Consider the following 56727-nt stretch of genomic DNA (forward strand, 5'->3'; position numbering starts at 1 on the left):
TGGGCCAAGGCTACGGGAAGGTCGCCTGGGACGTCCGGGCCATCTGGGAGAACTACTCCGGCTGGTTCCATCATCGCTCGACCACCGAGCTTTATCCGGTGCGGTTCGATGCCGTCGCCGCCGACGTGGTCGAACTCGCCGGCGCCGATGCCCTGGTCGCGCGGGCCCGGATGCATCTGGACGCCGGACGCCCGGTGCACGCCATCCACTTGGCCGAGCTGGTGGCCGAACAACATCCGGAGGCGCGCGCGGTGCTCAGGGCGGCCCACGAAAATCTGCTCGCCGACAGCACGAATTTCTGGGAAACCGCCTGGCTCACCCGACAGATAGCGAGCAACTCATGACCACGCCGGCATTGAAAGCCGAAGACCTTTACCACACCGGCATCGTGGTTCCCGACCTCGAGGCGGCGATGATCAGATTCACCGCGCTGGCGGGCTACCGGTGGATCAGTCCGATGAGCTACACCCTGCCGTTCCGCACCGCCGACGCAACCCGGGAACTGACCTCGACCATCACATACTCGGTGCAGGCGCCGTATCTCGAACTCATTCAAGAGCTTCCGGGCACGCCATGGGTGGCCGCGCCCGGCAACGCCGTCCATCACCTCGGCTACTTCACCGACAACCTCGCCGACACCGCCCGGCTGTTGCAGGACAACGGCCTCACCTTCGAAATGACCGCTGATGTGCCCGGTTCGGAGTTGGCGATGTTCGCCTACTACGTGGACCCGGATGGCACCCGCATCGAGGTCGTCGACCGGGCCCTGTTCCCCGACTTTCCCGCGTTCGTGCGGTCCCAGGCCCAGTAGCCGTTACGAGCTGACCCTCGCCCATATCGATCATCCGCTCAAGGTGACGGCCGGCGCCCCTGTGCTGGCCGCACACCGCGCTTAGAGACCGAACGACGGCGGCGGCGGCATTTCGGTCACCAGCACCGGCAGCGAGATCGCTCCGGTGCCACCGGTGACCACCATGACCCAGCGCCCGTCCGCAGGCAGGGTCAACTGCAGCTCGAAGAAGGCGAACCCGGGAAACTCTGCGACGGAGGCTTCGGGTACCTCGAATTCCAACCGGATCGGATCGTCGTCGTTGGGCGGACGCATCTCGATCTTGACCTGTCGGTCGGTGTTACCGGGCTCCGCCTGGGTGAGCACCACCAAGACGAACCGGGCCGACCGATCCGGTCCGAGCCCGAAGCGGGACAACACCCCGCCCGATACGTTGAGTTTGTTGTCGACGACGGCGGCCGCGTCGGCCAGGAATGCGCCCGTAAGTATCACGCCGCTGAACCTAGCCCATAGGCGCGGCGGACTGCAGATGCCCCTCGAAGCGGCAGATGCGAAAGCTCCGCCCAACCCGGCGCCGAGGGACAATACTGGGCACATGTCTGATCGCCTGCCTGATCGCAACGTGCTGGGTGGCCCGTTGGAACCGTGCGGCAACGAGCCGGTCACCGGCTTCTACCGGGACGGCTGCTGTTCCACCGGCGACGAGGACCGCGGCTTGCACACCATTTGTGCGGTCGTGACCGCCGAGTTCCTCGAGCATCAGCGCTCCATCGGCAACGACCTGTCCACCCCCGTGCCCGAGTACCGGTTTCCCGGGCTGCTGCCCGGCGACCGGTGGTGCGTCACCGCCCGAAATTGGCTGCGGGCTCACCAGGACGGGTGCGCAGCGCCAGTGGTGCTGGCGTCCACCCATCAGCGCACGCTGGACGTGGTGCCGCTCGAAGTCCTCGAGGAGCATGCTGTGGACGTGCCCGACGACCTGGCCAGCCTGTGATCACGGCACCTCGGTCGAATACAGCCAGGCCTCCCACAATGGCCGCAGCGACTCGTCGGTGTAGCCCGCCGCCAAGCCGGTGAAGTCGTCCGTGTCGGCCGTTGCGTGCCGATAGCGATTCGTCCAATCCTTCAGCAGCGCAAAGAAATTCGTGTCACCGAGCCGACCGCGCAGGGCGTGCAGCGTGAGCGCGCCGCGCTTGTACACCCGATCGTCGAACATCCGCCGCGGTTCGGGATCGCTCAACAGCAGGTCCTGTGCCTGGTGGCGTAACTCGGCGTGATACTGGTGGGCGAGTTCGTCGGCGCTGGGACCGCCGCTGTGCTCGGACCACAACCACTCCGCGTAGCAGGCGAATCCCTCGTGCAGCCAGATGTCCCGCCATCGGCGTGCGGTCACGGAGTTACCGAACCACTGGTGGGCCAGTTCATGGGCGATCAACCGCTCGCTGTCTGGGCTGCCATCGCAGTGGTTGGCTCCGAAGATCGAAATCCCTTGTGCTTCGAGCGGAATTTCCAGTGAGTCGTCAGTGACCACCACCGTGTACCCGTCGGCCAACGGGTAGGGTCCGAACAGGTCGATGAACACCTTCATCATCTCGGGTTGACGGCCGAAGGTGTGGTCGAAGTCCCTGCGCAGCCGCCGGGGGAGCGCGGCGCGGATCGGCACCGGTGTCCTTGTCAGCCGCGCCATCTCGTAGACGCCGATCTGCAGGGTGATCAGATACGTCGACGTCGGTTCGGACTGTTCGTAGGTCCACACCGTCTGCGAGGACCGGGTGCGGTGCGCTATCAACTTGCCGTTGGCCACTGCGCGGTAAGCACTTTCGGTGCTGACCTGAATGCGGAAGGCGGCCTTGGCGCTGGGATGGTCGTTGCAGGGGAACCAGGATGCGGCGCCGTTGGGCTGTCCGGCGACCAGCGCGCCCTCAGTCAACTCTTCGAAACCGACGTCGCCCCACAGTGTTCGGAACGGCTTGGGGTTGCCGCTGTAACGCACGACGACGGTCAACCCGGCACCGGACGCCAACTTCTCGGCCAGCGTGATGCGCAGTTTGCCGCCGCGGCAGCTGAAACGCTGCGCGCGCTTGCCGTTCACCGTCACCTTCGACACCGAGAGGGTGCTGGACAGATCGAGGGCGAATGCCTGCAGTTCGGTGAGGGTCACCGCGGTGATGGTCGCTGTCCCCGTCAAGCGGTTGACGCCGACTTTGTATTCCAGGTCCAACTCGTACCGCGACACCGAATAACCGACGTTGCCGTTGCGCGGCAGGTACGGATCCAGGGCAGCCTTCTTCGCCGGGGACTTCACGCCGCGGTGTCCTCGACGCGGGACGCGTTCTTGCGGGCCGACTTCTTGCGGCCGGCTTTGCGGGCCGCCTTCCCGTCCGCCTGCCAGGGCCGGACCGGATTGCCCTGCCAGCGAGTCGATCCGGGCACCTCGTCACCACGGACCACCAGCGACGCCGGGCCGACGGACGCCCCGGCCCCCAACCGCGCTGCCGGCAGTGCGACGCAGTGCGGGCCCAGCGTGGCACCCGACTCCAGCACCACGGTGTCCATCCGCATGATCCGGTCGTGGAACAGGTGAGTCTGCACCACGCAGCCGCGGTTGACGGTGCTGCCCGCGCCGAGCGAGACCAGGTCCGCCTCGGGCAGCCAGTAGGTTTCACACCAGGTGCCCCGCCCTACCGTCGCCCCCAGCCCCCGCAGCCACACGTTCAGCACCGGCGTGCCGGCCGCAGCCCGCGCAAACCACGGCGCCGCAACGGTTTCCACGAAGGTGTCGGCCAGCTCGTTGCGCCACACGAACGACGACCACAGCGGGTACTCACTGGCCTTGATCCGGCCCACCAGCAACCACTTGGCCACCACGCTCACCACGCCGGCGACCGCACCTGCCGCCAGCAGCACCAGTCCGGCGAAAAGGGCGGTCCACCAGATCCCCCATTCCGTTGCCAGAGCCTGCAGTACGCCCAGCACGGCGAGCCCGATGGCGGCGGTCACCACCATCGGCAGCAGCCGGCAACCCTCCACGGCCGCGCGCTTCAGCTTCAACCGTGTCGGCGGGTGGTAGGTGGTTTCGTCATCGGCCTCGGCGGGGCGTCGACGCAACCGCATCGGCGGACTGCCCAGCCAGGACGAGCCGCGTTTGGCCTTGGGCGGCGTGGCCGACAGCACCGCAACCAGACCCTCGTCGGGCACCCGTCGGCCCGGCTGGGTGATGCCCGAATTGCCGAGGAACGCGCGTCTCCCGACGGTCGTCTCGGCGGCGTAAATCCAGCCGCCGCCAAGCTCATACGAAGCAACCATGGTGTCGTCGGCCAGAAACGCCCCATCTTCGATGACGGCGAACGTGGGCGTCAGCAGCACGGTGGAGATCTCGGTGCCGCGGCCGACCTGCGTGCCCAGCAGCCGCAACCAGGCCGGCGTCAGCAGACTCGCGTACACCGGGAACAGGTAGGTGCGGGCGGCGTCCATCAGCCGCTCGGTGGTCCACAGTTGCCACCCCGACCGGCTGCGCACCGGGTGGTATCCGGCCCGCAATCCGAGCGATAGCGCCCGCACTGCCGCCACCGTCACCACCGCATAGACGATGACCGCAACCAGCGTGGCCGCCGGCGTCCACAGCAGCGCGGGCACCGCCGCCTGCGCCAGGCTGCGGGTGCCGTGGACGGCCCACGCGATGACCGCCAGCCCGCTCGCCACTGCGAGCAGCGGCAGGCCGGCCAGCAGCAGCGACGTCACCCCGTATACCGCCACCCAGTGTGAGCGACGGGCGGGTCGCTCATCGGGCCACGGGTGCTTGACCCGGCCGGATTTGGTCGCCGGGGACCCCTTCCAGTACTGGCCGTTCTTGATCTTGTCGATCACGCCGGAGCCGGGTGCCACGTCGGCGTTCTTGCCGACGACCGCGCCGGGCAGCAGCGTGGTCCGGGCACCGATGGTCGCGTCGTTGCCGATCGTGATGGCGCCGAGGTGAAAGGCGTCCCCGTCGATCCAATGCCCGCACAGATCCACTTCGGGTTCGATCGCGCTGCGTTCACCGACAGTCAGCAGACCCGTCACCGGCGGCATCGAATGCAGGTCGACCCCCTTGCCGATCTCGGCGCCCAGCGCGCGTGCGTAGTACACGAGCCACGGTGCACCGGCCAGGTTTTCGGCACCGCTGGCCGCGGCCAGCCGCTCGACGAACCACACCCGCAGATGCACCGAGCCACCGCGCGGATAGGTACCCGGCTCGACATTGCCCAGCAGCAGACGAGCGAACAGCACCGCGATCCCCATCCGTCCCGGCGGGGTGACGAACAGGATGAACGCGATGCCGACCAGCCACCAGCTCACCGTGGCCGTCCACGGCACCAGATGAAGAGCACGGGCGATGTTGTTCCCCAACGCCAGCCAGGTAACCCACTGTAGGGCGGCCAGCGTCGCCAGCGGGAGCGCTGCACAGAGCTGAATCATCTGAGCGCGCAGCGGGGTCGGTCGCACCACCCGTTCGGTGACCTGCGGCGGCGCGTCGAGCTCGTCGAGGAAACCGGCGAGCGAGCCCAGCCGCGGATGATCGTAGAGATCAGCGACGGTGAGCTGCGGGTACTGCTGTCGCAGGCTGACGATCAGCTGAGCGGCGGCCAGCGAGCCGCCGCCGAGCTCGAAGAAGTCGGCCTGCGCGCCGGTCACGGTGGCGCCCAGCAGGTCTCGCCACAGTTCGGCCAGCCGCCCCGCGGTGCCGGCCAGTTCCGGGATGTCCTCGGCGCTACCCGGCGCGGGCCACGGCAACGCGTCGCGGTCGACTTTGCCGGAGGTCCGGGTGGGCAACTCCTCGATGCGTACCAGCCGGGGCACCAGCCCGGCCGGTAGGTGCTGGGCAAGTCGGTTGCGCGCCTCGGCGATGTCGAAGTCCGGGTCGGCGCTGACGACGTATCCGACCAGTACCGCGGCGCCGCCGGCGGTGCGCCGGACCGCTGTCGCCCCGCCGCTGACCCCGGGCAGGCTGATCAGCGCCGCGTCCACCTCGCCCAGCTCGATGCGCCGGCCACCGACCTTGACCTGGTCGTCGCTGCGTCCACAGAAGTACAGCCCGTCGCGCTCGAGGCGGACCAGATCGCCGCTGCGGTAGGCCCGCGGCCAGTCCAAAGTCGGGATTGGCGCGTACTTTTCGGCGTCCTTGTCCTCGTCGAGGTAGCGAGCCAGACCCACCCCGCCAATCACCAATTCGCCGGTCTCGCCGTAGCCGACCGGTTCGCCGTCGGCGTCGACCACCGCCAGATCCCAACCGGCCAGCGGCAGCCCGATGCTGACCGGTCCCGTCGCGTCCAGGCGGGCAGCGCAGGCCACCACCGTGGCCTCGGTGGGCCCGTAGGTGTTCCACACCTCGCGGCCCTCGACGGCGAGGCGTTCGGCAAGCTCGGCGGGACAGGCCTCCCCGCCGAAGATCAACAGGCGCACCGCTTCCAGCGCTTCAGCCGGCCACAACGCGGCCAGCGAGGGCACCGTCGACACCACGGTCACGTCGCGGGTCACCAGCCAGGGTCCCAGGTCGATCCCGCTGCGTACCAGCGACCGCGGCGCCGGGACCAGGCAGGCGCCGTGCCGCCAGGCCAGCCACATCTCCTCGCACGACGCGTCGAACGCGACCGACAGCCCGGCCAGCACCCGGTCACCGGGTCCAATAGGGTTGTCTTGCAGAAACATTCGTGCCTCGGCATCGACGAATGCCGCGGCGCTGCGATGGGTGACCGCGACGCCTTTGGGAGTGCCGGTGGACCCGGAGGTGAAGATGATCCAGGCGTCGTCGCGGGCCAGCGGGGTCGCGGCCCGCCAGCCACGCGAGGCGCCCTGGGTGCGGTGGATGCCTTTGTCGGTGATCACCGCGACCACGTCAGCTTCACCGAACACCAACTCGGCGCGTTCGTCGGGATCGTCGGCGTCGACGGGCACGTAGGCGGCCCCCGCGGCCAGCACCGACAGGATCGCGACGTACAGCGAATAACTGCCTGAGGGCATCCGGATGCCGATCCGGTCACCGCGGCCAACACCGCGGCCGGCCAGCCAGGTGACGCTGGCCTTCATGTCCTCGAGCAACTCGCTGTAGGTGAGTTGCACCTCGCCGTCGTCGATGGCCACTGCGTCCGGGTAGCGCGCGGCGGTCTCTTCGACGATGTCGATCAGGGTGCGCGGGTTCGGCGCGTCAGCCGACAGCAGATACTGCGCGGGAATCTCGGGCACGCTAGGAACCCTAGCCGCGCCGCTCCAACCACTCGACCAGCGAGCGTCCGGCGTCCAGCACGTGTCGTTCGGCGATGGCGCGGGCCCGCTCGGAGTCCTTGTCGCCGAACGCGTCGAGCAATGCCTGATGGTCGTCGAGCGAGTGTTTCTCGTGGTCGGGAAATAGGGTGAGGAAGTTGGTGGGCACCACCCGCGCGGCCTGCTTGATCTGGGCCATCAGGCGCGGTGAGTGTGCGGCGCGGTGAATCTTCTGGTGGAAATGCCAGTTGGCCTCGCCGATGCTGTCGTCGCCGGACCGGGCGGCCACGTCGGCGGCAAGTTCGCGCAGCATGGCCAGTTCGTCCGGTTCGATGCGCTGCGCGGCCCAGGCTGCTGCCTGCCCGGTCAGCACGCCCAGGATGGTGAAGCTGTCCAGCACGTCGTCGGGGCTGATGCCGATCACCGTGACGCCGCTGCGCGGGGCGACCCGGACCAGGCCCTCGAAGGACAGTTCCAGCAGGGCCTCGCGGACCGGGGTCCGACTGGTGGCGAACTCCTCAGTGATGGCGTCGAGGTCGATACGAGCTCCGGCGGGTAGCGCGCCGGTGATGATGCGGTCGCGCAGTTCGCGGGCCGCCCGCTCCCGCACGGTGCCGGAGATGTCGATCCCTACCACCTGGCGAGCATACCAAACGTGACATTTGAAATCTGATATATCAGATGTTACATTCCGAACTATGCGAACCGATCAGATGTCCCTCGTCGCCTTCATGCAAGCGGGCAGCACCTCGGTGTATGCCGGATCGTGGCGGCACCCCGCGACCGAGCACCGCTATCTCGACGCGTCCTACTACGCCAAGATCGGCCGCCAGCTCGAAGAGGGCTGCTTCGACCTGATGTTCTTCGACGACCGGTTGGCCATGCCCGGGGTGTACGGCGGGTCGGTGGACGAGGCGGTGAAGTACGGCGCGCGGCCGGTCAAGCTCGACCTGGGCGTCGTGCTGGGCGTACTGGCGCAGGCGACCTCCCACATCGGGCTCGGTGCCACCTACTCGACCACCTACTACGCGCCGTTCCACGTCGCCCGCACCTTCGCGTCGCTGGACCACCTCTCTGCCGGGCGGGCCGCCTGGAACGTCGTCACCTCGGTCAACGACAGCGAGGCGCAGAACTTCGGTGTCGATGCGCATCTGGGTCACGACGAACGGTATGACCGTGCCGACGAGTTCATGGACGTGGTCACCGGCCTGTGGGACACCTGGGAGGACGACGCGATCCTGCACGACCGCGGCTCCGGTCGGTACGCCGACCCGGCCAAGGTGCACGAACTCGGCCATGTCGGCCAGTACTTCGCCGCCCGCGGGCCATTGACGGTGCCCCGCACGCCGCAGGGCCGGCCGGTCGTCATCCAGGCGGGGTCCTCGGGTCGCGGCCGCGAATTCGCCTCGCGCTGGGCCGAATTGATCTTCACCGGCGACCCGGGCATCGACGTGGCCCGTACCCACTACGCCGATCAGAAACAACGCATCGAAGACGCCGGGCGCGACCCCGCCTCAGTGCGCATCTGCCCGATGGCCTACGCCGTGGTGGGGGAGTCGGAGTCGCACGCCAAGGACCGCGAGGCGATGTTCCTGAACGACCTGGTGCACCCCATGGCGTCGCTGACCCTGTTGTCCGAGTTGATGAACTACGACTTCGCCCGGCACGACCTCGACGACCCGGTCACCGACGAACTCATCGCATCGGCGTCCGGAATCCGCGGCCTGGTGCAGAACCTGCGCACCCATATCGGGGGCGACACCGTGACGGTACGCGATCTGGCCGGCCACCGCGCCACGCTGTTGCAGGGGCCGCGATTCGTCGGCACCGGCGAGCAGGTTGCCGATCAGATGGCGGACTGGTTCGAAAGCGGCGCCTGCGACGGATTCGTTTTGGCGGCAACGCATCTGCCGGGCGCCTTCGAAGACGTGGTGCGCATGGCGGTGCCGGAACTGCAGCGACGTCGGCTGTTTCGCACCGCCTACGAGTCGTCGACCTTGCGGGGACACCTGGGCCTGCAACGACCGGTGGGCGCCCATGCTTGACGGTCTGCGGGTGCTGGACCTTGCGACCCTGGCGGCCGCGCCACTGGTGGCCACCTATCTCGGCGAGTTCGGTGCCGACGTGGTCAAAGTCGAGCAACCAGGGTGCGGTGATCCCATCCGGACGTGGGGCAACCAGCGCGACGGCGTCGGACTGATGTGGAAGTCGTTGTCGCGCAACAAACGGTCCGTCACGCTGGATCTGCGGTGCACCGAAGGCCAGGAACTGACCCGCAGGTTGGTCGCGCATGCCGACGTGGTGATCGTCAACACCCGGCCGCAAACGTTGCGCAAGTGGGGGCTGGACTACGAGAGCTTGCGGGGCGTCAACGAGCGAATTGTGATGCTGCATATCACCGGATACGGACTGAGCGGACCCAAGAGCGAACGGCCCGGGTTCGGCACCCTCGGCGAGGCGATGAGCGGTTTCGCCCATATCACCGGACAGGCCGGCGGGCCGCCGACCCTGCCGCCATTCATGCTGGCCGACGGTGTCGCGTCGCTGAACGCGGCGTATGCGGTGCTGATGGCGCTCTACCACCGCGACGTGCACGGTGGTCCCGGACAGCTCATCGACGTCAATCTCATTGACCCCCTGGCCCGATTGCTGGAGCAGACCCTGCTGGGGTACGACCAGTTGGGCCTGGTGCCGGAACGGTCGGGCAACCGTTGGGACATCTCGGCCCCGCGCAACACCTATCGCACCGCTGACGACCGGTGGCTGGCGATGTCGGGCAGTTCACCAGCGCTGGCGCTGCGGGTGTTCCGGGCCATTGGCAGAGACGATCTGGTGCAGGATACGGATTTCTCCGACCCGCAGCGCCGGCTGGCCCGGGCCCGTGAGGTCGATACCGTGGTGGCGGATTGGGTTGCCGGCAAGACACTTTCAGAAGCGATGGAGGTTTTCCAGGCCCATGAGGTGGCGGCGGCACCGGTGTATGACATCACCGATCTGGTCGACGACGAGCAACTCACCCATCGCGGCGTGTTCATCTCGGTCGACGACGACGAACTAGGCGCGATGACGGTGCAGGCTCCGGTGCCGCGATTCTCGGCGGCCACCGGCACCGTCGGACAGCTGGGTCCACGCCTGGGCCAGCACAACGCCGAGGTCTACGGCGAACTACTCGGTCTGAGTGCCAACGACATTGAGGACCTGCACGCCCGGGGTGTGCTGTGAGAGAGGAGCATTCATGACTGGACCACTGCGTCGCTCGGAACTCGCCGTGCCCGCCAGCAACGACAACATGTTCGAGAAGGCCGCGGGATGCGGCGCGGACCTAGTGTTCCTCGACCTCGAAGACGCCGTACCCGCGGCGTTCAAGGAACAATCGCGGGCCAAAGCAATTGCGGCACTCAACGACATCGACTGGGGCAGCACCGCCCGTGCCATCCGGATCAACGGCCTGGACACCCCGTGGTGCCATGACGATCTGATCGAGGTGGTGACCAAGGCCGGACGGAATCTCGACACCATCATCGTCCCGAAGCCGCGCACCGCCCGCGACGTGTGGTGGGTCGACGTGTTGCTCACACAGCTCGAATCAAAGTTGCTACTCAACAAGCAAATTCGCCTCGAAGTGCTGATCGAGGAAGTGGAAGGCCTGGCCAATGCCGAGGCCATCGCGGTAGCCAGCCCGCGGTTGGATGCGTTGATTTTCGGGGTGGGCGACTTCTCGCTGTCCCAGGGCGCGCGGGTGGACACCAACTTCGTCCCGCTCGGCGAATACCCCGGCGACTTCTGGTCTTACGCGCGCAACAAGGTGATCGTGGCGGCGCGCATCGCGGGCATCGATGCCATCGACGCGCCGTACCCGGACTATCAGGATCTCGCCGGCTATGAGCGGGACGCGCGCCGGGCCTCGCTGATGGGGTATACCGGCAAGTGGGCGATCCACCCCAGCCAGGTGCCGGTCGCAAACGGTGTCTACGCGCCGACCGCCGACGAAATCGCTGTAGCCAAACGTAATGTCGCGGCCTACCGGGAAGCAGAAGCCAACGGTCGCGGCGCGGTCGGGGTGAACGGGGTGCTCGTCGACGCTGCCCACGTGAAGATGGCCGAGCAGACGCTGGCGCGCGCCACACTGATCAACGGGTCCTAGATTGTGATGACTATTGCGAAGATCCCTTGCGGGGATGGTTGACATACCACGATGGCAGCGATCTGCTACGCATGTGGTGAAGTGGCCACTTACCGCTGCGGATGTCTCGCAGTCGTTCTGGATGGGAGATACGGTGCCGTACGTCGAATCCGCGGTACGCACCAAGCAGGCAGTGGCCGCTGCGCGCGCAGTGCTGATGCGCGACGGGGTGGGCGGCACCACCATGCGCGCAGTCGCGACTGAAGCCGGCGTCCCGCTGGGCACCCTGCAGTACGTGTTCCCGTCCAAGCAGGGCCTGCTGCGGGCGGTGTTCGAAGACATCGTGGAAGAGATCGCCGAACTGCTGCGGGTTTCGGCGGAACTCGAAGCCGGTCTGGAGCATGCGATTCGGGTGGGGTTGCGCAACTTCTGGACGGAGTTGGTGGTCAACCATCGCGAATTGCAGTTGGTACAGCTCGAACTCGTCACCCATGCGTTGCGGACGGCCGGTCTGGAGGAACTGCCGCGCTGGCAGTACGAGCGGTACATCGAAATCGTTGCGCAGTGGTGTGAGTCGGCCGCGACGCGGGCGGGGGAGACCACGACGATTCCCTTTGATCGGCTGGCCCGGCTGCTGGTCGCCGGTATCGACGGCCTGATCCTGCAGCACGTGATCAGCGCGGACGCGGACCGGTCAAGGGCCGATCTCGACGCGCTGGTCGAGACGGTCGTGTCTCTCGCGGTGGTCCGGTCCCCCTCCAACTGACTCTTGCCCACGGCTCTGCAGTGCCCTAGTTTAAGCTCAACTAAGTCATACGACTGTATGAGTTGGGAAGGTGCAGGCAATGGTGGATGTCGATGTGGTGGTCGTCGGCGCTGGACTCGCGGGGCTGTCGGCGGCCCGCGAGCTGGTCGCCGCCCGAAAGTCCGTGTGCGTCCTGGAAGCCAGGGATCGCGTCGCCGGCCGCAACCGCGGCGGGTTTCTCAGCAACGGGGTTCCCGTCGAATTGGGCGGTCAGTGGGTCGGGCCAGGCCAGGACACGGTGCTGGCGCTGATCGACGAGCTCGGGCTCGAGACGTTCCCCACCTATGACACCGGTGAGGCGATCACTGCCATCGATGGTGAGACGTTGCGCTATAACGACGCATCGTTCGGACTTCCGGCCGACAACCTTGCCGAGATCGGCCGGGTCTGGGGCGAGCTCGAGACGCTGGCGGCCACGGTGCCGACGGCCTCGCCCTGGCAGGCGGCGGACGCTGCCGATCTGGATCGGCAGACCTTCGACGGCTGGTTGACGGCCCAAACCTCCGACCGGATCGCGCTCCGATTCTTCCGGCTCGTGGTGCCCACCTTGTTTTGTGCGGAGACGCCGGAACTTTCGTTGCTGCATCTGTTGTTCTACCTGCGGTCGGGTAGCGGCTTGGCCGGAATGCTCGCGGTGACCGGCGGTGCGCAGGAGCTGCGAGTACTGGGTGGGACGCACCAGATCTCCGAGCGATTGGCCGCGGAACTCGGTGACCGAGTCCAGTTGGGAGCGGTGGTCCGGACCATCGTGCAGGATCCGGATGGGGTCACGGTCACTTACGAGGATGCCGACGCGGCGAGCTCGGGCACGGTGACGGCCAGCCACGTGGTCGTCGCGATTCCGCCGACCCTGGCCGGCCGGATTCGGTATGTGCCGCCGCTGCCTTCCGCTCGCGACGCGTTGACCCAGCAGTTCCCGGCCGGGTCGGTGATCAAGGTCCAGGTCGGTTACTCGACACCGTTCTGGCGCGATGCCGGGCTGAGCGGCTTCGTGACCAGCCTCGACGATGCGTTGAGTGTTGTCATGGACAACTCACCGCCCGACGCATCCTGCGGGGTCTTGGTCGGGTTCATGGACGGCGCCCATGCCCGGGATGCGGCCGAGTTGCGGGCTGAGCAGCGCCGCAAGCTGATCATCGATGCGCTGGTGAAATATTTCGGGCCGCAGGCCGCCGAGCCGTTCGACATCACCGAACTTGATTGGGCGGCAGAAGAATTCACCCGTGGTTGCTACGGCGGACGCCTCGCCGCCGGCGCGCTGACCCAGTTCGGCAAGGCGCTGGCCGCTCCGGTCGGCCGGATCCACTGGGCCGGCGCCGAGACTGCCCAGCAGTGGTGCGGTTACATGGACGGCGCCATCACGTCGGGTCGCCGCGCAGCCGGGGAGATCCTCGACACCAGGTGACAATGCGGCACACTGGGTCGGTGGTCGAGGTAGCCGTCGAGTCAGGCGTAGTTCGCGGACGACGGCACCGCGACGTGGAGATGTGGCGGGCGATTCCCTATGCGGCACCACCGGTCGGCCCGCTACGCTTCCGGGCGCCGCAGCCCGTCACGCCCTGGTCCGGCGTGCGCGATGCGACCCAGTTCGCCTATGCCGCGCACTCGCACCGGTTCAGCTCGCCACTCGGCGTCGTCAAGCGGCAGATTCAGCACGAGGACTGCCTGACGCTGAACGTGTGCGCACCCGCCAAACGCACCGACGGTCCGCTTCCGGTCCTGGTCTTCATTCACGGCGGCGGTTACTTCGAGGGCACATCCGCGCTGCCGGTGCACGATCCGACGCCGCTGGTGCGGCGCTTCGGGATTGTGCTCGTCACCATCAACTACCGGCTCGGTGGTTTGGGCTTCGTCGATTTCTCCGGCTACGCAACGGAATTCGAGTCCAACCTGGGGCTACGCGATCAAGTGGCCGCGTTGAGTTGGGTGCGGCGCAACATCGCAGCTTTCGGCGGTGATCCCGACTGCGTCACCGCCTGCGGCCAGTCCGCCGGTGCGAGCGCCGTCCTGACCCACCTCGCCGTGCCCGCTGCGCAGGGTCTGTTCCAGCGGGCGATCGCGCAGAGTCCGATACCCGACGCGGTGCGCACGCCGGAGCAGGCCGCAGACACCGCGCGTCAGGTCGTCGATGTGCTCGGCGGTGATCACACCCTGCTGCGCACGGCGCCTCCCGCCGCGATCACCCGGGCCGCGATCCGGGTGATGTTGCGGACCGCGCGCACCGTCCCGTGTCAGATGGCGCTGGCACCGGTGATCGACGGGGACTTCCTGCCCGAAGATCCGACGGCGGCGATCGGCGCCGGCCGCGCCCACCGCGTCCCGCTCATCATTGGGTCGATGCGCGACGAGATGGGGCACGCCGGCTGGGTGCCGGTGCGGCCGTTCGTCGATCTGTTCCCGACCACCCCGGCGCGGGTGGACCGCATGTTCGCGGCAACCGATCCCGCCGCCCGGAAAAACGTGTTGGCGCACTATCCGGATTACCCCAGCGCGGCGACGCTGACCCGGCTCGCCACGGATTGCTTCTTCGTCCGGCCGATGATCGCCGCGGCCGAGGGCCACGCCCGACACGCGCCGACCTACCTCTATCGGATCGATTACGCCCCGCCGGTGCTGCGCCGGATCGGGATGGGCGCCATCCACGCCACCGATGTACCGCTGTTGTTCGGCAGCGCGGGTGCTGCGGCGCTGGCGGTCGGAGGACGCCGCGAACACCGCGCCATCGGCGACTGGGTACAACAGCACTGGGTCGAGTTCGCGCGGACCGGCAGCGCCGCTTGGCCCGCCTACGCCGACGGGGAGGCCGCCATGGTGATTGATCGCCCGGAACCGCGTATGGTCGACGGACTCTACAGCGCGACCCGCGACGCATGGTGTCATTACCGTGGACCGCAGCGGGACGCGAAACCTACTGCAGCGCATTAGCAGGCACCGATGCGCCGGGTAGCGATACTGGATGATTACGCGGGTCTTGCTCTGCAGCTGGCTGACTGGTCGGAGATTCAGAAACACTGTGAGATAACGGTTTTCGATCGGCACCTGACCGAAGACGAGGCAGCCGAGGGGCTGCTGCCGTTCGACGTGCTGTGCACGATGCGCGAGCGAATGGTGTTCCCGCGCGGCCTCATTGCACGGTTGCCGAATCTGAAGCTCATCACCATCGTCGGTCGCAGCCTGCCCAACCTCGACCTGGCCGCCGCTACCGAGCACGGGATACTGGTCGCCCATTCCGACTTCGCGCATCCGCGATTCCGCGCGGTGCGCGACGCCACCCCCGAACTGGCCTGGGGACTGATGATCGCGACCGTGCGGAATCTGGCCGAAGAGCACCGGCGCATGCGCGGTGGTGGATGGCAGAGCACCACCGGTATGACATTGTCCGGCAAGACTTTGGGATTGCTCGGACTCGGCCGAGTCGGTAAACGTATGGCCGAATATGCAACCGTATTCGGTATGGACGTGGTGGCCTGGAGTCAGAACCTGACCCCGGATGCCGCCGCGCAAGCGGGCGCACGGTGGGTCGAGAAGGCGGCGTTGTTCGAACAGTCCGACGTGGTGTCCATCCACCTCGTACTATCCGAGCGCACCCGCGGGCTGATCGGTGCGCCCGAGCTTGCCCTGATGAAGCCGACGGCGTTCCTGGTCAACACGTCTCGCGGGCCGATCGTCGACGACACAGCGCTCGTCGAAGCCCTGCGCCGGGGCCGACTCTCCGGAGCGGGCCTGGACGTCTACGACACCGAACCGCTGCCCGTCGACCATCCGCTGCGGACGCTGCCGAACGTGACACTCTCGCCCCATCTCGGCTACGTCACGCGAGAAATGCTGAGCGCGTTCTATTCCGACGCCATCGAAGCCGTGGCCGCCTGGCTGGACGGTACTCCGACGCGGATCGCGAATCCCGAAGCGCTGCGCTAGACGGTGCGGCCACGCCGTCAGCCCCGACCAGCAATCCAGCGGGGGCTTCGCACCGCCTCCAGGGCCTCAGCTACGCAGCGATCCAGCGGCTGCCGAGCCGGGTCTTGCCGCACCCAGCGCTGGAACCCGAAATCGGCGGCGGCAAAACTCAAATGCACCAACAGACCTGGCCGGATGTCGGTGTCAGGATCCACACCCATCCGGTGCGCGGTGATTCCGGTGGCTCGCTGCCGGTCATCAGCGGTGTGAAACTGCAGCCGCTCCAGGACTTCGGGTGCCACCAGCAGCGCCGACCGCCACTCCTCGGTATCGGCCGCACCGAAGGATCGGGTGCGACCGACGATGGCATTGGCCAGTGCGACATCCGGTGATTCGGTGGCCGGCTGCTGTTCGAGCAGGCTTACCACTTCGGCTCCGCCATGCCGTGCCGGCGCCAGCAGCAGATCCTCCTTGGTGGTCACGTGCCGGAACAAGGTGCGCGTGGAAACGCCTGCGGCGGTAGCGATCTGATCCGTCGTCACGCCGTCGTAGCCGCGCTCAGCGAACAATTTGAACGCAGCGCGACGGATGTCGGCGCGGATCTGGGCACGCTGGCGGTCCCGCAGCGACTCCCCCGAGACACTCACCGGAAGCTGCCGATCCCACCGTCGACATGGATGGTCTGCCCGGTGAGGAACGTCGAATCGGCGCCCAGCAGGAACGCAACCAGTGCACCCACATCGGTACGCACGTCCCCGATCCGCTTCATCGGGACCCGTCCGACTGCCTTGGCGTAGTCGTCGGGAGCGAGCTGCTTCCACAGCTTGACGCCGTCGGATTCGGCGAACGGGCAGATGACGTTCACCCGGATGTTGTCGCGGCCCCACTCCAGCGCCGCGACCTTCGACAGGCCGCGGATCGCTTCCTTGGCGGCGGCGTATCCACCGAACTTGGGTTCGCCGCCGGTGCCCGAACCCGAGCCGAGGTTGACGATCGAGCCGCCACCGGCAGCGACCATCACCGGGTATACCGCCTGCATCAGCAGAAACGTGGCGCGCGGACCGACGTCGTAGCCGAGTGCCAGGTCGGTGGGGGTGATGTCGACGAACGGCTTGGGCTCGTTGCTGGCGATCGCATTGTTCACCAGGCCGTGCACGGTGCCGAATGTGCCGACGGCGGCGGCCACGATCTGCGGCACACTGTCCACGTCCCGCAGGTTGGCCGATAGCGTCGAAAGCCGTTCTCCGGCATTGAATTCCGCTTGCAGTTCAGCCGCGGTCGCGGAGAGCTTGTCGTCTTGGATGTCCACCAGCAACACCGAGGCACCCCGTTCCAGCAGTGCGGCGCTCACCCCTTTGCCGATGCCCTGCGCGGCGCCGGTGACGACGACGACCTGCCCGCGCAGCGAGTCCGGGTGCGAGTAACTCATCCGGCTGGGCCCAATCGCAGGGGCACCCCACGATGCAACTCGTAGGTGCTGCGTACCGCTCCCGGCAGTTCGATGAACTCGACCGCGGTACCGTCCGGGTCCTTGACGAAAAACATTCGCACACCGCTGATTTCGAAAGGCTCCTGCTCCGGGGCATAGCCGGCGTCCCGAACCCGGCGGTGGGTGTCGTCCAAATCGGTGACCGACAGGGACAGGTTGTGAATGCCGGCGATGCCGGGACGGGCCGGCTGGTGGTGCGGCGCGGCTGGCCCCAGCGAGAGCAGTTCGATCATCAGCCCGCCCAGCAGCCCACCGACCACCCGGCCCTGCTGCTTGCGGGTGGAATGCAGGACGGCGTTGAACGGCTCGCCGGAGATGGTCTGGTCGAACACCACGTCGAGGCCGAGCAGGTCGCGATAGAACCCCAGCGCGCGGTCCATGTCGGTCACCCCGACGACCAGGTGACAGAACGAAACATCCTCGAGCACGCTCATGGCTTCTCCCGCGCGCGAGCCGAAACCAGCGGTGGCGCAGGCAGATCGAACGAGGGCTTGGTGGTGCCGCCGTCGACCCGCAGGATCACCCCGGTCACCCAGGACGAGGCGGGCGAGGCGAGATAGAGCGCCGCGGCGGCGATGTCGCGTGGGGTCCCGATACGGCCCATCGGGGTGTTCGCCACGAACTCGGTGCGCAGCGCGTCGTTGGTCGTCACGAAATCCATCGACTGTGTCGCCACCCCACCGACACCGATCGCGTTGACCCGCACCAGGGGCGCCAGGTCGGCCGCCATGTCCTGAGTCATCATGTTCAGCGCCGCCTTGCCCGCGCCGTAGGCCGTCATGCAGCGCATCGCCATGTCACCGGACCGGGATGAGATGTTCACGATCGATCCGGATCCGTCGGTGTCCACCATGGCCTGCGCGGCTAGGCGACTCAACACGAACGGTGCGACGGCATTGAACTGCAGCGCGGTGCTCAGGTACCGCGAGGAGGTCTGCATGGCCGGGCGCGGCTGGGTTCCGCCGGCGTTGTTGACCAGGATGGACAGTCGGCCGAAGTGCTCGACGGTCACTGCGACCAGCCGCTCCAGGTCGTCCTCGACCAGCACGTCGGTGACGACGGAAAGGCCACGGCGACCGGTCTTTTCGATCAGCCGCACGGTTTCGTCCAGATCGGACCTGGTGCGCGCGGCCACGACGACGTCCGCACCCGCCTCAGCGAACGCGACCGCGATGTCGCGACCGATCCCGGCGCCGGCGCCGGTCACGATGGCGACGCGGTCGGTCAGGCGAAAGGAGTCCAGGATCATCGGTTGCCGCCCGCGAGGTGCGGCGCCGGACGTCCGGCGAACAACGGCAGGTCCAGGTAGGTCTTGATACCGGGCTCGGCCGCGCACACGTCGGGGATGGCGTTGACGCAGTGGTTCGCGGTGGCGACCACGCCGGGATTGCGGATCAGACCCTCGGCGACGCTGGGCGGTTGCAGCCCCTTGAAGGTGAGGTTCACGGTGGGGTCACCGGTGATCTCGACCTCGAACCGCTCGCCTTCGCCGCCGAAGTTCCAGGCGGGTTCCAGGTTCTCCTCGCCCATCAGCCAGTTGACCGCGGCGGTGATGACCGGTTCGCCGTCGACGGTCGCTTGCCACCGAAACCGCCGTGCGGCAACGGTTCCCGCAGTGATGGCGAATGGCTCGTAGTCGATCTCGGCGGTGGCTACCGCGATCTCCTGAAGCGTCTGGATGCCGGAATCGATGCGGAAACCCATGTGGTCGGCGATCATCCGGACCGACATCTTGAAGCCTTGCTCCAGCAGCGCGGCCATCGGTCCCTGCACAGCCTCCTCGGGGGTGCCGCCGAATCCCATGATGTGTCGCACCACGTCCGGGGCGTTGTAGGTGCGGATGTCCGAGAATTCCTCGGCGCGCACGTGGGTGACCGCCGAGGACAGCCCGGACAGCATGAGCGGGAAGCGCTCGGTGATCCCGCCGGGGTGAATCCCCGACCCGTGCAACGTGACCCCGGCCTCGAGTGCGGCGTCGGCGACGGCCCGGTGTCGGGGATGGGTCAGGTCCGGGTAGACCCAGCCGACTGGGGTGACGATGTTTTTACCTGACCGCAGGATCGCCAGCACTTCGTCGTCGTTAGGGATCAGCGGGCTGTAAACGACGCAGTCGGCGTCCAGAGCCAGGATCTCGTCGACGTTGGTGGTGGCGGTGACACCTATGGGGTCGACTCCCACGATCTCGCCGACATCTCGGCCGTTCTTGTCCGCGGAGTGGACCCAGCAACCCACCAAATCGAGTTGCGGATGGTTCAGCACGCATTGGACGGCGGCTTTCCCGACGCCCCCGGTCGCCCACTGGATGACGCGAAGTGTGGGCGCAGCGATCATGGGACACCTTTCCGACGGAACTGAGGGCAGTGGTGGCAATGTATGACGATATGGCAGTGACTGTCAATATCGTCGGCACCAACCAGCCGCTACTGGACGGTCCGAACCCGACCGCGGTGTTACGCCTGTGGGGTGACGGCGGCGCGCTCGGCAGCCGCCTGATCGGTGCGGCGGACGAATCGGCGCAGCAGGGTGGTGGCGGTCCCGATGCAGGCGACCAGCAGGATCGGGCCGGTGGTGACGATCAGGATCTGCGAGATGTCCACCGGCAGAGCGAAGATGCACGCGACCGCGGCGATCGGGAACATCCCGCAGACCAGTCCGAGCTGCACGCACAGGCGGGTGTGCAGGCTGTGCCAGTCGCGGATCTCCCGCTCCGACCAGCCGCGCTGCGGTAGCGCCGCTTCCGCGAGGCTGGGCACGATCGCACCGGTGATCACCTTGGAACTTGGTTTGCGCAGCACACCGCTGACGACCACCGACCACACCAGGAACGTGGCCGGAATGAGCTCGGTGACCTGGACGATGCGCGGATTTTTGGTGGTGAACGCGACCGCGAGGGAGACGGCGGCGCACACCAGCACAGCCACGTTGAGAAACTCCACCTTGCGCTTGCGGACCACCGTGTACAGACCCTGCAGGGTCGCCACGACGATCGCACCCACCAGGGCCAGGTAGGGCGTGACGCCGAAGAGGCGCAGGCCGTAGTAAGCCAACACCGGCGGGACCATGTTGACGACGGTGGTCATGGCGTACTCGCGCAAGCTTTTCGGTGCATCGAACCCCGCGTTGGGGGCTTCGATGGTCACGGGCTCGGATTGGTGAGACACGGTTCGAGGGTAGCCGAACGTTAGGTACACCTAACATCGAGCGGGTGGCGAAGCTGAGCGCCGGTCTGCTGTTGTACCGGACACGAGCCGGGGTCGTCGACGTCTTGATAGCGCACCCGGGCGGCCCGTTCTGGGCGCGCAAGGACGACGGCGCGTGGTCGATCCCGAAAGGCGAGTACGCAGACTCCGACGATCCGTGGGCCACGGCGCAGCGCGAGTTCACCGAAGAGATCGGGCTGCCGGTGCCCGACGGACCGCGGACCGACCTCGGTGCGGTGCGACAACCCAGTGGCAAAGTGGTCACCGCCTTCGCCGTCCGCGGGGACCTCGACATCACCGATGCGCGTAGCAACACCTTCGAAATGGAGTGGCCGCGCGGGTCGGGGAAGATTCGCGAGTTCCCCGAGGTCGATCGCGTCGGCTGGTTTCCGGTGGCCCAGGCCCGAAGCAAGCTACTCAAGGGGCAGCGGGTCTTCCTCGATCGCCTGCTGGCCCAACCCGGCCTGCCCGGGTCGGGTCAGGATGCTCCGTGAGCGACTGTGTCGGACAACCACTTTCGCGGGTCAGCCAGCGGCGCGCGACAGCCCGTTGATGCAACGTGCGCCGGGCGGCGCGGCCGCCCCGTGCACAATGGGCAGCATGCCATCGACGCCAACCCAGGCCGACTCGCAGACGCTGCTGCTACGGCTGCTGGACCAGGCAAACCGCGCCAATCCGTATCCCGTGTGCGCGGAGCTGCGCGAGCTCGGACCCATCGAGCTGCCGGGCGGCAACTTCGTCCTGTTCTCCACCTACCGCGACTGCGACGAGGTGCTGCGGCATCCGGCCTCGAGCAGCGACCAATTCAAGTCCACCGCGGCGCAGCAGATGATCGAGGCGGACCAGGCGATGCGCCGGGAAGTACCGCCGGGCTTCCTGTTCCTGGACCCACCCGATCACACCCGGCTGCGCAAATTGGTCAGCAAAGCGTTCGCGCCCCGGGTGGTGAGTGCGCTGCAACCCGAGATCAGCGCGTTGGTGGACGGCATGCTGGACCGGATCGCCGAGCGGGGGAGTTTCGACGTGGTCGCAGACTTCGCCTACCCATTGCCGGTGGCAGTCATCTGCCGGTTGCTCGGGGTGCCCTTGGCGGATGAGCCGCAATTCAGCCGCGCCTCCGCGGTGGTGGCCAGGGCGTTGGACCCGTTCCTGGTCGACGATCAAGACGACGGTGTCGAAGAATCGCTGGATGCCGGGGCGAGTTTGCGCGAGTACTTGCACGGCCAGATCGACCGTCGCCGTGCCCAACCCGGTGACGACCTGTTGTCTGCGCTGGTGGCCGTCAACGAATCGGGCGATCAACTGACCGAGGAGGAGATCGTCTCGACCTGCCTGCTGCTGCTGGTGGCCGGACACGAGACCACGGTGAACCTGATCGGGAATGCGATCCTGGCGATGTTGCGCGACGGCCGCCAGTGGGGTGCGCTCGGCGCTGATCCCGGTCGGGCCGCGGCGATCGTCGAGGAAACCCTGCGTTACGACCCGCCGGTGCAGCAGTTGAGTCGAATTGCCCTGGACGACATCAGGATTGGCGATACCGAAGTCGCCAGGGGTGACGTGATGCTGTTGCTGCTGGCCGCCGCGCATCGCGATCCCGCCGAGTTCGATCGACCGGACAGCTTCGACCCGGACCGCACCTCGTTGCGGCACTTGGGATTTGGTCGCGGTGTCCACTACTGCCTGGGGGCCCCGCTGGCTCGGTTGGAAGCGACGGTGGCGCTCTCAGCGGTGACGGCCCGCTTCCCGAACGCCCGGCTCGCCGGCGAACCGCTCTACAAACCCAACATCAACTTGCGGGGTCTGTCGACACTGCGGGTCGAGGTTTAACGGCGCCCGGCCAGGCTGATCAACAGCGGTATCGGAGTGCCTACCGGATCGAGGGCTTCCGCGTCGCGGTAGACGCCGATGGTGTATTCACCGGTGGTCTCGATGGCGAACGACAGTTGCGGGGTGAAGCACCGGTACTTCGACGGCTTGCCCTCTTCGTCCGGCCACTGCCAGGCCGAGCGGACGGTGCCGCGGATCGTCCCGCCCGGATCTTTGCAGACGATGAACAACTGCGGGTCGAAATCCCCACCTGCCGGTGCATGGACCACCAGCACCAGCGGGACCGTCAGCCAAATCGGAACCTGGTTGACGTCGTAGCTGGTGATCGGCAAACGGGTGGCGTCGATAGCGGAGTCGTCGATGTTGGCGGAGCCCGCCACGAGCAATGCGGCAACGTGCATCGCGCCAGCCTATTCGGGACTGTCGGCGTCTGGGGTGGCATCGGGCAAAACGATAGAAATCGGCACCGGCGTGGACAACTCGAATTTCCCGTCGGCGTCGTAGTACGCCCCGACCGTGTACTCGCCTTCGGACGCCACCTGGAACGAGAGTTCCTGGGTGAAACACCGGTACTTCGACGCGAGCTTTGCGTCATCGGGCCAGTGCCACGTCGCCCGCAGGGATCCCAGCGGTTGCCCGGATGGATCCTTGCACACGACGTGCAGGTCAGGGTCGTAGTCGCCACCTGCAGGTGCGTGCACCACCAAGACCACGGGAACTGTTGCCCACAAGGGCATTTGGTCAACCTGAAACCACGCCATCGGAATGGACGTGGCATTGATCGCGCCGTGTTCGTCGAACGCGGCGGTACGTGCAACGAACAACGCACACACGTGCAGCATCACGACATCCTAAGTGCGGGCCAGGCCAGGTCCGCGATCGCGATGCAGTACCCGTCGCCGACCGGCGTACCGCGCGCGAACATTCAGCGGCGCCAGGTCGTTCATCCGACAAGACCCGGCGCGTCCTGCGCTGGCCGGCGTGAACACAATGAACTGATGGAGCTACCCGTGATGCCGCCGGTCTCGCCGATGCTGGCCAAGTCGGTGAAGTCGATTCCGCCCGGGGCCTCGTATGAGCCCAAATGGGACGGTTTCCGCTCAATCTGTTTCCGCGATGTCGACGAGGTCGAGCTGGGCAGCCGCAACGAACGGCCGTTGACCCGCTACTTCCCGGAGTTAATCGCGGCAGTCAAAGCCGAGTTGCCGCGACGCTGCGTCATCGACGGCGAGATAGTCATCGCCGGCGCACAGGGCCTGGATTTCGAAGCTTTGCAACAACGCATCCATCCGGCCGAGTCGCGGGTGCGGATGCTGGCCGAGCGCACTCCGGCGTCTTTCATCGCGTTCGACCTACTGGCCCTTGCCGATGAGGACTACACGAAGCGGCCGTTCAGCGAGCGGCGTGCCGCCCTGGTCGAGGCGCTGGCCGGGTCGGGTCCGTCGATCCACGTCACGCCGGCCACCACGGATCCGGCCACCGCTCAGCGGTGGTTCGAAGAATTCGAGGGAGCCGGCCTCGACGGCGTCATCGCTAAGCCGATCGCCGGCACCTACCTGCCGGACAAGCGAGTCATGTTCAAGATCAAGCACGAACGCACCGCCGACTGCGTCGTCGCCGGCTACCGGGTGCACAAGTCCGGCGGTGACGCTATCGGTTCGCTGCTCCTCGGACTCTACGAGGATGGTGGCCCCTCAGGACAGCTGGCCTCGGTCGGCGTGATCGGTGCGTTCCCGATGGCCGAGCGCCGACGGTTGTTCACCGAATTGCAGCCGCTGGTCACCACTTTCGATGGCCATCCCTGGAATTGGGCGGCACATGAGGCGGGTGAACGCACTCCCCGCAAGAACGAGTTCTCCCGCTGGAACGCGGGCAAGGACCTGTCCTTTGTGCCGCTGCGCCCGGAGCGAGTCGTCGAGGTTCGCTACGACCACATGGAAGGCCGACGGTTCCGCCACACCGCGCAGTTCAACCGGTGGCGCCCCGATCGTGACCCACGGTCGTGCACCTACGAACAGCTGGAGCAGCCACTGACCTTCAGCCTGGGGGACATTGTGCCGGGCCTCGGCTAGGCGAACCGGGGGCGTAAAGCTGCTTCGACCCCCGCGGGATGGTCTGCTGCTAACTCGGCGTGCTGGAATCGACTCATGGCGGCCAAGGCAGAAGAGCTCGATGTCGACGGCATCGCCGTGCGGTTGACCAATCGGGACAAGATGTACTTCCCCGAACTCGGGACGGAAGGCACCAAGGGCCGACTCGTCGAGTACTACCTGGCGGTGGCCCGGGGGCCGATGCTGGCGGCGCTGCGTGACCGCCCCACGCACCTGCAACGTTTTCCCGACGGCATCGACGGCGAAGAGATCTACCAGAAACGGGTGCCGCAACACCATCCCGATTACCTGGAAACCTGCCGGATCACCTTCCCGTCCGGACGCACGGCCGATGCGTTGCAGGTGACCCATCCGGCGGCGATCGTGTGGGCGGCGCAGATGGGTACCGTCACGCTGCATCCATGGCAGGTGCGCTGCCCCGATACCGAGCACCCCGACGAGTTGCGCATCGACCTGGATCCGCAGCCCGGCACCGGTTTCGTCGAGGCGCGCACAGTGGCGGTGGACGTGCTGCGGCCGCTGCTGGACGAACTCGGGCTGGTGGGTTATCCGAAGACCTCCGGAGGCCGCGGCGTGCATGTCTATCTGCGCATCGCCACCGACTGGGATTTCATTCAGGTGCGCCGCGCCGGCATCGCACTGGCCCGCGAGGTGGAACGGCGTGCGCCGGACGCGGTCACCACGTCCTGGTGGAAGGAAGAACGGGGGGAGCGGATCTTCATCGACTTCAACCAGAACGCCCGCGACCGCACCATGGCGTCGCCGTACTCAGTGCGGCGCACCCCGATCGCGACCGTGTCGATGCCGCTGAGCTGGGACGAACTGGCCGAGGCGGACCCGGATGACTACACCATGGCCACGGTGCCGGATTTCGTCGCCGCCCGGGACGATCCGTGGGCCGGTATGGACGATCACGCGCAGTCGCTGACCCCACTGCTCGAGCTTGTCGAGACCGACGAAGAGCGCGGCCTGGGGGATATGCCGTATCCGCCCAACTATCCGAAGATGCCGGGCGAACCCAAACGCGTCCAGCCCAGTCGGGATACCGACCGGAAGAAGGCCTAGAGCCCGAACCTCCGCGTCCCTGAGTCTGCAATCTCCGCGTTTGCGCCGATGTTTTACGCGCGGTGCCCCCCGCATGCTGGCTAGCATGGACGAGATCGATCCGCACCTGGATATGCCGCTGGCGAGCTGGAGCAAAGTTGGCGTGAGCGGGCTGTTGCCGACGGGCATCGTGTCGTTGCTGCTGGCAGATGTCGAGGGTTCGACGCGGCTGTGGGAGACCCAGCCCCAGGAGATGACCACCGCACTCACCCGGTTGAACAACGCCGTCAACGAGATCGTCGCTGCACATCAAGGGGTGCGGCCGGTCGAGCAGGGTGAAGGCGACAGCTTCGTCGCGGCATTCGCCCGTGCGTCCGACGCCGTCGCGGCGGCGCTGGAGTTGCAACGCGCGCCCCTGGCTCCCATCCGGTTGCGCATCGGCATCCACGTCGGCGAAATTCAACTGCGCGACGAGGGTAACTACGCCGGCCCGACGATCAACCGGACCGCCCGGCTGCGCGACCTGGCGCACGGGGGCCAGACCGTGCTGTCCGGCGCGGCAGAGGAATTGGTGGCTGATCGACTGCCCGCCGATGCCTGGCTGGCCGACCTGGGCAGCCACACCCTGCGCGACCTACCCCGGCCGGAACGGGTACTGCAGCTTTGCCATCCCGACCTGGTCAACGAGTTTCCGCCGCTGCGGACTTCAAAGGGCACGAAAACCGTTGCCGTGCATAACCTTCCACCGGATCTCACCAGCTTCGTCGGTCGCGTGGCGGAGCTGACCCGGGCGCGGGAACTGCTGGCGGCCAACCGGCTGGTCACCCTGACCGGCGCGGGCGGGGTAGGCAAAACCCGGTTGGCGGCCGAGATTGCGACCCGGTTGGCGAGCGAGTTCATCGACGGCGTCTGGTATGTGGATCTGGCTCCGTTGACCGATCCGGAGGTCGTCCCGATCGCCGCGGCGCGTGTGTTCGGACTCGGTGACCATCCGGGTCGATCCACGATGGAAGCCCTCCTCCGGTTCGTCGCGGAGCGCCGGATGCTGGTGGTGCTGGACAACTGCGAGCATCTGCTGGACGCCAGCGCGGAATTGATCGTCGGCCTGGCGGGTGCCGCCCCTGACCTGACGTTGCTGGCCACCAGTCGCGAGCCGATCGGTGTCGCAGGCGAGGTGGGCTGGCGGGTGCCGTCGCTGCCCCTGGCCGACGAGGCCGTCGACCTGTTCGTCGACCGGGCACAACGCGCCCGGCCCGACTTCTCCGTCACCGACGAGAATGCTGCTGCAGTCACTGAGATCTGCCGCCGCCTCGACGGATTGCCGTTGGCGATCGAACTGGCCGCGGCTCGGGTGCGCGCCTTATCGCTGACCGAGATCGTCGACACTCTGCACGACCGTTTCCGGTTGCTGACCGGTGGAGCGCGCACCGCGGTGCGCCGCCAGCAGACATTGCGCGCATCGGTGGACTGGTCACACGCGTTGCTGACCGCGTCCGAACGAATCCTGTTCCGTCGGCTGGCGGTGTTTCTCGGCGGCTTCGATATCGCCGCGGCGCAAGCGGTTACCGGATTCGACGAGGTGGAGCATTACCAGGTTCTGGATCAGCTCACGTTGTTGGTCGACAAGTCGCTGGTGGTCGCGGACGACCGCCGAGGCCGTACGCGGTATCGGTTGTTGGAGACGGTCCGTCAGTACGCCCTGGAGAAGCTGGGTGAGTCGGGGGAGGGAGACGCTGTCCGATCGCGCCACCGCGATCACTACACCTCAGTGGCGATCGCGGTTGACGCACCCGCGGGCACAAATTACGACAACCAGGTCGAGCAGGCCGAACTGGACTTCGACAATATGCGTGCCGCGTTCGGGTGGAGTTGCGAAAACAACGACACCGCAATGGCATTGACGTTGGCTTCCGCCCTGCAACCGCTGTGGATCGGCCGCGGCCGAATTCGGGAAGGACTGGGGATGTTCGAGACCGTCCTCACCGACGACGTCGCCGACGATACCGGTTTGCCTCTTGCCGTCCGCGCCCGAGCGTTGGCCGACAAAGCTTTCCTGGATTCAGCTTTCGGGGGCGTGGACTGCCTCGGTCAAGCACAACAAGCCTTAAGGCTTGCGCGGGAAGCCGACGACCCCGCGGTGTTGGCCAGGGTGCTCACGGCGTGCGGTTTCACCGCCGCCTACAACGCCGTGTTGGCGGGTGAGTATTTCGCCGAAGCGGCATCACTGGCTCGGCAGTTGGACGACAAGTGGCGGCTCAGTCAGATCCTTTCATGGAACGCCAGTTCGCTGATCGCGACAGGCGATTTATTCGGCGCGGAAGCGGCCGCCGAAGAGGGGCGTGATGTCGCCGACGCCATCGGTGACCGATTCAATTCGCGCCAGTGCCGGCTGTGTCTCGGTGTGGTTCGGATCTACCGAGGCGATGTTGCCGGAGCGGTTTCCGGACTGCAGGAGGTGATAGCCGAGGCGCGGGCGGAGGCCGGCGACGCTCTCAGGCTATTGGAAGGGACCTGCCTGGCTCATTGCGGTACAGCGCTGGCGTGGCAAGGTGACGTGGACGCGGCCCGGGCCGCGTCGGAGGCGAGCATCGAGGCCTTATCGGAAGTGGGCGGGATGTTCACCGGTCTCGGCTATTTGGCATTGGCAAACTCAGGCCTGGCCGCCGGTGATGCGCGGCAGGCACTGGACGCTGCTACGAAATCATGGGAGTTCGCGAGTTCGGTGCCGGGCCTGGCCGTGCATGTTCGAGCCGCCCAAGCGCAGGCTCTATGCGCGAGCGGGGATCTGATCGAGGCGCGGCGCTGGGCCGACGAGGCGGTGGCGACAACGCTGGGCTGGGCGGTACAGATGTATTCGCTGACAGCTCGTGCCCGCGTCGCGATCGCACAGGGTGAGCCAGAGCAGGCGCGGCGCGACGCCCAAGACGCGCTGGCATGTATGCCAGCCGGTTTCTTCGGCGCCACCGGTACCGACACCCTGGATTGCGTCGCCACCGTCGCGGCGGAATCCGGCAGCTACCCTGAATCCGCGCGGCTCTTTGGTGCGGCGGCGGGCATTCGGCAGCGGATGGGCATCGTGGGCTTGAAGGTCTGGGCGGCCGGCTACGAGGCCTCCGTTGCTGTGCTGCGCAATGCTATGAGCGACAACGACTTTGAAGCCGCCTGGGCCGAAGGGGCAGCGATGTCCCCCGCGGAGGCAACTTCCTACGCGCAACGCGGTCGCGGCCAACGCAAACGCCCCGCGAGTGGCTGGGGTTCGCTGACCCCTACCGAGCGCGACGTGGTGCGACTGGTCACCGAAGGGCTGGGCAACAACGACATCGCCGCAAGGCTTTTCGTCTCACCCCGCACGGTCCAGTCCCACCTGACGCACGTCTACCAGAAGCTGAGCCTGAGCTCCCGGGTGCAACTGGTGCAAGAAGCCGCCCGCCACCCCTGAGTGCTCAGATGGCGATGGACTTGGTCTCCAGGTAGGCGTCCAGGCCCTCCGGGCCCAGCTCCCGCCCGTAGCCACTGCCCTTCACGCCGCCGAACGGCGCGAACGGATCCATGGTGTAGCCCTGATTGATGCCAAGGGTTCCGGTGCGGATGCGGCGCGCGATCGCCAGCGCCCGGTCGGTGTCGCCGGTGAAGACCGAGCCGGCCAGGCCGTAGTCGGAGTCGTTGGCGATGGCCACCGCATCGTCTTCGTCCCGGTATCCGATGACGGTGATGACCGGACCGAAGATCTCCTCGCGCGCGATGCGCATGCTGTTGTCGGCATTGGCGAACAGGGTGGGTTTGACGTACCAGCCGGTGTCGAGGCCGTCGGGCATCTCGGTACCGCCGATGACCAGTCGCGCGCCCTCCTGTTGGCCAAGCTCGATGTAATCGCGCACGCGGCTCTGCTGGCGTTGCGAGACCAGCGGGCCGAGCTGGGTTTCGGGGTCGTCGGGGTCGCCCACCCGCAGCCCGCTCATCTCGGCCGCAAGCGCGTCGACGTACTCGTCCTGGCGGTGCTCGGGGACCAGCACCCGGGTCAACGCGTTGCAGATCTGGCCGCTGTTGGCCAGGCTGGCCGATCGCACTCCGGCGGCGACCTTGTCGGGTGCCGCATCGTCGAGGACAACCGCTGCGGATTTGCCGCCGAGTTCGAGGCTGACCTTGGTGAGGTTGGCACCGCACGCGGCCGCGACAGCGCGCCCGGCCGCGGTGGATCCGGTGAACGACACCTTGTCCACACCGGGGTGCGAGACCAGCAGCTCGCCGACTTCGCGGTCGCCGGGGACGACGCTGACCACACCCGGCGGTAGGTCGACCGAACCCAGCATTTCAGTCAAAAGTAGTGCGTCCAAGGGTGATTCGAGTGCCGGCTTGAGTACCACCGCACAACCGGCCAGCAGTGCGGGCACCAGTTTGGTGACGATCAGGAACTGCGGCATGTTCCACGGCACGATGGCGGCGACCACACCCACCGGTTCCTTGCGGACGCGCACGTCGGCCCCGAAGTAGCCGGCCCGGGCCTCTTCCCACGGGTGACGCTCGGCCAGGTCGCAGAACGCACCCATCATCATCGCGGGCAGGCCTACCTGCGCACGCTTGGCGAAGGTGATGGGAGCGCCGATTTCGGAGCTGATGGTTTGGGCCATCTCCTTGCGCCGTTCCTGGTAGATCTCGGCGAGCCGGCGGACGGCGGCGATGCGCCGAGACGGCTCGGTGCGTCCCCATGCGTCGGCGGCCTCCCGCGCTGCCTGCACGGCGGCGTCGACGTCGGCGGCCCCGGCGGCAGTCAGCTCGGCGATCGGCTTCTCGGTGTGCGGGGAGATGACCTCGAAAACCTGCGATCCCATCCAGACCCTCCAGTATCAACTACTTGCGATTACCGGGACGAGCATATACCGTCGGCCCGACGGAGTATGGACAGGAGCCGTTATGCCCCGATTCCCCAAGCCCCCGGAGGGCAGCTGGACCCAGCACTACCCCGACCTGGGCACCGGCCCGGTGTCCTACGAGGACTCGATCAGCCCCGAGATCTACGACCTGGAGCGCGCCGCAATCTTCAAACGCGCCTGGCTCAATGTCGGTCGGGTAGAACAACTTCCACGTAAGGGCAGTTACTTCACCAAAGAACTGAAGGTAGCCAACACCTCGATCATCCTGGTGCGCAACACGTCCGGTGAGATCAACGCTTTCCATAATGTCTGCCGGCACCGCGGTAACAAGCTGGTGTGGAATGACATGCCGCTGGAGGAGACCCGCGGGGTGTGTCGCCAATTCACCTGTAAGTACCACGCGTGGCGGTACGACCTGGACGGGAACCTGACTTTCGTCCAGCAGGAGGAGGAGTTCTTCGACCTCGACAAGAGTCGGTACGGCCTGGTGCCGGTGCACTGCGAGGTCTGGGAAGGCTTCATCTTCGTCAACTTCGCCAAACAGCCCGAACAGTCGTTGCGCGAGTTCCTGGGTCCGATGGTGACGGCGCTGGAAGGTTATCCGTTCGATTTGATGACCTCGCGCTGGTACTACCGCTCAGAGGTGAAGGCGAACTGGAAGCTCTACATGGATGCGTTCCAGGAGTTCTACCACGCACCGGTATTGCATGCGAACCAGTCGCCCACCGCGTACTCGAAAGCCGCGGCCGAAGCCGGATTCGAGGCCCCGCATTATCGGCTGGAGGGTCCGCACCGGTTGGTCAGCACCTCGGGGGTGCGGGCCTGGGAGATGGCCGAAGAAATGCGCAAGCCGATCGAGGACATCTGCCAGAGTGGGCTGTTCGGGCCGTGGGACAAGCAGGATCTGGGTGAGATGCCAGCCGGTCTCAATCCCGCGAAATGTGAACCGTGGGGCCTGGACTCGTTCCAGCTGTTTCCCAATTTCGTCATCCTGTTCTGGGGTCAGGGGTGGTATCTGACCTACCACTATTGGCCGACGTCGTACAACAGCCACATCTTCGAAGGCACACTGTATTTTCCGCAGCCGCGCACCCCGCGCGAGCGGGTCGCGCAAGAGCTGGCCGCGGTGTCGTTCAAGGAGTACGGGCTGCAGGACGCCAACACGCTCGAAGCGACTCAGTCGATGATCGAGTCCAACGTCATCAACGACTTCCTGCTCTGTGATCAGGAGATCCTGATCCGGCATCTGCATACCGAGACCGCGGCCTGGATCCAGGACTACCAACAGCGTGCCGGGGTGCGCGTCTGATGAACGAGTCCCCGGTTCTGCCAGTCGAATTCGCCGATCTGGAACCCTTCGTCGACTGGTGTCTGCCCACCGAACCGCAGCGCTACGCCAAACGGCTCGCCAGTTCGATGACCGAGATGAAGGCGTTCTACGACGCGATCACCCCGCGCGCCGAAGAGGCGTTGAGCTACTGCGACAAGTTCCCGCTCGACGACCTGCCCGAGGACGTCCTGAACTTGATGCACCTGCTGTACTCGATGATCATGGTGTCGTTCCCGGTGGAGTGCTGGAAGCAGCCACGCGTGCCCGACTCGGGTGCCTCCACCCTGGACTGCGTGTCCGAGCCCTACCCGTGATCACCGTCCTGCGGGCCGAGCGCTGGGCCGACGTCGATGCCGGGCAGGTCCGCTCACCCGCAGTGGTGGTGGTCGACGGGAATCGCATCCTGGCCGTCAATCCCGAAGGCGCACTGCCGGATTCGGCTGAGGTCATTGACCTCGGGGACGTGACGCTGTTGCCCGGGCTGATGGACATGGAACTGAACTTGTTCATCGGCGGTCCCGGCGGCCCGGAGGGTTTGCCGGCCCCCATGCACGGCGTCCAGGATGACCCTGCCTATCGCACGCTGCGCGCCGCGGTCAACGCGCGCACCACGCTGGAAGCCGGCTTCACCACGGTGCGCAACCTGGGGCTCATGGTCAAGACAGGCGGTTACCTGCTCGACGTCGCTCTGCAGCGCGCCGTCGAGCAGGGGTGGCACGCCGGCCCGCGGATCTATCCGGCCGGCCACGCCGTCACGCCCTACGGCGGGCACCTCGACCCGACCGTCTTTCAGCGCCTGGCGCCCGGGATCATGCCGCTCTCGATCGCCGAGGGCATCGCCAACGGCGTGCCCGACGTGATCGCTTGTGTGCGTTACCAAGTCCGGCACGGCGCCAAATTGATCAAGGTCTCGGCCTCCGGTGGAGTGATGTCGCACAGCACCGCTCCGGGTGCCCAGCAGTACTCCGATGCCGAATTCGCCGCGATCGCCGACGAGGCGCACCGCGCCGGGGTGCGGGTGGCCGCGCATGCGGTCGGGGACAGTGCGATCCGGGCGTGCATCCGAGCCGGTATCGACTGCATCGAGCACGGCTTCCTGGCCTCCGACGACACGATCCAGATGATGGTCGACCACGGCACCTTTCTGGTCTCCACCACCTACCTCACCGAGGCGATGGCGATCGACCGGATCGCACCCGAGTTGCGCAAGAAGGCCGAAGAAGTCTTTCCCCGCGCAAAGGCCATGTTGCCCAGGGCGATTGCCGCCGGGGTCCGGATCGCCTGCGGCACTGACGCACCAGCCATCCCGCACGGCCAGAATGCCAAGGAACTCGGGGCGCTGGTCTCGCGCGGCATGACGCCCATGCAGGCCATCCGGTCGGCCACGGTGGTGGCCGCCGAACTCGTCGAGGCCGACCACGAACTCGGCCGCCTCGCGCCGGGCTACCTCGCCGACATCATCGCGGTGCCCGGCGACCCGTCCCGCGACATCGCTACCACCCTGGAGGTGTCATTCGTGATGAAAGACGGCCAGCTGGTCAAGGTGCCGACATGATCGGCCAGGACCAGGATCCGGCGATGGAGCTCACCGAGAACCTGCTGTGGTTGCTCAAACAGGCGTTCTACTTCTCGCTCACCACCGTCAACGACGCGGTGAGTTCGCACGGCGTCAGCACCGCCCAGATCGGTGTGCTGCGTCAGCTTCTCAACGAACCGGGGTTGTCCGGCGCCGAATTGGCCCGACGGTTGTTGATCACGCCGCAGGGAGTGCAGCTCGCGCTGACCGCGCTGGAACGCCGCGGACTGGTGGAGCGCCGCCAAGATCCGCAACACAAGCGCATCCTGCGGGCCCACCTCACCGACCAGGGGAAAAACGTGGTGACCACGGTGGTCAGCGACGCGGTGGCCGCGCACGAGGAGGTGTTCGGCGTGCTTACCGGCGACGAGCAGGAAACCCTGCGTGACCTGCTGAGCCGCGTCGTCGAGAAGGGCACCGGCCACGAACTCGTCAAAGACCACGTCTGATCGGCCGTCAGTGTCTTCAGTACTTGATACCTATCGCAAGTACTTGATATTGTGGGAGCATCATGCCTGATCCCACGCCGGCTGTAGCTGACAGCACAGTCACCGAAGAGGTGACCATCGAGCTGAACCGACGCTCCACCACCGTCTCCTACAGTGCCGGGGACACCTTGTTGCAGACCGCCCGCATGGCCGGGTTGCAACCGCCGTCGTCCTGCGAAATTGGTTCCTGCGGAACGTGTATGGCCCAACTGACCGAAGGGTGCGCCCGGATGATCAACAACGACGCGCTCGAGGACGACGAGGTGGCCGAAGGTTGGGTGCTGACCTGCCAGGCCTTGCCCACCACTCCCACCGTGCGGGTGGTGTACGAGTGAGCCGGGTGGCGGTGGTGACCGGCGGAGCCTCGGGCATGGGTGAAGCGACCTGCCACGAACTGGGTCGGCTGGGGCACCGGGTCGCCGTTCTCGACATCGACGAGCAGGCGGCGCACCGCGTCGCCGAAGACCTACGGGCACAAGGCTGCACCGCCCTCGGGGTGCAGGCCGACGTCACCGACCGACCCGCCGTCGAGCGGGCCTTCGCCCAGGTACGCAGCGAACTCGGACCGGTCTCGGTCCTGGTGACCAGCGCCGGCCTGTTCGGGTTGGCACCGTTCCTCGAAATCACCCCCGAATCCTGGAACCAGATCGTCGACGTCAACCTCAACGGCACCTTCCACTGTTGCCAGGTGGCCCTGCCGGACATGCTGGCCGCCAACTGGGGCCGCATCGTGATGATCTCGTCGTCCAGCGCCCAGCGGGGCACTCCCTTCGCCGCGCATTACGCGTCGTCCAAGGGTGCGGTCATCACGCTCACCAAAGCGTTGGCGCGCGAATACGCAGCGCAGGGAATCACCGTCAACAATATTCCGCCGTCGGGCATCGAGACGCCGATGCAGCATCGCGCGCAGGCGGCCGGATACCTCAAATCCAACGAGGAGATCGCCGCAAATATCCCTATGGGCCGGCTGGGCGCCGGCGCCGACATCGCCGCGGCCGTCGGATTCCTGTGTTCAGAACAAGCCGGGTTCATCACCGGGCAGGTGTTGGGAGTCAATGGCGGAGCGGTGATGTGAGAGAGGTGGACCGATGACGCGAGAAGGCAGACCGGCTGAGGGCTCCTGGACCGAGCACTATCCCGAATTGGGCACCGGCCCAGTCTCTTTCGCTGACTCTACGTCGCCGGAGTTCTACGAGCTGGAACGCGAAGCCGTGTTCAAACGGGCTTGGCTCAACGTGGCCCGCGTCGAGGAACTGCCCCGGATCGGCAGCTACCTGACCAAGGAGATCGAGGTCGCGCGCGTCTCGATCATCCTGGTCAAGGGTCGTGACGAGGTCATCCGAGCTTTCTACAACGTGTGTCGGCACCGCGGAAACAAGCTGGTGTGGAACGACTTTCCCCACGAACCGACCCGCGGCACCTGCCGCCAGTTCACCTGCAAGTATCACGGCTGGCGCTACGGCCTGGACGGTGCGCTGAAATACGTGCAGCAGTCCTCGGAGTTCTTCGACCTCGATCCCGCCGAGCACGGTCTGGCCCCGGTGCACTGCGAGGTGTGGAACGGGTTCGTCTTCATCAACTTCGACCCCGAACCGCGACAGACCCTGCGCGAATTCCTGGGCCCGATGATCACCGGCCTCGACGACTACCCCTTCGGCAAGCTGACCGAACGCTACGAGTGGGTCGCGCACAACAACAGCAACTGGAAGATTTTCGCCGACGCCTTCCAGGAGTACTACCACGTGCCCTCGCTGCACACCCAGCAGGTGCCCCCGGAGGTTCGCGACCCGAACGCCGGATTCACCTGCGGTCATTTCCAACTCGACGGACCGCACCGGCTGGTGTCGACGGCGGGGCGGCGTCGCTGGCTGCTGCCGCCCGAGTACATGTACCCGATCGAGCGCGCCACCCGCAGCGGGCTGGTCGGTCCCTGGCGCACCCCGGACATCGGCGAACTACCCGCCGGTCTGAACCCGGGTGGCATCGACCCGTGGGGGATCAGCAACTTCCAGATCTTCCCCAACACCGAGATCCTGATCTACGGCGGCTGGTATCTGCTCTACCGGTACTGGCCGACCTCCTACAACACCCATCGGTTCGAGGCCTACACCTACTTCTCTCCGGCGAGCACGGTGCGGGAACGCATCGAGCACGAAGTCGCCTCGGTGGTGCTCAAGGAATTCGCGTTGCAGGACGCGGGCATGCTCGGCGGCACCCAGGCCGCGCTCGAATACGGGATCGTCGACGACTTCCCGCTCAATGACCAGGAGATCCTGGTACGCCATCTGCACAAGGTCGTGGTGGACTGGGTGGAGTCGTATCAGCGCGAAATCGCACCGGCGCCGGCAGGGGTGTGATCGTGCCGGAACCATTGCTGCCCAGTGCATTTGCCGAGCTGGAGGACTACGCCAAGATTTGGTGTCTGGCCACCGAAACCGAACGGTGGAACCAGCGACTGGCCAGCACCATGCCCGAGATGCGTCAGTTCTACGACGCGTTCTTCCCGCGCCTGGAAGAGGCGATCGAGTATTGCGACAAGTTCGCCCTCGACGACCTGCCCGAGGACGTGCTGAATCTGCTCCACCTGATCTATTCGCTGATAATGGTCGCCATGGCCGTGGAGATCATGCATCAACCTGCCCCGACCGACGCCGCGGACGCGGTGATGGTCCGCACCGGCGAACCAACGCCCTGATCACGTAATCCGAGGGGAACACCGACATGAGTCTGCTCACCATCACCAAGCTCAACCAATCGGTCGGCGCCGAAGTCACCGGCCTGGACCCGGGTCGGTTGGCCTCCGACGACACCAGCGCCGAGGCGATCCTGGATGCGTTGGAGGACAACGGAGTTCTGGTTTTCCGGGATCTGCGACTGGACCCGGAGGCGCAGGTGGCCTTCTGCCGTCGTCTCGGCGAGGTCGACCACTCGTCCGACGGCCACCACCCCGTCGCCGGCATCTATCCGATCACACTGGACCCGGCCAAGAACGCGTCAGCCGCCTACCTGAAGGCGACCTTCGACTGGCACATCGACGGGTGCACCCCCACCGGGGACGAGTGCCCACAGAAGGCCACCGTGTTGTCGGCCGTCCAGGTTGCCGAGTGGGGCGGTGAGACCGAATTCGCCAATTCCTATGCGGCATATGATGCCTTGACCGAAGAAGAGAAACAGCGCTACGGCGCGTTGCGGGTGGTCCACTCGCTGGAGGCCTCGCAACGGCGGGTGACACCCGACCCCACCCCGGAGCAGCTGGCGCGCTGGCGGTCCCGGCGCACCCACGAACACCCGTTGGTGTGGACGCATCGCAGTGGCCGAAAGTCGTTGGTGCTCGGCGCTTCTGCTGACTATGTGGTCGGTATGGATCTTGATGAGGGCCGAAATCTGTTGGCGGAGCTGCTGGAACGGGCCACGGTGCCCGAGCGGGTGTACAGCCACAACTGGTCGGTCGGGGACACCGTGATCTGGGACAACCGCGGCGTCTTGCATCGGGCCGCGCCGTACGACCCGGATTCGCCCCGCGAGATGTTGCGTACCACCGTCCTGGGTGACGAACCGATTCAGTGAGGCCATGTGGCCGACAGCACGGTTAGACAGCTCGATCAGCGGGAATTGTCTCGGCATGTCTCTGGGATTCAAGGACGTGATCCAGTCCAAGTACTTGCTGTTGACCACCTTCACCAAAGACGGCCGCGCCAAGCCCACGGCAATCTGGGGCGTCCCCGACGGCGACAAGCTGTTGATCATCACCGATGACAACTCGTGGAAGGTCAAGCGGATTCGCAACACCCCCCGGGTGACCATCGCCCGCAGCGGCGCGCTCGGCAAGCCGAAGAGCGAAGCCGTCGAAGGTGTCGCGCGGGTGCTGCCGAAATCGGAAACCCGCCGGGTCTACAACGCCGTGCTCAAGCGGTACTGGTATCACGCCCCGTGGTTCTACGTGCACTCGCTGGTGCGCGGCGGTATCGACAAGGTGCACGTCGGACTCGAGGTCGAGCCCGCCGCGTAACGCGCAATTCCTGGCACGATAGAGAGCGTGACCACCGCAATCATCGTGGTGACGGCCGTGCTGCTGGGCCTCGGGATTCTGATCAACGGATTGCTGAGGCTCAAAGACTGGTTGAAGAATTCACCGCCGTTGCCGCCGCTGCTCGACCCAGACGACGAGGACGACTGAGCTAGCCGCGCAGGGCGGCCACCGTGTCGGCGATCGTGGTACGCGGATCCCGGTACGAAACTCCCAGTTCCTCTTCGCTGGGCGAGTCGTCGGACTGCGGCATCTGCGTGTAGTACTGCATGCCCGCTGCTGTGACCGGGTTCTCGAACGGCAGGTATGGGCCGGCCAGATCGAGCACCCTGCCGGCGACCCGCAGCACGGTGTCGGGCACCGGGACAGTGAGCATCGTGGTATCGGCGGCCTGGCCCAGCATGTCCGCCAGGTCGCCGACCGGCACCCGATGCCCGCCCACCATGTACCGGCGCGGTCCGCGACCCGGTTCCAACAGCGCGGCATGCACCGCAGCGACGTCGCGAGCGTCGATCACCAGCCAGGCCGCGCTGCGACCCGGGATCGCGTGCATCTGCAGTGCCGCCCGCACGCCCTCGCCGGCCTCGCCGTATTGGTCGCCGACGGGTGGGCCCAGCACCATCCCGGGATAGGTGATGTTCACCGGCGCGCCGGCGTCCTGCAGGCCGCGCGCATAGATCTCCACCTGCGCTTTGGACGTTCCGTAGCCGTCGGTGCCGCCTACCACCGGCAGGTCCGCGCGCAGTGTCTCCAACCCGGGGTGGAACAGCGCGGTGAAGCTCGACACGTGGATCACCGGGTCCAGGCCCAGCTGGACGGCCTGGCCGAGCACGTTGCGGGCGCCGTCCATATTCGTGCTCAGCATCTGCGGAGTCTGGCGCGGGTCGGTGGCGACCAGGGCGGCGCTGTGCACGACGGCGTCGCACCCGGTCAGCGCCGCCCGAACCGAGTCGCGGTCCTTGATGTCGCCCTGGACGTAGTCGGACACGTCGACGCCCAGTTTGCCGACGGAAGTCTCCAGCTTGCCCGGGGTACGGACGAAGAACCGGACCTGGTGGCCCGCGTCGGCGATGGCCTTGGCGGTCCAGCCGCCCACGAATCCCGTCCCGCCAGTTACCAGCACACGCATGTTGCGATTGTGCCGTTACAGGTGACTGGCGGCGAACTCGGCTGCCTGATTGGTCATGCCGTTGACGGAATAGGAAATGTGCTCGAATCCCGGCGGGCCGGGAGCGCCCGAACAGATGTTGTCCCCGTCAGCGCAGAGCTGGATGGTCTTGGCCTGATACAGCGGCCCGATGGTGATCTGGGGTGCCCCGTACTGGCTCAGGAACTGCGGTGACGGCGTGCCGAACAGGGCGACCGCCGCAACGTGACTCGCGACCTGCGGCGACAGCGGTTGCGGTACCGCCGAGGCTGGTACGCCGGCCGGGACGGCCGGTGAAGTCACGTAGCCGGCCAGTGCCGCACCCTGGGAGTAACCGCCGAGCACCTCCCTGGTGTTGGGGCAACTGGACGCCATCGACTGGATGTGCCCGCCCGCGTCGCGGATACCGTCGATGACGGTCGTGGCGAAGTCGCTGCTGCTGAAGTCGGTGCTGGCGGCGTAATTGACCGCGTAGATGCCGAGCGACCTGGCACCGATCGCGGTCTGCAGCGCATCTGCGAAGGATTGGCCCACTCCGCCGAGGCCAGGGGGCTCACCACTGCCGCGGGCGAATACCACCTCGACGTCCGGGCACGGCGCGGCGGAAGCGGCCGGCGCCGGCTCGGACAGCAGGGCAAACGCGCCGACCAGCGCGGTGATTCCGATCGCGACCGCGACCCGGCGTAGCACAGTGGTGCCGAACATATGCGAAACCTTTCCATGACGATCAGCCAGGGATAGCCAGAATCCGGCACCTCAACCAGGCCAGAAAACAAGCTGTCCCGCGCGGATTTTCGCGCGGGACAGCTTGGGAGAGGACTTATTTCTTGAAGGCGTCCTTGATCTTCTCGCCGGCGTCCTTCAGGCTCGACTTCGCCTGGTCCACGCGGCCCTCGTTTTCGGTATCCCGGTCGCCCGAGACACGACCGACAGCTTCCTTGGCCTTGCCGCCCAGGTCTTCGATCTTGTTCTTTGCTTTGTCTTCGGTGCTCATCTGCGTCAGCGCTCCTGTCGGTTATTTCGTTGACCGTCAGCGGGTACCCGATTGCGGGTGGCCCCGAAACCCACCTCGAAACCCGCGGCCCAGCCCCCGTCGCTGCTGGCGCCGGAACGCGTCCCGCGCGCGCAACCCGGTGTCTTTGACGTTTGCCCTGGTCTGGTCGAAGATGCCCTCGAACTCGGTGCGCCGGTTGCCGGTGAGCCTGCCGACGGTTTCTTTAGCCCTGCCGCCCCAGTACTGGGCAGCGTTGCTCAATCTGTTGTTCGCCATGCGGGGAGGCATACCCGCTGGCCGATGCCATTATTCAGGCGCCGCGCGGCACCGTTCCGCGCGGCAGGGTCAACGGCAGATCGGCGTAGGTGGCAATGCCGGGCGCGGCGGCCACCACCGCCGGTATCGCGTTGATTGCGGGCATGGCGGTCATGATGTGTCCGATCGCCATGAACTCGGCCAGCGTGGTGGCCTGGAAGTACGGCGGCGGCAGGAAGCCGACTCGGGTGGTCACCGTCGGCTGGCCGTCGACCTGGATGACCCAGCCGTCCTGGTCGATCTGCCAGTCCGGTTCCAGGGTCTGGCCTTTGCGCCACCGCACGTTGAGGTCGACGACGGTGTTGCCGCCGACGATGCCCCGCCAGCTGATGTAAGTCCCCGCGACGCATCCCGCGGGGATGGTCCAGGATTCCATCACGAGATCTTCGGTGGTCTGGGCGAATTCGGCCACGCACCGCACCTCGTCCAGCTCGACGCCCAGCGCATCGGCGACCAACCGGACCGCCTCGCCGAAGATCGCCGTCCCCTTCTCCGCCATTTGCGGCAGTTCCGGGTTGTCGATCGGCTGACCGAACCCGACCGGCCTCTCGGTGTCCGGGGAGTCGTAGAACGTGGTGTCCGCCGCCTCGTTGACGGTGACCTTGTCGACGCGATTGCACACCATCGCCGACACGATGGCCAACAGCTCGGCGAAGCCGGGGCTCACCCCGGACCCGAACATCGTCGCGCCACCTTTCTCGCACGCCTCCACGATCCGGTCCCGCCCGGCGCCCAGGTTGTGTCCGGTGATGAACGACGCCGTCGTCACCACGTTGACCCCCGCCGACAAGATGCGAACCAACTCGTCGACGTCGATCCACATCGGGTTGTAGACCACGCAGTCCGGTTTGAGGGCGAGCAGCTCGTCGACGTCGTTGGTGGCCGGCACGCCGAGCGGGTCGATGCCGACCAACTCACCGGCATCACGGCCGACCTTCTCCGCCGACCAGGCATAGCAACCGACGAGTTCGAACTGGGGGTTGGTGGCGATCGACTGTAGCGAGCTGGTACCGACGTTTCCGGTGGTCCACTGCACGACGCGATATTTGTTGGGCACTCGCTCAGCATAGGCAGGTTAGACGCGCTCAGTAAGAGGCTTCAGCCGCCAGGATCTCGGCGAGGAACGCGTCCGGCGGTGGTTGGTCCAGTCGCAGCCGCACCCAGCGGCGGATCCGGTCGCGTACGTCGCGGGGTTCGCTGACCGGCACGCCGACGACCACGGACGTCGCGGGCCAGTCCTGGTTCCAGGCGGCCGACTCTGTCAGCGCCTGTTGTTGCGCATCGAACAGGGGAACAGTGGCCCGGCCACCGGGATCCAGGGCGCCGGCGCCGCTGACCTTCCCCGACCTCACCCGCACGGCGATGTCGGTGGCCGGGCCGGGGCCCAGGACGGCCGTTCGGACGACGGCGACAACCGCCGGACCCGCTGCCTGCACACTCCACTCGACGGTGTCCTCAGCCGCGTCGAACACGCCCGGCGGCACCGCGGCCCAGTTGATCGACGCGACTCCGCGGCCGATCGCGGCGGCGGACCGCGGACCCGCGTCAGCGCCGGCAGCCAGCGCGTAGTCGTCGCGTCGTCCGGCCGGAACAGTCCCGGTGATCTTCGAATCCTGCAGTGCGACAGCCAGTTCCGGCCATCCGTCACCGTCGACGCCGACCTCGTCGGCAAGCTCGGACCCCGCCCGCACCAACTCGCGAACCCGCGGATCGCCGGTGCCCAGGTGGGCGGTCAGCGCCGCGCCGTGCGGACTCAGCAAGGCGGCGACGTCCGAATCCAGGGTGTCGTCGGTGAAAAAGTCCTGCAGGCCGACCGTCAGCAGCGCCACCTCGGCGTCGAGCAGGGGCTGATCAAGACCGGGAATGCCGTCACGCCGACTGGCCGGCCACCAGCGCCGCAGCCAATGACCGATCGCCAGCCGGCGCAGTGGTTCCATCGAACCGGCTGCCACGTCGAGTTCGACCGGCCCGGTGCCGGCGATCAGCGCGAGGTGACCAGCTGACCCGACGACGCGCCACAACCAGTCGGCGCGGGCCACGTCGGTGAAGGTCACGGTGGGCGAGTCCGCGGCCGGCTCGTCCACCAGCCAGGACAACACGGCACCGCTGACCTCCAGCACCGCGACCAGCGGAGCCGGCTGCCCGAGCGGATCGTCGACAACCCTCACCCCGCCACCTGCAATTCCAGCATCGACTTGATCCGCTGCCGGTGATCCAGGCTCACCGACCTGGCGACGCCGTCCAGCAACGCGCGGACGTCCTCGACGTCTGCACACGGTTCCTGCCACACGTCGCGTCCATGCAGGCGTGCCCACAAACGGCTCAGATACGGCTGCGCGAACGCGGCGAGATCGTCGATGATCTGTTGCTGGCGCGGGTGGATCGGGCCGTTCCCGGCCACATACCGTCGGGCGTGCAGGACGTAGGCCTCCTTGCGCAACCGGGACTGGATCTGCGCGGCCAGCGCGTAGCGGGCGGTGACCGTGCGGTCCAGTGGCGCCAGTCCGACCGCTACCTCGATGCCGGCCACCATGGTGGCCTGCTTGTCCTCAGCCAGCAGACCCCAGGGCGCGCTCGCCCGGTCCACCTCCTCGGCGCACAGCAGCGGGATGTCGGGCAAGGCGTCCCGGTCCAGGGTGCGCCGCAGTGTCGACCGCACCCGATCCACCACCGTGCGATCCAGCGGGCGGTCGCTGTCGGCGCCACCGGCAATTTCCGGCGGGCGTTGTGGCGCAACAGAACTCAAGCCCAGCTCGACGATGGACCACGGCAGCTCGGCCTCGTGGACGCGGGCCAGGGCACCCAGGTTGTATGGCGTGGTGTCGGCTATTACCGCCGACCACACCCGCTGGCGCGCAGTGGTCGCGTTGTGACTGTCGGCCGGCCCGAGCACGGTGGCCAACTCGGCCAGAAACGGTTCGAGCACCGCGTCCTGCGCCCGCACATCACACCAGCTCCGTTGGAGCTGGGCTGCCAAGGTAGCGACGACCTGCGGATCGGCGATGTAATCGTTGAGCACCTCGACCGCAGTGCGGTCCCGGCCGCGGTGGATCTCCTGCAGCACCGCACCAGCGGTCTCGCGGTCTTGCGGCGCGGGTGCGCCTCTGGTCACCGCGAGCTCGAAGCACACCGGGAAATACAGCTCCTGGGCGTTGCCGCTGCGGATCCGCAATCGACGCCGCTCGATCTTGAGCACCTCGAACCAGGCTGCGGCGCAGCGTAACTGGACGGAATTCCCGACGATCAGGTCATGCATGGCCGCCGCGGTGCCGGCTGCGACCACCGGCGCCGAATACTGCGGATTGGACCGCAGCCGAAGCACTAGTGGATCGATGATGCGTTTCACGGTCCTGCTCAACGGCCCGCCATCATCGCTGCTGAGCACCTCGACACCGGAACCGATTGCGCGCCAGCCCCGATCGATGACCGCACGGCGGGGATAGCCGGGATCGTTTCCGCTGTAGAAGGCAGCCGCTACCTCCTGCGGATCGGCGCTCATGACGACAGAATAGGGGCACCGGGCACGATATCGGTATCTGCGAAGTTGGGTTCGGTAGCCGGTCGGGTCCGCGGCGCTGGTCGTATCCGCAGGGCGGACAGCGCAATTGGCCCCCACCTGAGGTCACCGTGCCCGGTCGACGGCGAAAGTGACCAGCGCGCCCCAGTACAGCGGACTGGCGGTGACATCGCCGTCTCGCCAGCGCCGCAGCTGGGCGCGCTGCCAGCGGTTCACGGCGCAGCCCGCGGCGTCCTCCTCGTGTGCGTCGTCGACGGCAGCGACCAGGTCGGACATCGGGTCCGGGAACTGATCGGTCGGGTCGGCGGCGACCGTGCCGAATTGTCGGTATGCCGCGGTGGTGGGCAGCGACCAGAGCGTGGCAGTCACCAACTGTGCCCCGCACAGGATCATCGCCGCCACCAGACCGGTCGCTTCGTCGAACTGATAGTCACCGCCGGATGCGCAGGCCAGCAGCGCCACCCGCGGTGGTACCGGCAATCGCAGGGCCATCAGATCCGAGGCGGTCAACGGCCGATGGTCGCCGATCGCCGCGGCGTCTCCGGGGGTCGCGGCGGTACATGCCAGGTGCAGCGAAGCTCGGTCTGCGTGCCCAGCTGCGCCGTCGGCCGAGCTCGCGTGACCGACGTAGAGGAGCCGGCTTGGTTGTTGCGCGAGCAGTCCCGCCAACCAGTCGCGGTCGGCGTCTGGACGGCGGAACAATTCGACAGCCGTGTCGACGCGGGGCAACACCGCGCGGTGTTGCTTGAGGGCAGCGAAATGCCTGGCCAGCGCAGTCTTTTCGGACGGTCTGCCGAGCACCGATCCGAGGGCCGAGTCGGGTCGCTGGCCCGGAACCCGGGGATCCAGGACCAGTACCGCCGGCCCGTCGCGCCGGGCGCGCCATTGCGCGGGGACGCGAGGTGCGTGCGTAATGTGCTGCGGCACCGCCAACAGGATGTCGACCAACTCCATCAGCCGATAGCCATCAGTGTGCTGCTCGATATCGGCCAGCTGCCAAGCTATGTGGGCGGCCGTCGGACCGCTGGCGGTGAATGCGCCGTGGCGGGCCTGAACCAGTTCTGCGGTGCTGGGCCCCGACTTGGGCAGCGCGAGCTGACCCCAGGGCACCCGCGCCAGCCGGGTGCTGGGTGAGACGAACAACCTGGGCCGCGGCGAGGCCACGCACTGCGTCAGCAGTTGCCACCCGGCCGTTCCGATCAACAGCGCACCGAGGATGTAAGAGGTGGTCAGTTCGGCCGCAGGCGACGCGAACGGACCTCGGGTCAGGGCCCGTTCGATCGCGTCATGCCGGTTCTCGGCACCGACCGGTTCGGGTAATGTGTCGGCCAGTTCCTGTAAGGCGGCCAACAGGATTGGCTCCTCGATCACCCAGGTGACGGTGCTGGACGGATCGCCGACCACCCGCAGGCTCGCATAGGTGGCGACGCCCAGATCGGCGTAGCGCAGGATGAGCGTCACCGAGTCAGTCATGCCAGGTCGACCACGGTGGCTCGGCGGCGGTGACCTGCCGGCCGTACCGCTGCAGCGCCAGCGCGCGATACCGATCCAGGATCGGCGCCGAGTCCGGCTGCATCTGCAACGGAGGCAACGGCCCGATCCGGATCAGGGACCTGCCGCCCGACCTGACCGGCCCCGCGGCTGCCGTCGCCATCTCGTCCGCTCTCCCGGTGACCGCCGGTGGCACGGCCGTCGACTCCCACTCGCCGGGTTGCCGGGTTGGCAGGTCGCTGTGGAAAGTACCACGCGCACTGTGATATTCGACGAGCTCGCTGAGCAACGCGGTGTTCTCCGACTCCCAGGCGACCGCGAAGGCACCGGCCAGCACGGGTGCCGCGACATGGTTCGCCCAGCGGGATCTCGCATCGGCATCGACGATCGAATAACGCACCGAGTCGACGGCCAGTGCCGCGGGCACTTTGAGGTCGGCCGCCTGTTCGAGCTTGGTCATCGCTCGTCGATGCTGCCGGGTGCCGCCCTCGCCGTGCAGGACGCCGAGTGAGGTGAGGTGGCGGTACTCGACGTGCCGCAACGGCTCGTCGGGATCTCCATAGGCATCAAAACCCATATCCGCCAATGCATCTGCACGCCACACGGTGCCCAACTGATTGTCGAGCAATGCGTACTGCAGCCAGCTGCTGCGTGGCGAGGAGTCGAGCAGCTCCCGGGCTTGGGCTATCAGCTCCACTGCCTGGGCGAACCGTCCCCAGAATATCGCAATCCAGCTGCGCTGCAGCAGAATACGGTGTAAATGCAGCGGCTTGCCCAATTCGCGCCAGTGCCGTTCGGCATGCTCCCAACATTCGTCGGCAGCCTCCAGTGCACCGCCGGACAGCCGGGTCAGGCCCAGGTACAGCCAGCAGCGCGACACCTCATGGGCCCGCGCGTAGCGGGCGATCACCGGATAGGCCGCCGAGACCAATTGCTCGGTCGTGTGATGGTCACCGACCGACCAGCTGGCCGCTGCCCGCTCCAATTGTGCTCTGGCGCAGTCGAGCTCCCAGCCGCGTGCCCGTGCCCGGGCGTCTGCGCGGCACAACCAGGGCTCGGCCTCGACAAGGCGTCCGGTCTCGACGCAGAACCTGCCGTACCCGGTGGCTGCCAGTACCCAGAGGTGATCGGCGTATGCACCGCCGTCCGTCGCACCATCCAGCCAGGTGAGCACCCGTTCCCATAGCGGTACCGACCGGACGTGCAGATCGTCGTCGCACAGAGCCGTCGCGGACAGCAGCTGGGCGTAGCAGAGTAACTGCCGGTGCTCGGCGACGAGATCGGGAAAGGCGTCGTCGGAATCGGCCAGGGCAGCCAGCGCTGCTTCGACCCCCTCGTGATCACCTTGTGCCGCAGCCAATCCCGTCTGCAGGAACTGGGCCCGCCGGGTGTAACGGCACACCATGTGTGCGATCGCGGTGTGCGAGATGTGCACCTGCGCCGCGGCCTCCGGCATGGTCCCGGCCAGGATTGCACGGTAGATTGCCAACGGGTCCAGAATCCGTCGAATACATTCCCGCACTCCGTCATTCGCGCCGCGGACCAGGTAGATCTCGCCGAGCTGAGCGAACACCTCCAGTAGCAGGTCGTCTCGAACTTCCTGCTCGGTCCGCGGCATCAGCGACAGCAACAGATCGCGGGCCGCCTCGTCCTCGGCGGCGCACCCCAGATGACGAGCGCGCTGCAGGTCGTCACCGATCGACACGGCTGCATCATAAGTCCGTCTGACCACCCGGAACGGCGGACGTGCGTCGCACGCCCGCCGGGCCGAACCGCGGCGCATCAGCCGCAGGTCACCTTGATGCTGAAGTCCTTGGTGATCATGCCGGCCATCGGGTTCTTCAGGTCGGCACCCTGCGCCTGTCCGGTGATGGTGTAGGTCTTGCCGTCCACCGAAACCTTGGCCGAACCGACCTTGGAGCCCATGCTGTCGGCCACCGACAGTGCGTTGCCTTCGACCACCAGCGCCAACGAGTCCACGGTCGGCGGGTTCGCGTCGGTCATCACCACGGCCAGCGCCTGCTGGGGGCCACCGGTGGATCCACTGCCGATGTTGATCTTCCCGGCCTGCTTCACACAGGTCACCGAGGCGGGGTCCAGGCCGGCAAGGTCGGCGCCGGCCACTTTGACCTCGGTCTTTCCGCCGCCGGTGGACACACTCGCCGGCGCGTTCGGCGCCGGGGTGGCCGTCTGGCCGCCGCTGGAGCAGCCCACCAACACCGAAGCGCAGCCAAGGGCGCCAATCGCAGCAGCGATAACACGTTTCATCGGACTTCCTTCCGTCATGCGCCGCCCCGATGGCGTCGTCATTGCTGAAGTACAGCCCGCAGCGATCGCTACCGATCCCAACAAATGAGACCGACGGCAACGCAGCTACCGCCCTGGGGAATCACCGCAGTCGCAGTAGTTCTGGTGTAGTAGTGAGCGTGATCGAAATCGAAGCTGTGGGTGGGGTGCGGGTACTGACGTTGTCGGCGGGACGGGTGAACACCCTCGACGTCGAGTTCCTCGGTGAGCTGACGGAGGCTGTGCGGGAACAGGAACGATCGGGCGGGCCACCGTTGGTCCTCTCCGGCGCCGGTCGGGTGTTTTCTGCCGGGGTAGACCTCAACCGCCTCGTGGCGGGCGGGGCCGCATACACCGACCAATTGGTTCCGGCGTTGTCGAGTGCGTTCGACGCGGTGTTCCGGTATCCGGGACCGACGGTGGCCGCGATCAACGGCGCCGCGATAGCCGGCGGATGCGTGCTGGCCTGCGCCTGTGATTGGCGGCTGGCTGCTCCGGGCGCCCAGATCGGCGCCGCCGAGGTCCGGGTGGGGGTGCCGTTCCCGGTCGCCGCGCTCGAAGTGATGCGCTACGCGTGTGGTGACCGCGCCGAAGAGGTCCTGCTGAGTGGGCGGAGTTACCGCGGCGACGAGGCCGTGGCCCGCGGGCTGGCCCATCGCATCGTCGCCGACAATCTGCTCGACGCGGCTGTTGCCGAGGCGTCCGACCTGGGTGAGATCCCGGCGGCGGCGTACAGCCACACCAAAGCACAGTTGCGGGCGCCCACGCTGGCGCGCATCGACGCCGGCACCGACATCGACCGCGAGGTTCGCCGGGTGTGGGCATCGGACCAGACTCAGCAGGGCGTGGCCGCCTACGTCGAACGGTTGAAGAACCGCTGAGGCCCTATTCCTCGACCGTGACCCCACCCCGGGTGCGTCGCCGACGATGCGAGGTCTTGCCGGTCGGACGGCGGTTGCGCAACCGCGGCTGCACGGCGGCTTCGACGGTTTCTTCCGCCGGTGCGTCTTCCCCGTCAGCCTTGGCCGCTGGTGCCGGCTCATCGTCGGAGTCTTTGTCCAGGCTGACACCCGCGGGTGCCTCGACGGTCTCCGCTTCGACAGGTTCGGCCTCGGCGCTCGGCGCTACGACAGTGTCGGCCTCGACCTCTTCTGCCGCTTCGACCTCTTCTGCGTCCGCGATGTCGGAATCGGCGCCCTCGGCGGCGTCCTCAGTTCCGTCAGCCTCGTCGTCGAGCTCATCTTCCTCAGCGTCTTCGACGTCGGCGGCGGCGACCTTGCCCCGCTGCTTGCCCCGGACGCGGCGTTTCTTGTCCTTCTTCGGCTTGATCGGTTTCGGCGGCGGCGGCGGGAGTTCGGCAGCGAACGACAGGTAGAACATGAAAATCCCCAGCACCGCGATGGCGGCGGCGGCACCGTAGATCGCGAACAACCACTGACCGGCCTTGTCCAGGCTGAGCCAGTACTCGCTGATCGCGGTACCGATGATCAGCACCCCCGCCAGCACGTGGGCCACGATTGCCCACGTCCGGATCGATAACGCCAGCTGCGGCACGCCGAGTTCGGGCTTGCGGGTCCGCGACAGGTCGAACACCACCGGCAACGCGGCCAGACCGATCAGCACGCCGGTCAGGATGCGAAGGGCGTTGCCCAGGCCGTGCGAGGTGTCACCCACCAGTTCGGGCCACCGGGGCAATACGAAATAGAAGAAGAGGACGCCGGCGCCGATCGAAAACGACGCGTGCCAAAGCACGGCGACTTTGCGCCCCATACCCCTCCTCAGGCAGATCACTCTGCTGCCGACAGGCGACCAGGATAGACATCCGCCCTGGTCACCCGGCAGACCATACAGCGGAGGATGCGGGATTTGAACCCGCGAGGGCTGTTAACCCAACCCGCGTTCCAGGCGAGCGCCATAGGCCACTAGGCGAATCCTCCGTGGTCATGGTAGCCGTTGGACCGCGCAGAGTGCCTCCGGCACCTGCCTCCGCCGCTGACGAGTCGCCAAGAACAGGTCGGCGGCCAGGTACTACACTCGCCGATGGACCCCGCGCGGCGTCTATCCTGTGAACTCCCCCAGGGCCGGAAGGCAGCAAGGGTCAATGGGCTCTGTCGGGTGCGCGGGGTCCCCTTCATGTCACGACGGTGAAAGGGCCGCATGGCTTCGCTCGATTCCCTCAGCCCTGAAGATCTGTCGGCGGTGCACGCGCGCCACCAGCAGGAGTACGCGGGGCTACAGGCCAAGAAGTTGTCGCTCGACCTGACCCGAGGGAAACCGTCACCCGAGCAGCTCGACCTGTCCAACCGGCTACTGAACCTGCCCGGAGACGAATTCAAAGACCCGGAGGGCACCGACACCCGCAACTACGGCGGTTTGCACGGACTGCCGGGTCTGCGCGGAATCTTCGCCGAGTTGTTGGGCCTTCCGGTGCAGAACCTGATCGCCGGCAACAACGCCAGCCTGGAATTCATGCACGATGTCGTCGTCTACTCCATGCTGCACGGTGGCGTGGATTCGCCGCGGCCCTGGATACAAGAGCCGGGCGGCGTCAAATTCCTGTGCCCGGTGCCCGGATACGACCGTCACTTCGCCATCACCGAGACCCTGGGCATCGAGATGATCCCGGTTCCGATGCTCGAAGACGGTCCGGATGTCGACCTGATCGAGGAGCTGGTGGCGGTCGACCCGGCCATCAAAGGCATGTGGACGGTGCCGGTGTTCGGCAACCCCACCGGGATCACCTACTCGTGGGAAACCGTGCGCCGGCTGGTGCAGATGCAGACCGCGGCCCCCGACTTCCGCCTGTTCTGGGACAACGCCTACGCAGTGCACACGCTGACCCACGACTTCACCCGTCAGGTCGATGTCCTCGGCCTGGCCACCAAGGCCGGCAACCCCAACCGGCCCTACATCTTCGCCTCCACGTCCAAGATCACCTTCGCCGGCGCCGGGGTGAGCTTCTTCGGCGGGTCGCTGGGCAACATCGCGTGGTATCTGCAGTACGCCGCCAAGAAATCGATCGGCCCGGACAAGGTGAATCAGCTCCGGCACCTGCGCTTCTTCGGGGATGCGGACGGGGTGCGCCTGCACATGCTGCGCCACCAGCAGATTCTGGCGCCGAAGTTCGCGCTGGCGGCCGAGATCCTGGAGCAGCGGCTCGGCGGCTCGAAGATCGCCTCCTGGACCGACCCCAAGGGCGGCTACTTCATCAGCCTCGACGTCCTGCCCGGCACCGCGCGCCGCACCGTCGCCCTGGCCAAGGACGCCGGCATCGCCGTGACCGAGGCCGGCGCATCCTTCCCGTACCGCAAGGATCCCGACGACACCAACATCCGGATCGCGCCGTCGTTCCCGTCACTGACAGATTTACGCAACGCGGTGGACGGGCTCGCTACCTGCGCGCTGCTGGCCGCCACCGAATCGCTGCTGGCGGTCAGGGCCGCCGCAGGCTGACGACGGCGACGTCGTCGTCAGTGGCACCCATCACCGACGCCATCGCCGACCAGATCCGCGACGCGGAGGCGTTGCCGACCCGGGTGAGAGTTTCGGCCAGGCGGTCCAGACCGGCATCGATCGGTTCGCCCCGGCGTTCCACCAAGCCGTCGGAGTACATCACCAGCCCCTGGCCGGGCCCGATGGTGAACGTGCTCGGGGCGTAGGTCACCCCGCGGATGCCGATCGGCGGCGAAAGCTGGACCGAGGCCGCCAGCACCCCCGGATTCGTCAGGTACGGCATCAGGTGGCCGGCGCACGCCGCCTCCACGAGCCCCGAATCGAGGTCAATCCGCGCCACGATGACGGTCGCGAACGCGCCGGGCAACATGTGCACCGAGAAGTCGTTCAGTTGATTCAGGGCTTCGGCCGGCGTGGCGCCGCCGAACAGCTGCGCGCGCAGCGCGTTGCGCAGTTGCGCCATGGTGCCGGCCGCCGCGACACCGTGACCCGCGACGTCGCCGAGCAGCAGGATCAGCCGGCCGTCGCGCAGCTCGAACGCGTCGTACCAGTCGCCGCCGACGTTGTCGCCCGCCGCCGGCTCGTAGTGCGCCGACAGCTGCCAGCTGTCCAGCTTGGGGATCGATTCCGGCAGCAGACTGCGCTGCAGGGTCTCGGCCATGCGCAACGCGCCGCGCGTGCGGCGGTACAGCGATTCGACCAGGTGGCGGCGCAGCGATTCGGCAGAATCCGCTTCGCTGGGCGTCCACGCCTCGCTGCGTTCCCGCACGATCTCGCGCCACCGCTCGAAAGACTTTCGCGGGCTGAGCCGGATGCCGTCGCTGCCCTCGCGGATCGCGATGGCCTTGTTGTGCGGGTCGCCGCCCCAGTCGACTGACCGCTGGACCTCGCGGCGAAACCAGATCGCGTACTGCCCGTCGGGCAGGTTGAGAGCGAGCGCCCCGGCGACGAGCTTCGGATCGAGATCCAGCGCCGACAACTCCTGGGTCAGGCACTCGGTACTGGCGACCTCCTCGCCCGCGCCGCGGGCCCACGCCGCGACCATGGATGCGACCTCCGGCGGCGGCACCGCCCCGATGACCCGGTATTCACCCTGGATGTTGACGACGACTCCGTCAGCGGGCACCAGGTCGAGCAGGTTCGGCGCGCCGAGCAGCGCCGCCGCCAGGGACTCGCTGTCGTCCAGCGTGGCCGCAATCAATTTCGTCAGCACCGCATTAGCAGCTAACCGCTGGTGCAACTGGTCGTCTTCGAACCGGTCGACCAGTCGCAGCGACAGGGTCGAACCGAGGAACTCCGCCGCCACCCGGGTGCCGTACGGCGGCAGGTGTGGCCCGGCGTAGTGGTGGCAGGCGATCAGGCCCCACAGCCGGCCGTGTCGTAGCAACGAGATCGACATGGACGCGTGCACACCCATGTTCTGGAGGTACTCGATGTGGATAGGGGAGACGCTGCGCAACGTGGCATAGGTGAGGTCCAGCGGTTGGCCGCTGGCCGGGTCGACCGCGGGGACCAGAGGGGCCGGCGTGTAGTTGACGTCGGAGATGAGCCGAATCCAGTTCTTCTCATACAACGCCCGCGCCTGGGCCGGGATATCGGTCGAGGGGTAGTGCAGGCCGAGAAAGGAGTTGAGGTCGTCGCGCCTGGATTCGGCGACCACCTCGCCGTTGTAGTCCTCGTCATACCGGTACACCATCACGCGGTCGAAGCCGGTGAGCGCGCGGACCGATTCCGCGGTGGTGTCATACAGTTCGGTGAGCGTGGTGGCCCGGTTCAGCTCCTCGACGGAGTTGCGTACCGCCTGGTACGTGTTCGGAAACGAAAACGGGCGTTCGCCGTACGCGATTTCGAGTTCGACCAGCAGGATCCCGCCCGGCTCGCGGCGCAGGATGACGTCGAACGCCCGCGTTTCGCCGCCGACGTCGATATCGCACTCGAGCGGGTTGCGTTGCCGGAGATCGCCGAAAGTCGACGCCGTCTGCTCGACCCGGGCGGCTTGGGCGGTGCCGATCAGATTCGACAGCGGCCGGTCCAGCACGGCCTCGGTAGGGCGGCCGAGCAAATCCGCGACGTTGGCGCTGACCTGGCGCACCACGAAGTCGGGTTCATGCACCACCGCCAGCACCCCGCGCGGCTGGATGCTGCCGGGAATGTGGATCGGCTCCCGGGCGCAGTTCTCCAAGTCGATGGGGGTGCCGACCGGCACCAGATCGTTGTTGATCACACGATCAACCCCGTTGTGTGCGTGACGTGCACGTCCCACATGTCATCAATAGACTCCTCGCTGCGCAACGCTCCTGTGAGGTGCAGCAGTGACTGGTGAGTGCCACCGGCTTTCGTCGAATCATGATTGCCCGAATCAATTACTACAGGGATTGACGGGGCGACCAATTTTCAACCCCGCTCAGGCCACGAGTGGTCCGCGCCACTCCGCCGCGCGATCACGCGCGACTCCGCGGCGCGCATCGTCACCGGGCGTGGTTGATTGCCCGCCTCCTCCTCGCGCCACTCCGCCGCGCGATCACGCGCGACTCCGCGGCGCGCATCGTCACCGGGCGTGGCGGATTGCCCGCCTCCTCCTCGCGCCACTCCGCCGCGCGATCACGCGCGACTCCGCGGCGCGCATCGTCACCGGGCCAAAGTAGCCTGCTCACCGTGGCCCTCTACCGCAAGTATCGACCGGCAACCTTCGCCGAAGTGGTGGGGCAGGAACACGTCACTGAACCGCTGTCGGTGGCCCTGGAAGCGGGCCGGATCAACCACGCGTACCTGTTTTCCGGGCCGCGCGGTTGCGGGAAGACGTCGTCGGCGCGGATCCTGGCCCGCTCGCTGAACTGTGCGCAGGGTCCCACCGCCACGCCCTGCGGTGTCTGCGATTCCTGCCAGGCGCTGGCACCCAACGCCCCGGGGAGCATCGACGTGGTCGAGCTGGACGCGGCCAGCCACGGCGGCGTCGACGACACCCGCGAGCTGCGCGACCGCGCCTTCTACGCGCCTGCTCAGTCGCGCTACCGGGTGTTCATCGTCGACGAAGCCCACATGGTGACCACCGCGGGCTTCAACGCGCTGCTGAAAATCGTCGAAGAACCACCCGAGCACCTCATCTTCATCTTCGCCACCACCGAACCGGAGAAGGTGCTTCCGACGATTCGGTCGCGCACCCACCACTATCCGTTCCGGTTGCTGCCGCCGCGCACCATGCGCGCCCTGATCGCCCGGATCTGCGAACAGGAGCGTGTCGTCGTCGACGACGCGGTGTATCCGCTGGTCATCCGGGCCGGCGGCGGTTCGCCACGGGACACCCTTTCGGTGCTGGATCAGCTGGTAGCCGGTTCCGACGGGGGCCGGGTGACCTACCAGCGGGCGTTGGGGTTGCTGGGGGCCACCGACGTCGCCCTGATCGATGACGCCGTCGACGCGCTGGGCGCCGGCGACGCCGCGGCACTGTTCGGTGCGGTCGAATCGGTGATCGATGCCGGGCACGACCCCCGGCGCTTCGCCACCGATCTGCTGGAGCGGTTCCGCGACCTCATCCTGCTGCAGGCGGTGCCGGACGCTGTGTCCCGCGGCGTGGTGGACGCACCCGAGGACGTGCTGGAACGCATGCGCGAACAGGCCGCACGCATCGGGCCGGCGACCCTCACCCGCTACGCCGAGGTGGTGCAGGCCGGGCTGGGGGAGATGCGCGGCGCGACGGCGCCGCGGTTGCTGTTGGAGGTGGTGTGCGCGCGGCTGCTGCTGCCGTCGGCCTCGGACGCCGAGTCGGCGCTGCTGCAGCGGGTCGAACGCATCGAGACCCGGCTGGCCATCTCGGTACCGGCAGCGGAGGCCGCGACGTCCACCCCGCCTGCGGTTGCCCGCCCCGCGGTGACGCCGGTGCGCCGGTCTGCTGCGCCGCAGGTGGCGCGCCCGGCCGCAGCACCTGACCCCCCGGTTCGGCCGGAACCCGCCCCCCGGCCGGTGGCTCGACCCGAACCCGCGCCCGAGCGCAAACCCGCGCCCGAGCGCAAACCCGAGCCGGCCGCGGCGCCCGGTGAACTCAACGCGACCGCGGTCCGCAGCATGTGGCCCACCGTGCGCGACAAAGTCCGTGAGCGCAGTCGCACCACCGCGGTGATGCTGGCGGGCGCCACCGTCCTTGCCTTGGAGGGCGACACGCTGGTGCTGACGCACGAAGCGGCGCCGCTGGCCAGACGGCTGTCGGAACAGCGCAACGCCGACGTGATCGTCGAGGCACTCAAAGACGCGCTCGGAGTCAACTGGCGGGTGCGCTGCGAAGCCGGCCCACCGGCTGGGGCCGATATCAGCGTCGCTGCGCCGACAGTGGCCGAGCCGGACCCGGCGCCCGACACCTCAGCGCGCGACGACGAGGAGAGCATGCTCGCCGAAGCCGGCCGCGCTGACCCCGCAGAACCACGGCGCGACCCCGAGGAGGTTGCCCTGGAGCTGTTGCAGAACGAGCTGGGTGCCCGCCGCATCGACGGGTAGCGATCACCGCCACCTATATCGTGGTCCTACACAATCGACACGAAGGAGTTGCACCCGATGGGACAGGTAAGGGCAGCCAGCACGATCTTGATCAACGCTGAGCCTGACGCCGTGCTCAGTGCGGTCGCCGATTACGAGAAGGTCCGCCCCACGATCCTGCCCTCGCAATACAGCGAGTACCAGGTGCTGCAGGGCGGCCAGGGCCGCGGCACCGTCGCCAAGTGGCGGCTGCAGGCAACCGAGTCGCGGGTGCGCAACGTCCAGGTCGACGTGGACGTCGCCGGTCACACCGTCATCGAGAAAGACGCCAACTCATCGATGGTCACCAACTGGACGGTCGCACCGGCCGGACCCGGGGCCAGCGTCACCGTCACGACCACCTGGACCGGCGCCGGCGGGATCAAGGGTTTCTTCGAGAAGACATTCGCGCCGCTGGGGCTGAAGAAGATTCAGGCTGAGACGCTGCAGAACCTGAAAGGCGCCATAGAAGGGCGTGACTAGCGGGCCTGGCCCTGGGTGGCCAGAAACCCTGCGACGCCGCGGACCAGCGCGTCGGCGTACTTCTGGCGCCCCTCCGCTGACTCCATCAACGCCGAATCCGCCGGGTTCTTCATGTTTCCCAGTTCGACCAGGATCGACGGATACTGCGCCAGGTTCAATCCGGTCAGGTCCGAACGTCCGTACAGGCCACTTTGGCCGATGTAGGTGGCAGGCGTCAGTCCCGACGCTTGGAGTTGGTCCCGCATCACCCGGGCGAACTGCACCGATGGTCCGGATTGGGCCGCGTTGAGCGGCGGCGACGAATAGTTGACGTGGAATCCGCGCCCGGAGGCGGGTCCGCCGTCCGCGTGCAGGCTGACGACGGCGTTGGGGTGCAGTGCGTTAGCCATGTTGGCGCGTTCGTCGACGCAGGGACCTAACGCGTTGTCATTGCCGCGGGACATGGCGGTCCGCACGCCCAGCGCGTTCAAAGCGGCCCGCAACCGCAGGGCGGTGTCCCACGTAAAGGTGTGTTCGGCATATCCGCTGTTGGTCGACGTGCCACTGGCCTGGCAGTCTTTCGTGCCGCCGCGACCGGTGGGTACCTGACGGCTGATCGACGCGTCATTGGCGCCATTGTGGCCGGGATCGATGAACACGACCATGCCGGCCAGGCTGCCCGGGGCTGCGCCGGCGGCGGGCAGCAACGGCTCGGCGAACGGTGCCACCGCGGCTACC

The 56727-nt window shown here is 67.0% G+C and carries 55 protein-coding genes, 1 tRNA gene, 1 other RNA gene and 1 pseudogene (2 of these 58 only partly in view); 31 read left to right on the top strand and 27 right to left on the bottom strand.

The window, feature by feature from the left end; genetic code table 11:
* Both AC5Y6Y_RS16595 and AC5Y6Y_RS16600 read left to right on the top strand, forming a co-directional pair.
* Positions 1–344: the end of an MBL fold metallo-hydrolase gene (locus tag AC5Y6Y_RS16595; RefSeq protein ID WP_473138924.1), read on the top strand. It extends 853 nt beyond the left edge of the window; the window shows 344 of its 1197 coding nt (coding positions 854–1197); its start codon lies beyond the left edge, outside the window; it ends in the stop codon at positions 342–344.
* Positions 341–811: a VOC family protein gene (locus AC5Y6Y_RS16600; RefSeq protein WP_473138596.1), complete on the top strand. Its 471-nt coding sequence runs from the start codon at positions 341–343 to the stop codon at positions 809–811. The genes AC5Y6Y_RS16595 and AC5Y6Y_RS16600 overlap by 4 nt, the downstream gene beginning before the upstream one ends.
* Positions 812–892: 81 nt before the next feature.
* Here the strand turns inward: AC5Y6Y_RS16600 and AC5Y6Y_RS16605 are convergent, their stop codons facing one another.
* Positions 893–1282 carry a hypothetical protein gene (locus AC5Y6Y_RS16605; protein ID WP_463826076.1) on the bottom strand — a complete coding sequence of 130 codons (390 nt, stop codon included), beginning with the start codon at positions 1280–1282 and terminating at the stop codon, positions 893–895.
* Positions 1283–1397: 115 nt separating this feature from the next.
* Between AC5Y6Y_RS16605 and AC5Y6Y_RS16610 the strand changes: the two genes are divergently transcribed.
* Entirely contained in the window at positions 1398–1784 is a 387-nt protein-coding gene (locus tag AC5Y6Y_RS16610; protein ID WP_463826417.1) for a DUF2237 family protein, read from the top strand.
* Here AC5Y6Y_RS16610 and AC5Y6Y_RS16615 read toward each other — a convergent pair whose 3' ends face one another.
* From AC5Y6Y_RS16615 to AC5Y6Y_RS16625, 3 genes are read right to left on the bottom strand one after another with little or no spacing between them, the layout of a single operon-like run.
* On the bottom strand, positions 1785–3095 hold the full coding sequence (locus tag AC5Y6Y_RS16615) for a M1 family metallopeptidase (RefSeq protein ID WP_463826075.1): 1311 nt from the start codon (positions 3093–3095) through the stop codon (positions 1785–1787).
* Positions 3092–7012 carry a Pls/PosA family non-ribosomal peptide synthetase gene (locus tag AC5Y6Y_RS16620; RefSeq protein WP_473138595.1) on the bottom strand — a complete coding sequence of 1307 codons (3921 nt, stop codon included), beginning with the start codon at positions 7010–7012 and terminating at the stop codon, positions 3092–3094. The genes AC5Y6Y_RS16615 and AC5Y6Y_RS16620 overlap by 4 nt, the downstream gene beginning before the upstream one ends.
* 10 nt (positions 7013–7022) lie before the next feature.
* On the bottom strand, positions 7023–7667 hold the full coding sequence (locus AC5Y6Y_RS16625) for a GntR family transcriptional regulator (RefSeq protein WP_463826073.1): 645 nt from the start codon (positions 7665–7667) through the stop codon (positions 7023–7025).
* Positions 7668–7728: 61 nt separating this feature from the next.
* On the opposite strand from AC5Y6Y_RS16625, the gene AC5Y6Y_RS16630 reads away from it, so the two are divergent.
* From AC5Y6Y_RS16630 to AC5Y6Y_RS16660, 7 genes are all read left to right on the top strand, one after another.
* Positions 7729–9075: an LLM class flavin-dependent oxidoreductase gene (locus AC5Y6Y_RS16630; protein ID WP_499918358.1), complete on the top strand. Its 1347-nt coding sequence runs from the start codon at positions 7729–7731 to the stop codon at positions 9073–9075.
* Entirely contained in the window at positions 9068–10252 is a 1185-nt protein-coding gene (locus tag AC5Y6Y_RS16635; protein ID WP_473138594.1) for a CaiB/BaiF CoA transferase family protein, read from the top strand. Before AC5Y6Y_RS16630 ends, AC5Y6Y_RS16635 begins: the two co-directional genes overlap by 8 nt.
* A 13-nt stretch (positions 10253–10265) precedes the next feature.
* Positions 10266–11174 carry an HpcH/HpaI aldolase/citrate lyase family protein gene (locus AC5Y6Y_RS16640; RefSeq protein WP_473138593.1) on the top strand — a complete coding sequence of 303 codons (909 nt, stop codon included), beginning with the start codon at positions 10266–10268 and terminating at the stop codon, positions 11172–11174.
* A 133-nt stretch (positions 11175–11307) separates the two neighbouring features.
* Positions 11308–11919 (top strand): TetR/AcrR family transcriptional regulator, encoded by a 612-nt coding sequence (locus AC5Y6Y_RS16645; protein ID WP_473138592.1) that lies wholly within the window; start codon positions 11308–11310, stop codon positions 11917–11919.
* A gap of 79 nt (positions 11920–11998) precedes the next feature.
* On the top strand, positions 11999–13363 hold the full coding sequence (locus AC5Y6Y_RS16650) for a flavin monoamine oxidase family protein (protein WP_473138591.1): 1365 nt from the start codon (positions 11999–12001) through the stop codon (positions 13361–13363).
* A 20-nt stretch (positions 13364–13383) separates the two neighbouring features.
* On the top strand, positions 13384–14883 hold the full coding sequence (locus AC5Y6Y_RS16655) for a carboxylesterase/lipase family protein (protein WP_473138590.1): 1500 nt from the start codon (positions 13384–13386) through the stop codon (positions 14881–14883).
* A gap of 9 nt (positions 14884–14892) precedes the next feature.
* Positions 14893–15876, top strand: coding sequence for a D-2-hydroxyacid dehydrogenase family protein (locus AC5Y6Y_RS16660; RefSeq protein ID WP_473138589.1), 984 nt, complete (start codon positions 14893–14895; stop codon positions 15874–15876).
* Positions 15877–15893: 17 nt separating this feature from the next.
* On the opposite strand, the gene AC5Y6Y_RS16665 is transcribed toward AC5Y6Y_RS16660, so the two are convergent.
* The 6 genes from AC5Y6Y_RS16665 to AC5Y6Y_RS16690 all read right to left on the bottom strand — a co-directional run bounded on the left by AC5Y6Y_RS16665 (position 15894) and on the right by AC5Y6Y_RS16690 (position 20424).
* Positions 15894–16502, bottom strand: coding sequence for a TetR/AcrR family transcriptional regulator (locus tag AC5Y6Y_RS16665; protein WP_473138588.1), 609 nt, complete (start codon positions 16500–16502; stop codon positions 15894–15896).
* Positions 16499–17284 (bottom strand): SDR family NAD(P)-dependent oxidoreductase, encoded by a 786-nt coding sequence (locus AC5Y6Y_RS16670; protein WP_473138587.1) that lies wholly within the window; start codon positions 17282–17284, stop codon positions 16499–16501. Before AC5Y6Y_RS16670 ends, AC5Y6Y_RS16665 begins: the two co-directional genes overlap by 4 nt.
* The gene (locus AC5Y6Y_RS16675; protein ID WP_473138586.1) at positions 17281–17778 is read right to left on the bottom strand and encodes a VOC family protein; all 498 of its coding nucleotides are present in this window, start codon (positions 17776–17778) and stop codon (positions 17281–17283) included. The genes AC5Y6Y_RS16670 and AC5Y6Y_RS16675 overlap by 4 nt, the downstream gene beginning before the upstream one ends.
* Positions 17775–18593: a glucose 1-dehydrogenase gene (locus AC5Y6Y_RS16680; protein ID WP_473138585.1), complete on the bottom strand. Its 819-nt coding sequence runs from the start codon at positions 18591–18593 to the stop codon at positions 17775–17777. The genes AC5Y6Y_RS16675 and AC5Y6Y_RS16680 overlap by 4 nt, the downstream gene beginning before the upstream one ends.
* Positions 18590–19675 carry an NAD(P)H-dependent amine dehydrogenase family protein gene (locus AC5Y6Y_RS16685; RefSeq protein WP_473138584.1) on the bottom strand — a complete coding sequence of 362 codons (1086 nt, stop codon included), beginning with the start codon at positions 19673–19675 and terminating at the stop codon, positions 18590–18592. The genes AC5Y6Y_RS16680 and AC5Y6Y_RS16685 overlap by 4 nt, the downstream gene beginning before the upstream one ends.
* Before the next feature lie 119 nt (positions 19676–19794).
* Complete coding sequence (locus AC5Y6Y_RS16690) at positions 19795–20424, bottom strand: VC0807 family protein (RefSeq protein ID WP_473138923.1); 630 nt, start codon at positions 20422–20424, stop codon at positions 19795–19797.
* Between the two features lie 125 nt (positions 20425–20549).
* Here AC5Y6Y_RS16690 and AC5Y6Y_RS16695 point away from each other — a divergent pair, with 125 nt between their 5' ends.
* Together AC5Y6Y_RS16695 and AC5Y6Y_RS16700 are read left to right on the top strand one after the other, a co-directional pair.
* A complete protein-coding gene (locus tag AC5Y6Y_RS16695; RefSeq protein WP_473138583.1) occupies positions 20550–21038 on the top strand; it encodes an NUDIX hydrolase in 489 nt (162 codons plus the stop codon).
* A gap of 106 nt (positions 21039–21144) precedes the next feature.
* Complete coding sequence (locus AC5Y6Y_RS16700; RefSeq protein ID WP_473138582.1) at positions 21145–22371, top strand: cytochrome P450; 1227 nt, start codon at positions 21145–21147, stop codon at positions 22369–22371.
* Here the strand turns inward: AC5Y6Y_RS16700 and AC5Y6Y_RS16705 are convergent.
* Both AC5Y6Y_RS16705 and AC5Y6Y_RS16710 read right to left on the bottom strand, forming a co-directional pair.
* Positions 22368–22772, bottom strand: coding sequence for a hypothetical protein (locus tag AC5Y6Y_RS16705; protein ID WP_463826058.1), 405 nt, complete (start codon positions 22770–22772; stop codon positions 22368–22370). The genes AC5Y6Y_RS16700 and AC5Y6Y_RS16705 overlap by 4 nt on opposite strands.
* A gap of 9 nt (positions 22773–22781) precedes the next feature.
* Positions 22782–23213, bottom strand: coding sequence for a hypothetical protein (locus tag AC5Y6Y_RS16710; protein ID WP_463826057.1), 432 nt, complete (start codon positions 23211–23213; stop codon positions 22782–22784).
* 156 nt (positions 23214–23369) lie between these two features.
* Between AC5Y6Y_RS16710 and AC5Y6Y_RS16715 the strand changes: the two genes are divergently transcribed.
* The 3 genes from AC5Y6Y_RS16715 (at position 23370) to AC5Y6Y_RS16725 (ending at position 28965) form a co-directional block, all read left to right on the top strand.
* The gene (locus tag AC5Y6Y_RS16715) at positions 23370–24443 is read left to right on the top strand and encodes an ATP-dependent DNA ligase (protein WP_473138581.1); all 1074 of its coding nucleotides are present in this window, start codon (positions 23370–23372) and stop codon (positions 24441–24443) included.
* A 75-nt stretch (positions 24444–24518) separates the two neighbouring features.
* Positions 24519–25547 carry a non-homologous end-joining DNA ligase gene (gene ligD, locus AC5Y6Y_RS16720; RefSeq protein ID WP_473138580.1) on the top strand — a complete coding sequence of 343 codons (1029 nt, stop codon included), beginning with the start codon at positions 24519–24521 and terminating at the stop codon, positions 25545–25547.
* Between the two features lie 73 nt (positions 25548–25620).
* Positions 25621–28965, top strand: coding sequence for a LuxR family transcriptional regulator (locus tag AC5Y6Y_RS16725; RefSeq protein ID WP_473138579.1), 3345 nt, complete (start codon positions 25621–25623; stop codon positions 28963–28965).
* 4 nt (positions 28966–28969) lie between these two features.
* Here the strand turns inward: AC5Y6Y_RS16725 and AC5Y6Y_RS16730 are convergent, their stop codons facing one another.
* Positions 28970–30355: an aldehyde dehydrogenase gene (locus tag AC5Y6Y_RS16730; RefSeq protein ID WP_473138578.1), complete on the bottom strand. Its 1386-nt coding sequence runs from the start codon at positions 30353–30355 to the stop codon at positions 28970–28972.
* Between the two features lie 82 nt (positions 30356–30437).
* On the opposite strand from AC5Y6Y_RS16730, the gene AC5Y6Y_RS16735 reads away from it, so the two are divergent.
* The 11 genes and pseudogenes from AC5Y6Y_RS16735 to AC5Y6Y_RS16785 all read left to right on the top strand — a co-directional run bounded on the left by AC5Y6Y_RS16735 (position 30438) and on the right by AC5Y6Y_RS16785 (position 37968).
* A complete protein-coding gene (locus AC5Y6Y_RS16735) occupies positions 30438–31706 on the top strand; it encodes an aromatic ring-hydroxylating oxygenase subunit alpha (RefSeq protein ID WP_473138577.1) in 1269 nt (422 codons plus the stop codon).
* Positions 31706–32041 (top strand): hypothetical protein, encoded by a 336-nt coding sequence (locus AC5Y6Y_RS16740; protein WP_463826052.1) that lies wholly within the window; start codon positions 31706–31708, stop codon positions 32039–32041. The genes AC5Y6Y_RS16735 and AC5Y6Y_RS16740 overlap by 1 nt, the downstream gene beginning before the upstream one ends.
* On the top strand, positions 32038–33282 hold the full coding sequence (locus AC5Y6Y_RS16745) for a metal-dependent hydrolase family protein (RefSeq protein WP_463826051.1): 1245 nt from the start codon (positions 32038–32040) through the stop codon (positions 33280–33282). Before AC5Y6Y_RS16740 ends, AC5Y6Y_RS16745 begins: the two co-directional genes overlap by 4 nt.
* A 23-nt stretch (positions 33283–33305) precedes the next feature.
* A complete protein-coding gene (locus AC5Y6Y_RS16750; protein WP_463826415.1) occupies positions 33306–33752 on the top strand; it encodes a MarR family winged helix-turn-helix transcriptional regulator in 447 nt (148 codons plus the stop codon).
* 98 nt (positions 33753–33850) lie between these two features.
* Positions 33851–34126: pseudogene (locus AC5Y6Y_RS16755) on the top strand (2Fe-2S iron-sulfur cluster-binding protein); the annotation flags it as partial.
* On the top strand, positions 34123–34866 hold the full coding sequence (locus tag AC5Y6Y_RS16760) for an SDR family NAD(P)-dependent oxidoreductase (RefSeq protein ID WP_463826050.1): 744 nt from the start codon (positions 34123–34125) through the stop codon (positions 34864–34866). The pseudogene AC5Y6Y_RS16755 and the gene AC5Y6Y_RS16760, both read left to right, overlap by 4 nt.
* A gap of 13 nt (positions 34867–34879) precedes the next feature.
* Positions 34880–36148 carry an aromatic ring-hydroxylating oxygenase subunit alpha gene (locus tag AC5Y6Y_RS16765; protein WP_463826049.1) on the top strand — a complete coding sequence of 423 codons (1269 nt, stop codon included), beginning with the start codon at positions 34880–34882 and terminating at the stop codon, positions 36146–36148.
* A gap of 2 nt (positions 36149–36150) precedes the next feature.
* Entirely contained in the window at positions 36151–36486 is a 336-nt protein-coding gene (locus AC5Y6Y_RS16770) for a hypothetical protein (RefSeq protein WP_463826048.1), read from the top strand.
* 26 nt (positions 36487–36512) lie between these two features.
* Entirely contained in the window at positions 36513–37358 is an 846-nt protein-coding gene (locus AC5Y6Y_RS16775) for a TauD/TfdA dioxygenase family protein (protein ID WP_473138576.1), read from the top strand.
* Between the two features lie 55 nt (positions 37359–37413).
* Positions 37414–37800 carry a PPOX class F420-dependent oxidoreductase gene (locus AC5Y6Y_RS16780; protein ID WP_463826046.1) on the top strand — a complete coding sequence of 129 codons (387 nt, stop codon included), beginning with the start codon at positions 37414–37416 and terminating at the stop codon, positions 37798–37800.
* A gap of 27 nt (positions 37801–37827) precedes the next feature.
* Entirely contained in the window at positions 37828–37968 is a 141-nt protein-coding gene (locus AC5Y6Y_RS16785) for a hypothetical protein (protein ID WP_463826045.1), read from the top strand.
* Between the two features lies 1 nt (position 37969).
* Here AC5Y6Y_RS16785 and AC5Y6Y_RS16790 read toward each other — a convergent pair whose 3' ends face one another.
* The 10 genes from AC5Y6Y_RS16790 to AC5Y6Y_RS16835 form a co-directional block, all read right to left on the bottom strand.
* On the bottom strand, positions 37970–38947 hold the full coding sequence (locus AC5Y6Y_RS16790) for an NAD-dependent epimerase/dehydratase family protein (protein WP_463826044.1): 978 nt from the start codon (positions 38945–38947) through the stop codon (positions 37970–37972).
* 15 nt (positions 38948–38962) lie between these two features.
* The gene (locus AC5Y6Y_RS16795) at positions 38963–39670 is read right to left on the bottom strand and encodes a cutinase family protein (protein WP_463826043.1); all 708 of its coding nucleotides are present in this window, start codon (positions 39668–39670) and stop codon (positions 38963–38965) included.
* A 115-nt stretch (positions 39671–39785) separates the two neighbouring features.
* Positions 39786–39959: a CsbD family protein gene (locus AC5Y6Y_RS16800; RefSeq protein WP_463826042.1), complete on the bottom strand. Its 174-nt coding sequence runs from the start codon at positions 39957–39959 to the stop codon at positions 39786–39788.
* A gap of 36 nt (positions 39960–39995) precedes the next feature.
* On the bottom strand, positions 39996–40235 hold the full coding sequence (locus AC5Y6Y_RS16805) for a CsbD family protein (protein ID WP_473138575.1): 240 nt from the start codon (positions 40233–40235) through the stop codon (positions 39996–39998).
* Positions 40236–40269: 34 nt separating this feature from the next.
* Positions 40270–41331 carry an NAD(P)H-dependent amine dehydrogenase family protein gene (locus tag AC5Y6Y_RS16810; RefSeq protein ID WP_473138574.1) on the bottom strand — a complete coding sequence of 354 codons (1062 nt, stop codon included), beginning with the start codon at positions 41329–41331 and terminating at the stop codon, positions 40270–40272.
* Between the two features lie 28 nt (positions 41332–41359).
* Positions 41360–42442: a hypothetical protein gene (locus tag AC5Y6Y_RS16815; RefSeq protein ID WP_473138573.1), complete on the bottom strand. Its 1083-nt coding sequence runs from the start codon at positions 42440–42442 to the stop codon at positions 41360–41362.
* Entirely contained in the window at positions 42439–43773 is a 1335-nt protein-coding gene (locus AC5Y6Y_RS16820; RefSeq protein WP_463826038.1) for a hypothetical protein, read from the bottom strand. The genes AC5Y6Y_RS16815 and AC5Y6Y_RS16820 overlap by 4 nt, the downstream gene beginning before the upstream one ends.
* Before the next feature lie 123 nt (positions 43774–43896).
* Positions 43897–45264 (bottom strand): CHAT domain-containing protein, encoded by a 1368-nt coding sequence (locus AC5Y6Y_RS16825; RefSeq protein ID WP_473138572.1) that lies wholly within the window; start codon positions 45262–45264, stop codon positions 43897–43899.
* The gene (locus AC5Y6Y_RS16830; protein WP_473138571.1) at positions 45257–46987 is read right to left on the bottom strand and encodes a hypothetical protein; all 1731 of its coding nucleotides are present in this window, start codon (positions 46985–46987) and stop codon (positions 45257–45259) included. The genes AC5Y6Y_RS16825 and AC5Y6Y_RS16830 overlap by 8 nt, the downstream gene beginning before the upstream one ends.
* 77 nt (positions 46988–47064) lie before the next feature.
* A complete protein-coding gene (locus tag AC5Y6Y_RS16835) occupies positions 47065–47550 on the bottom strand; it encodes a lipoprotein LpqH (RefSeq protein WP_473138570.1) in 486 nt (161 codons plus the stop codon).
* Positions 47551–47702: 152 nt separating this feature from the next.
* Between AC5Y6Y_RS16835 and AC5Y6Y_RS16840 the strand changes: the two genes are divergently transcribed.
* On the top strand, positions 47703–48449 hold the full coding sequence (locus AC5Y6Y_RS16840; RefSeq protein ID WP_473138569.1) for an enoyl-CoA hydratase/isomerase family protein: 747 nt from the start codon (positions 47703–47705) through the stop codon (positions 48447–48449).
* Positions 48450–48453: 4 nt separating this feature from the next.
* Here the strand turns inward: AC5Y6Y_RS16840 and lucA are convergent, their stop codons facing one another.
* The gene (lucA, locus tag AC5Y6Y_RS16845; RefSeq protein WP_463826033.1) at positions 48454–49338 is read right to left on the bottom strand and encodes a lipid uptake coordinator LucA; all 885 of its coding nucleotides are present in this window, start codon (positions 49336–49338) and stop codon (positions 48454–48456) included.
* Between the two features lie 81 nt (positions 49339–49419).
* Positions 49420–49505, bottom strand: a tRNA-Ser gene (locus tag AC5Y6Y_RS16850).
* A gap of 102 nt (positions 49506–49607) precedes the next feature.
* Between AC5Y6Y_RS16850 and ffs the strand changes: the two genes are divergently transcribed.
* Both ffs and AC5Y6Y_RS16860 read left to right on the top strand, forming a co-directional pair.
* Positions 49608–49702, top strand: an RNA gene (ffs, locus tag AC5Y6Y_RS16855) — signal recognition particle sRNA small type.
* A 23-nt stretch (positions 49703–49725) separates the two neighbouring features.
* A complete protein-coding gene (locus tag AC5Y6Y_RS16860; RefSeq protein ID WP_473138568.1) occupies positions 49726–51021 on the top strand; it encodes an aspartate aminotransferase type Ic in 1296 nt (431 codons plus the stop codon).
* Here the strand turns inward: AC5Y6Y_RS16860 and AC5Y6Y_RS16865 are convergent.
* On the bottom strand, positions 51002–53245 hold the full coding sequence (locus AC5Y6Y_RS16865; protein WP_473138567.1) for a SpoIIE family protein phosphatase: 2244 nt from the start codon (positions 53243–53245) through the stop codon (positions 51002–51004). The genes AC5Y6Y_RS16860 and AC5Y6Y_RS16865 overlap by 20 nt on opposite strands.
* A 431-nt stretch (positions 53246–53676) precedes the next feature.
* Between AC5Y6Y_RS16865 and AC5Y6Y_RS16870 the strand changes: the two genes are divergently transcribed.
* Complete coding sequence (locus tag AC5Y6Y_RS16870; protein ID WP_473140329.1) at positions 53677–55509, top strand: DNA polymerase III subunits gamma/tau; 1833 nt, start codon at positions 53677–53679, stop codon at positions 55507–55509.
* Positions 55510–55566: 57 nt separating this feature from the next.
* Entirely contained in the window at positions 55567–56010 is a 444-nt protein-coding gene (locus AC5Y6Y_RS16875; RefSeq protein ID WP_473140328.1) for an SRPBCC family protein, read from the top strand.
* Here AC5Y6Y_RS16875 and AC5Y6Y_RS16880 read toward each other — a convergent pair.
* Positions 56007–56727: the 3' portion of an Rv3717 family N-acetylmuramoyl-L-alanine amidase gene (locus AC5Y6Y_RS16880; protein ID WP_463826414.1), read on the bottom strand. Its footprint extends 41 nt past the window's final position; 721 of the gene's 762 nt are visible here — the last part of the coding sequence; its start codon lies off the right edge, out of view; the stop codon is at positions 56007–56009. The two genes, AC5Y6Y_RS16875 and AC5Y6Y_RS16880, sit on opposite strands and share 4 nt — an antisense overlap.

Source organism: Mycobacterium sp. NGS24 (assembly GCF_059813065.1).

Bases quoted from the DNA above. Each gene is read 5' to 3' on its own strand.
- AC5Y6Y_RS16600 (WP_473138596.1), top strand. From the start codon at position 341: ATGACCACGCCGGCATTGAAAGCCGAAGACCTTTACCACACCGGCATC.
- AC5Y6Y_RS16630 (WP_499918358.1), top strand. From the start codon at position 7,729: ATGCGAACCGATCAGATGTCCCTCGTCGCCTTCATGCAAGCGGGCAGC.
- AC5Y6Y_RS16635 (WP_473138594.1), top strand. From the start codon at position 9,068: ATGCTTGACGGTCTGCGGGTGCTGGACCTTGCGACCCTGGCGGCCGCG.
- AC5Y6Y_RS16640 (WP_473138593.1), top strand. From the start codon at position 10,266: ATGACTGGACCACTGCGTCGCTCGGAACTCGCCGTGCCCGCCAGCAAC.
- AC5Y6Y_RS16650 (WP_473138591.1), top strand. From the start codon at position 11,999: ATGGTGGATGTCGATGTGGTGGTCGTCGGCGCTGGACTCGCGGGGCTG.
- AC5Y6Y_RS16660 (WP_473138589.1), top strand. From the start codon at position 14,893: ATGCGCCGGGTAGCGATACTGGATGATTACGCGGGTCTTGCTCTGCAG.
- AC5Y6Y_RS16670 (WP_473138587.1), bottom strand. From the start codon at position 17,284: ATGAGTTACTCGCACCCGGACTCGCTGCGCGGGCAGGTCGTCGTCGTC.
- AC5Y6Y_RS16675 (WP_473138586.1), bottom strand. From the start codon at position 17,778: ATGAGCGTGCTCGAGGATGTTTCGTTCTGTCACCTGGTCGTCGGGGTG.
- AC5Y6Y_RS16680 (WP_473138585.1), bottom strand. From the start codon at position 18,593: ATGATCCTGGACTCCTTTCGCCTGACCGACCGCGTCGCCATCGTGACC.
- AC5Y6Y_RS16685 (WP_473138584.1), bottom strand. From the start codon at position 19,675: ATGATCGCTGCGCCCACACTTCGCGTCATCCAGTGGGCGACCGGGGGC.
- AC5Y6Y_RS16690 (WP_473138923.1), bottom strand. From the start codon at position 20,424: ATGACCACCGTCGTCAACATGGTCCCGCCGGTGTTGGCTTACTACGGC.
- AC5Y6Y_RS16700 (WP_473138582.1), top strand. From the start codon at position 21,145: ATGCCATCGACGCCAACCCAGGCCGACTCGCAGACGCTGCTGCTACGG.
- AC5Y6Y_RS16705 (WP_463826058.1), bottom strand. From the start codon at position 22,772: ATGCACGTTGCCGCATTGCTCGTGGCGGGCTCCGCCAACATCGACGAC.
- AC5Y6Y_RS16710 (WP_463826057.1), bottom strand. From the start codon at position 23,213: ATGCTGCACGTGTGTGCGTTGTTCGTTGCACGTACCGCCGCGTTCGAC.
- AC5Y6Y_RS16715 (WP_473138581.1), top strand. From the start codon at position 23,370: ATGGAGCTACCCGTGATGCCGCCGGTCTCGCCGATGCTGGCCAAGTCG.
- ligD (WP_473138580.1), top strand. From the start codon at position 24,519: ATGGCGGCCAAGGCAGAAGAGCTCGATGTCGACGGCATCGCCGTGCGG.
- AC5Y6Y_RS16725 (WP_473138579.1), top strand. From the start codon at position 25,621: ATGCTGGCTAGCATGGACGAGATCGATCCGCACCTGGATATGCCGCTG.
- AC5Y6Y_RS16730 (WP_473138578.1), bottom strand. From the start codon at position 30,355: ATGGGATCGCAGGTTTTCGAGGTCATCTCCCCGCACACCGAGAAGCCG.
- AC5Y6Y_RS16735 (WP_473138577.1), top strand. From the start codon at position 30,438: ATGCCCCGATTCCCCAAGCCCCCGGAGGGCAGCTGGACCCAGCACTAC.
- AC5Y6Y_RS16740 (WP_463826052.1), top strand. From the start codon at position 31,706: ATGAACGAGTCCCCGGTTCTGCCAGTCGAATTCGCCGATCTGGAACCC.
- AC5Y6Y_RS16750 (WP_463826415.1), top strand. From the start codon at position 33,306: ATGGAGCTCACCGAGAACCTGCTGTGGTTGCTCAAACAGGCGTTCTAC.
- AC5Y6Y_RS16765 (WP_463826049.1), top strand. From the start codon at position 34,880: ATGACGCGAGAAGGCAGACCGGCTGAGGGCTCCTGGACCGAGCACTAT.
- AC5Y6Y_RS16775 (WP_473138576.1), top strand. From the start codon at position 36,513: ATGAGTCTGCTCACCATCACCAAGCTCAACCAATCGGTCGGCGCCGAA.
- AC5Y6Y_RS16780 (WP_463826046.1), top strand. From the start codon at position 37,414: ATGTCTCTGGGATTCAAGGACGTGATCCAGTCCAAGTACTTGCTGTTG.
- AC5Y6Y_RS16790 (WP_463826044.1), bottom strand. From the start codon at position 38,947: ATGCGTGTGCTGGTAACTGGCGGGACGGGATTCGTGGGCGGCTGGACC.
- AC5Y6Y_RS16795 (WP_463826043.1), bottom strand. From the start codon at position 39,670: ATGTTCGGCACCACTGTGCTACGCCGGGTCGCGGTCGCGATCGGAATC.
- AC5Y6Y_RS16800 (WP_463826042.1), bottom strand. From the start codon at position 39,959: ATGAGCACCGAAGACAAAGCAAAGAACAAGATCGAAGACCTGGGCGGC.
- AC5Y6Y_RS16805 (WP_473138575.1), bottom strand. From the start codon at position 40,235: ATGGCGAACAACAGATTGAGCAACGCTGCCCAGTACTGGGGCGGCAGG.
- AC5Y6Y_RS16820 (WP_463826038.1), bottom strand. From the start codon at position 43,773: ATGAGCGCCGATCCGCAGGAGGTAGCGGCTGCCTTCTACAGCGGAAAC.
- AC5Y6Y_RS16825 (WP_473138572.1), bottom strand. From the start codon at position 45,264: ATGACTGACTCGGTGACGCTCATCCTGCGCTACGCCGATCTGGGCGTC.
- AC5Y6Y_RS16835 (WP_473138570.1), bottom strand. From the start codon at position 47,550: ATGAAACGTGTTATCGCTGCTGCGATTGGCGCCCTTGGCTGCGCTTCG.
- lucA (WP_463826033.1), bottom strand. From the start codon at position 49,338: ATGGGGCGCAAAGTCGCCGTGCTTTGGCACGCGTCGTTTTCGATCGGC.
- AC5Y6Y_RS16860 (WP_473138568.1), top strand. From the start codon at position 49,726: ATGGCTTCGCTCGATTCCCTCAGCCCTGAAGATCTGTCGGCGGTGCAC.
- AC5Y6Y_RS16875 (WP_473140328.1), top strand. From the start codon at position 55,567: ATGGGACAGGTAAGGGCAGCCAGCACGATCTTGATCAACGCTGAGCCT.